General features: G+C 41.8%; 55 protein-coding genes and 4 pseudogenes (1 of these 59 running past the window's edge). 48 read left to right on the top strand and 11 right to left on the bottom strand.

Annotated features, from left to right (window positions below; genetic code table 11):
• The 16 genes from DSOL_RS14205 to DSOL_RS14130 all read left to right on the top strand — a co-directional run.
• On the top strand, positions 1-1,785 hold the final stretch of the coding sequence (locus tag DSOL_RS14205) for an AAA domain-containing protein (RefSeq protein WP_075365484.1). It extends 2,247 nt beyond the left edge of the window; 1,785 of the gene's 4,032 nt are visible here — the last part of the coding sequence; the start codon falls outside the window, past its left edge; its stop codon occupies positions 1,783-1,785.
• Positions 1,786-1,953: 168 nt separating this feature from the next.
• The gene (locus DSOL_RS14200) at positions 1,954-3,237 is read left to right on the top strand and encodes an AAA family ATPase (protein ID WP_075365483.1); all 1,284 of its coding nucleotides are present in this window, start codon (positions 1,954-1,956) and stop codon (positions 3,235-3,237) included.
• Positions 3,227-3,757 (top strand): hypothetical protein, encoded by a 531-nt coding sequence (locus DSOL_RS14195; protein ID WP_075365482.1) that lies wholly within the window; start codon positions 3,227-3,229, stop codon positions 3,755-3,757. The genes DSOL_RS14200 and DSOL_RS14195 overlap by 11 nt, the downstream gene beginning before the upstream one ends.
• A gap of 48 nt (positions 3,758-3,805) precedes the next feature.
• Entirely contained in the window at positions 3,806-6,364 is a 2,559-nt protein-coding gene (pglZ, locus tag DSOL_RS14190) for a BREX-1 system phosphatase PglZ type A (protein ID WP_075365481.1), read from the top strand.
• A gap of 83 nt (positions 6,365-6,447) precedes the next feature.
• Positions 6,448-7,635, top strand: coding sequence for an AAA family ATPase (locus tag DSOL_RS14185; protein WP_075365480.1), 1,188 nt, complete (start codon positions 6,448-6,450; stop codon positions 7,633-7,635).
• Positions 7,629-8,261: a DUF4276 family protein gene (locus tag DSOL_RS14180; protein WP_075365479.1), complete on the top strand. Its 633-nt coding sequence runs from the start codon at positions 7,629-7,631 to the stop codon at positions 8,259-8,261. The genes DSOL_RS14185 and DSOL_RS14180 overlap by 7 nt, the downstream gene beginning before the upstream one ends.
• A gap of 13 nt (positions 8,262-8,274) precedes the next feature.
• On the top strand, positions 8,275-10,308 hold the full coding sequence (gene brxL, locus DSOL_RS14175) for a protease Lon-related BREX system protein BrxL (protein WP_486598767.1): 2,034 nt from the start codon (positions 8,275-8,277) through the stop codon (positions 10,306-10,308).
• Between the two features lie 33 nt (positions 10,309-10,341).
• Positions 10,342-11,031 carry a hypothetical protein gene (locus DSOL_RS14170; RefSeq protein WP_075365478.1) on the top strand — a complete coding sequence of 230 codons (690 nt, stop codon included), beginning with the start codon at positions 10,342-10,344 and terminating at the stop codon, positions 11,029-11,031.
• A 130-nt stretch (positions 11,032-11,161) separates the two neighbouring features.
• Positions 11,162-12,142: a hypothetical protein gene (locus DSOL_RS28435; protein ID WP_075365477.1), complete on the top strand. Its 981-nt coding sequence runs from the start codon at positions 11,162-11,164 to the stop codon at positions 12,140-12,142.
• Positions 12,143-12,155: 13 nt separating this feature from the next.
• A complete protein-coding gene (locus DSOL_RS14160; RefSeq protein WP_075365476.1) occupies positions 12,156-12,710 on the top strand; it encodes a DUF2398 family protein in 555 nt (184 codons plus the stop codon).
• A gap of 11 nt (positions 12,711-12,721) precedes the next feature.
• Complete coding sequence (locus DSOL_RS14155) at positions 12,722-13,588, top strand: hypothetical protein (RefSeq protein ID WP_207649633.1); 867 nt, start codon at positions 12,722-12,724, stop codon at positions 13,586-13,588.
• Positions 13,525-13,812: an SbcC/MukB-like Walker B domain-containing protein gene (locus tag DSOL_RS27310; RefSeq protein ID WP_075365475.1), complete on the top strand. Its 288-nt coding sequence runs from the start codon at positions 13,525-13,527 to the stop codon at positions 13,810-13,812. The genes DSOL_RS14155 and DSOL_RS27310 overlap by 64 nt, the downstream gene beginning before the upstream one ends.
• Positions 13,813-13,838: 26 nt before the next feature.
• On the top strand, positions 13,839-15,254 hold the full coding sequence (locus DSOL_RS14145) for a TIGR02679 domain-containing protein (RefSeq protein ID WP_075365474.1): 1,416 nt from the start codon (positions 13,839-13,841) through the stop codon (positions 15,252-15,254).
• 381 nt (positions 15,255-15,635) lie between these two features.
• Positions 15,636-16,001, top strand: a complete 366-nt coding sequence (locus tag DSOL_RS14140; RefSeq protein WP_235838831.1) for a (deoxy)nucleoside triphosphate pyrophosphohydrolase — start codon at positions 15,636-15,638, stop codon at positions 15,999-16,001.
• A 9-nt stretch (positions 16,002-16,010) separates the two neighbouring features.
• Positions 16,011-16,313 (top strand): hypothetical protein, encoded by a 303-nt coding sequence (locus DSOL_RS14135; RefSeq protein ID WP_075365473.1) that lies wholly within the window; start codon positions 16,011-16,013, stop codon positions 16,311-16,313.
• 121 nt (positions 16,314-16,434) lie between these two features.
• Positions 16,435-16,923 carry a DUF3427 domain-containing protein gene (locus tag DSOL_RS14130; protein WP_235838827.1) on the top strand — a complete coding sequence of 163 codons (489 nt, stop codon included), beginning with the start codon at positions 16,435-16,437 and terminating at the stop codon, positions 16,921-16,923.
• Between the two features lie 134 nt (positions 16,924-17,057).
• Here DSOL_RS14130 and DSOL_RS14125 read toward each other — a convergent pair whose 3' ends face one another.
• Positions 17,058-17,384, bottom strand: coding sequence for a winged helix-turn-helix transcriptional regulator (locus DSOL_RS14125; protein ID WP_075365472.1), 327 nt, complete (start codon positions 17,382-17,384; stop codon positions 17,058-17,060).
• A gap of 118 nt (positions 17,385-17,502) precedes the next feature.
• Between DSOL_RS14125 and DSOL_RS14120 the strand changes: the two genes are divergently transcribed.
• Positions 17,503-18,075: a flavin reductase family protein gene (locus tag DSOL_RS14120; RefSeq protein ID WP_075365471.1), complete on the top strand. Its 573-nt coding sequence runs from the start codon at positions 17,503-17,505 to the stop codon at positions 18,073-18,075.
• Between the two features lie 13 nt (positions 18,076-18,088).
• Positions 18,089-19,096, top strand: coding sequence for an NADH:flavin oxidoreductase (locus DSOL_RS14115; RefSeq protein WP_075365470.1), 1,008 nt, complete (start codon positions 18,089-18,091; stop codon positions 19,094-19,096).
• 137 nt (positions 19,097-19,233) lie between these two features.
• Here the strand turns inward: DSOL_RS14115 and DSOL_RS14110 are convergent, their stop codons facing one another.
• A complete protein-coding gene (locus DSOL_RS14110) occupies positions 19,234-19,812 on the bottom strand; it encodes a Uma2 family endonuclease (RefSeq protein ID WP_075365469.1) in 579 nt (192 codons plus the stop codon).
• Between the two features lie 339 nt (positions 19,813-20,151).
• Positions 20,152-21,183: a DUF362 domain-containing protein gene (locus tag DSOL_RS14105; protein WP_235838830.1), complete on the bottom strand. Its 1,032-nt coding sequence runs from the start codon at positions 21,181-21,183 to the stop codon at positions 20,152-20,154.
• A 655-nt stretch (positions 21,184-21,838) separates the two neighbouring features.
• On the opposite strand from DSOL_RS14105, the gene DSOL_RS14100 reads away from it, so the two are divergent.
• The 4 genes from DSOL_RS14100 (at position 21,839) to DSOL_RS14085 (ending at position 24,961) form a co-directional block, all read left to right on the top strand.
• Positions 21,839-22,993 (top strand): DUF4317 family protein, encoded by a 1,155-nt coding sequence (locus tag DSOL_RS14100; RefSeq protein WP_075365468.1) that lies wholly within the window; start codon positions 21,839-21,841, stop codon positions 22,991-22,993.
• A 338-nt stretch (positions 22,994-23,331) separates the two neighbouring features.
• Positions 23,332-23,424 carry a 7-cyano-7-deazaguanine synthase gene (locus tag DSOL_RS30060; RefSeq protein ID WP_207649632.1) on the top strand — a complete coding sequence of 31 codons (93 nt, stop codon included), beginning with the start codon at positions 23,332-23,334 and terminating at the stop codon, positions 23,422-23,424.
• A 50-nt stretch (positions 23,425-23,474) separates the two neighbouring features.
• Positions 23,475-23,570: a hypothetical protein gene (locus DSOL_RS14090; protein WP_427854409.1), complete on the top strand. Its 96-nt coding sequence runs from the start codon at positions 23,475-23,477 to the stop codon at positions 23,568-23,570.
• Between the two features lie 95 nt (positions 23,571-23,665).
• A complete protein-coding gene (locus tag DSOL_RS14085) occupies positions 23,666-24,961 on the top strand; it encodes an IS1096 element passenger TnpR family protein (protein WP_075365467.1) in 1,296 nt (431 codons plus the stop codon).
• Positions 24,962-25,323: 362 nt separating this feature from the next.
• Here the strand turns inward: DSOL_RS14085 and DSOL_RS14080 are convergent, their stop codons facing one another.
• Together DSOL_RS14080 and DSOL_RS14075 are read right to left on the bottom strand one after the other, a co-directional pair.
• A complete protein-coding gene (locus tag DSOL_RS14080; protein WP_075365466.1) occupies positions 25,324-25,680 on the bottom strand; it encodes a DUF2680 domain-containing protein in 357 nt (118 codons plus the stop codon).
• 189 nt (positions 25,681-25,869) lie between these two features.
• Positions 25,870-26,043, bottom strand: coding sequence for an SDR family oxidoreductase (locus DSOL_RS14075; RefSeq protein WP_235838829.1), 174 nt, complete (start codon positions 26,041-26,043; stop codon positions 25,870-25,872).
• Between the two features lie 157 nt (positions 26,044-26,200).
• Between DSOL_RS14075 and DSOL_RS14070 the strand changes: the two are divergent.
• From DSOL_RS14070 to DSOL_RS13990, 17 genes and pseudogenes are all read left to right on the top strand, one after another.
• Positions 26,201-26,467: pseudogene (locus tag DSOL_RS14070) on the top strand (DUF2695 domain-containing protein); the annotation flags it as partial.
• A gap of 369 nt (positions 26,468-26,836) precedes the next feature.
• Complete coding sequence (locus DSOL_RS14065; protein WP_345788391.1) at positions 26,837-27,520, top strand: Fic family protein; 684 nt, start codon at positions 26,837-26,839, stop codon at positions 27,518-27,520.
• A gap of 595 nt (positions 27,521-28,115) precedes the next feature.
• On the top strand, positions 28,116-28,910 hold the full coding sequence (locus DSOL_RS14060) for an ABC transporter permease (protein ID WP_075365464.1): 795 nt from the start codon (positions 28,116-28,118) through the stop codon (positions 28,908-28,910).
• Complete coding sequence (locus tag DSOL_RS14055; protein WP_075365463.1) at positions 28,886-29,677, top strand: ABC transporter ATP-binding protein; 792 nt, start codon at positions 28,886-28,888, stop codon at positions 29,675-29,677. Before DSOL_RS14060 ends, DSOL_RS14055 begins: the two co-directional genes overlap by 25 nt.
• 72 nt (positions 29,678-29,749) lie before the next feature.
• Positions 29,750-30,784, top strand: a complete 1,035-nt coding sequence (locus tag DSOL_RS14050; RefSeq protein WP_075365462.1) for an ABC transporter substrate-binding protein — start codon at positions 29,750-29,752, stop codon at positions 30,782-30,784.
• A gap of 155 nt (positions 30,785-30,939) precedes the next feature.
• A complete protein-coding gene (locus tag DSOL_RS14045) occupies positions 30,940-32,451 on the top strand; it encodes a sensor histidine kinase (RefSeq protein WP_075365491.1) in 1,512 nt (503 codons plus the stop codon).
• Positions 32,452-32,498: 47 nt separating this feature from the next.
• Positions 32,499-33,173, top strand: coding sequence for a response regulator transcription factor (locus DSOL_RS14040; RefSeq protein ID WP_075365461.1), 675 nt, complete (start codon positions 32,499-32,501; stop codon positions 33,171-33,173).
• 29 nt (positions 33,174-33,202) lie between these two features.
• The gene (locus DSOL_RS14035; RefSeq protein WP_139314477.1) at positions 33,203-34,024 is read left to right on the top strand and encodes a sugar phosphate isomerase family; all 822 of its coding nucleotides are present in this window, start codon (positions 33,203-33,205) and stop codon (positions 34,022-34,024) included.
• A 49-nt stretch (positions 34,025-34,073) separates the two neighbouring features.
• The gene (gene nagA / locus DSOL_RS14030) at positions 34,074-35,243 is read left to right on the top strand and encodes an N-acetylglucosamine-6-phosphate deacetylase (RefSeq protein WP_075365460.1); all 1,170 of its coding nucleotides are present in this window, start codon (positions 34,074-34,076) and stop codon (positions 35,241-35,243) included.
• 22 nt (positions 35,244-35,265) lie between these two features.
• A complete protein-coding gene (locus tag DSOL_RS14025; RefSeq protein WP_075365459.1) occupies positions 35,266-36,420 on the top strand; it encodes a class II fructose-bisphosphate aldolase in 1,155 nt (384 codons plus the stop codon).
• A 36-nt stretch (positions 36,421-36,456) separates the two neighbouring features.
• Positions 36,457-37,617: a diphosphate--fructose-6-phosphate 1-phosphotransferase gene (locus DSOL_RS14020; RefSeq protein WP_075365458.1), complete on the top strand. Its 1,161-nt coding sequence runs from the start codon at positions 36,457-36,459 to the stop codon at positions 37,615-37,617.
• A gap of 18 nt (positions 37,618-37,635) precedes the next feature.
• Positions 37,636-38,571, top strand: coding sequence for a triose-phosphate isomerase (locus tag DSOL_RS14015; RefSeq protein WP_235838826.1), 936 nt, complete (start codon positions 37,636-37,638; stop codon positions 38,569-38,571).
• Between the two features lie 38 nt (positions 38,572-38,609).
• The gene (locus DSOL_RS14010; protein WP_075365457.1) at positions 38,610-40,079 is read left to right on the top strand and encodes a lactate racemase domain-containing protein; all 1,470 of its coding nucleotides are present in this window, start codon (positions 38,610-38,612) and stop codon (positions 40,077-40,079) included.
• Positions 40,080-40,151: 72 nt separating this feature from the next.
• Positions 40,152-40,871, top strand: a complete 720-nt coding sequence (locus DSOL_RS14005) for a sulfite exporter TauE/SafE family protein (RefSeq protein WP_075365456.1) — start codon at positions 40,152-40,154, stop codon at positions 40,869-40,871.
• A 60-nt stretch (positions 40,872-40,931) separates the two neighbouring features.
• The gene (locus tag DSOL_RS14000; RefSeq protein WP_075365455.1) at positions 40,932-42,197 is read left to right on the top strand and encodes a glucose-6-phosphate isomerase; all 1,266 of its coding nucleotides are present in this window, start codon (positions 40,932-40,934) and stop codon (positions 42,195-42,197) included.
• A 136-nt stretch (positions 42,198-42,333) separates the two neighbouring features.
• Positions 42,334-43,356, top strand: a complete 1,023-nt coding sequence (locus DSOL_RS13995) for a type I phosphomannose isomerase catalytic subunit (protein ID WP_170871509.1) — start codon at positions 42,334-42,336, stop codon at positions 43,354-43,356.
• A gap of 53 nt (positions 43,357-43,409) precedes the next feature.
• Complete coding sequence (locus tag DSOL_RS13990; protein ID WP_083642581.1) at positions 43,410-44,369, top strand: aldo/keto reductase; 960 nt, start codon at positions 43,410-43,412, stop codon at positions 44,367-44,369.
• A 627-nt stretch (positions 44,370-44,996) separates the two neighbouring features.
• Here DSOL_RS13990 and DSOL_RS26770 read toward each other — a convergent pair.
• Both DSOL_RS26770 and DSOL_RS28905 read right to left on the bottom strand, forming a co-directional pair.
• Positions 44,997-45,329, bottom strand: a pseudogene (locus tag DSOL_RS26770) (DUF4130 domain-containing protein); the annotation flags it as partial.
• Positions 45,329-45,685, bottom strand: a pseudogene (locus tag DSOL_RS28905) (putative DNA modification/repair radical SAM protein); the annotation flags it as partial. The pseudogenes DSOL_RS26770 and DSOL_RS28905, both read right to left, overlap by 1 nt.
• A gap of 1 nt (position 45,686) precedes the next feature.
• Here DSOL_RS28905 and DSOL_RS13975 point away from each other — a divergent pair.
• Positions 45,687-46,044, top strand: a pseudogene (locus tag DSOL_RS13975) (DbpA RNA binding domain-containing protein); the annotation flags it as partial.
• Between the two features lie 355 nt (positions 46,045-46,399).
• Here the strand turns inward: DSOL_RS13975 and hepT are convergent.
• The 3 genes from hepT to DSOL_RS13960 form a co-directional block, all read right to left on the bottom strand.
• Entirely contained in the window at positions 46,400-46,813 is a 414-nt protein-coding gene (hepT, locus tag DSOL_RS13970) for a type VII toxin-antitoxin system HepT family RNase toxin (protein WP_075365453.1), read from the bottom strand.
• On the bottom strand, positions 46,806-47,291 hold the full coding sequence (gene mntA / locus DSOL_RS13965; RefSeq protein ID WP_075365452.1) for a type VII toxin-antitoxin system MntA family adenylyltransferase antitoxin: 486 nt from the start codon (positions 47,289-47,291) through the stop codon (positions 46,806-46,808). Before mntA ends, hepT begins: the two co-directional genes overlap by 8 nt.
• Before the next feature lie 137 nt (positions 47,292-47,428).
• Positions 47,429-47,668: a hypothetical protein gene (locus DSOL_RS13960; protein WP_075365451.1), complete on the bottom strand. Its 240-nt coding sequence runs from the start codon at positions 47,666-47,668 to the stop codon at positions 47,429-47,431.
• Between the two features lie 63 nt (positions 47,669-47,731).
• Between DSOL_RS13960 and DSOL_RS26765 the strand changes: the two genes are divergently transcribed.
• Complete coding sequence (locus DSOL_RS26765) at positions 47,732-48,052, top strand: DnaJ family domain-containing protein (RefSeq protein WP_083642579.1); 321 nt, start codon at positions 47,732-47,734, stop codon at positions 48,050-48,052.
• Positions 48,053-48,074: 22 nt separating this feature from the next.
• Here the strand turns inward: DSOL_RS26765 and DSOL_RS13950 are convergent, their stop codons facing one another.
• Positions 48,075-48,986 (bottom strand): ribonuclease Z, encoded by a 912-nt coding sequence (locus DSOL_RS13950; RefSeq protein WP_075365487.1) that lies wholly within the window; start codon positions 48,984-48,986, stop codon positions 48,075-48,077.
• A 114-nt stretch (positions 48,987-49,100) separates the two neighbouring features.
• On the opposite strand from DSOL_RS13950, the gene DSOL_RS13945 reads away from it, so the two are divergent.
• The 7 genes from DSOL_RS13945 to DSOL_RS13915 all read left to right on the top strand — a co-directional run.
• Positions 49,101-49,724 (top strand): HD domain-containing protein, encoded by a 624-nt coding sequence (locus DSOL_RS13945; RefSeq protein ID WP_075365450.1) that lies wholly within the window; start codon positions 49,101-49,103, stop codon positions 49,722-49,724.
• A 191-nt stretch (positions 49,725-49,915) separates the two neighbouring features.
• Positions 49,916-52,006 carry a sigma 54-interacting transcriptional regulator gene (locus DSOL_RS13940; protein WP_075365449.1) on the top strand — a complete coding sequence of 697 codons (2,091 nt, stop codon included), beginning with the start codon at positions 49,916-49,918 and terminating at the stop codon, positions 52,004-52,006.
• Positions 52,007-52,259: 253 nt separating this feature from the next.
• A complete protein-coding gene (locus tag DSOL_RS13935; protein ID WP_075365448.1) occupies positions 52,260-53,618 on the top strand; it encodes a thiolase family protein in 1,359 nt (452 codons plus the stop codon).
• Positions 53,619-53,701: 83 nt separating this feature from the next.
• Positions 53,702-54,850 carry an acyl-CoA dehydrogenase family protein gene (locus tag DSOL_RS13930; RefSeq protein WP_075365447.1) on the top strand — a complete coding sequence of 383 codons (1,149 nt, stop codon included), beginning with the start codon at positions 53,702-53,704 and terminating at the stop codon, positions 54,848-54,850.
• Between the two features lie 83 nt (positions 54,851-54,933).
• Complete coding sequence (locus tag DSOL_RS13925; RefSeq protein WP_075365446.1) at positions 54,934-55,908, top strand: CoA transferase subunit A; 975 nt, start codon at positions 54,934-54,936, stop codon at positions 55,906-55,908.
• Entirely contained in the window at positions 55,908-56,717 is an 810-nt protein-coding gene (locus DSOL_RS13920) for a CoA-transferase subunit beta (RefSeq protein ID WP_075365445.1), read from the top strand. Before DSOL_RS13925 ends, DSOL_RS13920 begins: the two co-directional genes overlap by 1 nt.
• 100 nt (positions 56,718-56,817) lie before the next feature.
• Positions 56,818-57,671, top strand: an 854-nt coding sequence (locus DSOL_RS13915; RefSeq protein WP_075365444.1) for a CaiB/BaiF CoA transferase family protein, incomplete at its 3' end; no start/stop codon positions are given.

Genomic DNA, 57,671 nt, shown 5'->3' with positions numbered 1-57,671 from the left:
GATGAAAAGGAATTTGCGGGATGGCATAGCCTGGCCAATGCACCTTATTTGCTAAAACTTCGTCATAGACTATTTAAAGGTGCGCTTGATTTAACTGAGCAGTATATACTGCTCAATCGAGACGCAATACTTAAAAACTTTGAATTAATTTGTACAAATGAAGGCGACTGGTTCAACCGTTTCTATAATTCGCTGGAAATGTATGACTCTGAACAGGTTACCTGTTTAAAGTCACTGTGGAACACTATTTTTCTGTGTTTTCCCATTATCACGTGTACCCTTCATTCGTTTAAAGGGAACTATAGAAATTTCAAGCAATTGATTCCGAGTCTAATCGGTTTGTTATTAGTTGACGAGGCTGGGCAGATCCTACCGCACTATTTATGTGGACCATTATTCCGCTCACAGCGAGCCATTATTGTGGGGGATGTCGCCCAAATAGAGCCCGTTCGGGTCAAAGGTTCTGAGATTATTGATGATGAACGTTTTGAAAATATAGACAAAGACATCATTCGAATTGATTTAAATTCCGCTCAATCTTATGCTAATCGCGGTTCTGATTATTGGGAAGAAATGCAGGGTCGTCGGGAGGGTATTATTCTTGAAGAACACCGGCGCTGCGAGAGAAGCATCATTGAATACAGTAATCGTTATGTGTATTCAAATAAACTTAAGGTATTTAAGAATGACAACCATGAAAAACTTTTTGGCAAAAATCTTATTGCGATTGATGTTCGAGGACCTAAAAATGGATCTCGTCATGTAAATCAAACAGAAGTAGATTTCTGTGCAAAATTGATGCCTGAACTCCAGAAAGTTTATGGTGATAGTATTGGAGTTATAACTCCATTCCGCGCGCAAGCGGAAGCATTATCGTTAACGTTAGAAAAACAGTTTGGCATTGCAGCAGGAACCGTTCATAAATTTCAAGGCCAAGAAAAGGACTGCATTATTTTCTCCCTGGTCGTAGATACACTGGATAAACAAAAAGGCTTAATTAAATTTATTGGTAGAACAGCAAATATGTTGAATGTTGTCTTATCTCGCGCAAAAAGGCAAGTCATTATAGTTGGAAATTTAATGGTTTTGGAGAATGCCCCCAATCAGCTTGGTAATTTGTATAAAGTAATAAAAGAGAAAGGCCGAATAATAAGCCTGTTTGATATGGAGCGTTATGGACAACTAGAATCTTCAGTAATAGAAATGATTTGCAGATGCATGGCCTATACACCTTATAATTTACAAGATACGATTGGGCAGTATGTTCAAACCAGGTTTCCCTTAGGGATCATCAGTTCCATCACTGAACATCAAGAGTTGCTCCGTTTTGTGGTTACAAATATAAAGGATTCACTGGTGATACATTCGCCTTGGATTATGTCAGAAATAGGCCCTCATACTGTAGTTGCTGAGATTGAAAAACAATTTGAGTTAGGAAAATCTGTGAAGATCTATTATGGTTATCGCAAGCCCAATTCTCCAACTCCAGTTGAGGGGCTTGATCATCCAACCTTCTTGCAAACGCTGCTTAATATTGATTATTCTGGAGAGGCTTATCGGGATAGAGCTCGAAAAGCAATCCCTAAATTATATGATATTCTTGGTAGTAATCTCGTCTATAATGCGCCTACACACGTTAAAATGCTTATTGTAGATGATAGGTATGCTATAGTAGGTTCTTTTAACTGGTTATCTGGGAGCTTTGTTACTGACCGAAATGAAGTAAGCTGTATTATTGCGAACAAAGAAGCTGTACGCTATCTAAAGGAAGAGATGTTTCCTTAAGATTGAGTTTGATCTGGATGACGGGGTTATTGTCAATTACGCTAAATTCGAGAAGATGTTGGCGAAGATATAGAATGGATAAGGTTAATGGATTGTGAATGTTAATCCAGCATGCTATGATAATACCAATAAATGGATAAGTTTATCTAGCTGAAAGGTGGCGTTAAGATGATCAAAGAGATAAGATTTATGAACTGGAAGAGTTTTAGTGATGCCAAAGTATATATCGACCCCTTGAATGTGTTGATTGGAACAAATGCAAGCGGAAAGTCAAATATAATCGATGGAATTGCTTTTTTAAATAGTGCAGTTCAAGGGAGAAATTTGCAAGCAGCGCTGGATGGTGAAAGCGGTTCGTTTCTTGATGGTAGTATTGGCGCGATCCGTGGAGGGGCTGAATATGCAGCGTTATTTCCAGGGGATCAGTTTACTTTAGAAGCGGTCATCCAAGGAGAAAAAACCATTGAGTACAGGTACAGCATTACAGTTAGGACGAAACCTCATGTAGAGGTTATTGCTGAGTTATTGATAAAAATTATGCATAAGGGAAAGAAACCAAAAGAAATTAATCTGTTTAGTGCCTATAGAAATAATGAGGACAGTGAATATTCAAGTCCAATCATCCCAACATTTGTTAATAATGGTCAGGGAAAGCCAGTTCGTAAAGACTTGAAAAACTTTATCTCAGTAATTAGTCAACTAAAAAATCATGAGACAATCCCAGAAGTTTCAGCAGCAATTCAACTAGTCACCGAAAACCTTGAGGAAATATTCATTCTTGATCCTATACCGTCTCTGATGAGGGATTACAAACCTTTTGCGCAACACCTTTCGAGAAATGCAGCAAATTTAGCAGGCATGATCGCGGCGCTGCCTGAAAGCAAAAAATTGAACTTTGAAAGTCAATTAACGAGGTGTGTGTCTGGTCTGGCAGAAGGGGAAATAGTAAGAGTATGGACAGAACCGGTAGGAAAATTCAAAAAGGATGCAATGCTTTATTGTGAGGAAAAGTGGGGAAGAACAGGAACAACCACTGCTATAGATGCCAGAGGGATGTCAGATGGTACCTTAAGGTTTTTAGGGATTCTTACTGCCTTATTAACAAGACCCTCAGGGTCACTCATAGTCATCGAAGAAGTCGATAATGGGTTGCATCCTTCCAGAGCAAAACTTCTCTTAAAAACCATGATCGAAATTGGTACAGAGCGAAAGATTGATATTTTAATTACCACGCACAATTCAGCATTAATGGATGAACTGGGGGCTGAAATGATACCCTTTATTCAAGTAGTGCATCGTGATGCTGAGGATGGTACAAGTAAGATCACTTTATTGGAAGATATAAAATCCCTGCCGAAACTATTGGCTCATGGGTCAGTGGGTGAACTCAGCACAAAAGGTGAAATTGAAAGAAGCCTTTCCTTGAATGGAGGATTATCCAATGAAAAGTAAGGTTGTCATTGTAGATACTTCCATTATGTGCTGTTGGCTGAATATTTGTGGTAAGGAAACTTGTGGACCAGATAATGATAAATGGGACAAGCAAAGAGTGGAAACATATATAAAAAGTGAAACGGACAAAGGTGCAACTTTGGTTTTACCGTTTCCTGTAATCATTGAGACAGGAAACCATATTGCCCAAGCAGCCGCAAGAAGATACGAATGTAGTGTCGAGTTTGTAGAGGTGATATCCAAAGCAGTGGATGAGAAAAGCCCCTGGGCAGCTTTTTCCAGACAGAAGGATCTCTGGGATGGAGAGAAAATCAAGGAATTGATAGCAGTCTGGCCAGAGTATGTTAAGGGTCAAAAGGAAAAAAACTTATCAATGGGAGATCTTATGATTAAGTCCGTGGCGGATTTCTACGCAGAAATTGGAAGCGAAGTTGCAATTCTTACGGGTGATCAGGGGCTAATGATCCATAAGGATGTAGATATAAAAGCTGCGAAGGTGCCGAGGAGAAGGAGTAAATGATATTTAATAGTGGTTCCTTTCGTTAATATGTAGAAAACGGGTGAAATCATGAAACTAGACCAGATAAACATTGCTCTTACAGAAAAATATCAGGCACCGTGCCGAGACGGGGCTAAACGGCATATCATCTTTTGGTATGATGCAGAGGGGGATTTTCAAGAAGTTGTCGATGAATTGGAACTGCCTGAGGTGAAACTATGGAAGTTAACGGGAACGAACAAGTTTCTCTCCAAGTACACTCTCGAAGTGTTGGACCCTAACTCTCATTATCTGATCTATGCCGATTTTGCTAAACCGGATGATTCCGATAATTGGTTGTTAGACATTCAACTCTATTCCCATACGTTCATTGCGGATAAAATAGCTTTGATCATGGACGACCTCAATGTTGAGAATAGTGCTTTAAGGTCTGTCTTTAAGAACTATGAAAAGTTTTTTCAGAGTAGAGAACGGTATGCTCGTTTCGCTGCCTACTCCCTAGAGTCTTATACAGAAGAAACCATCAATATTGGTGTGTTGTCGGCCCTAGCCAAACGACCAACCCCAAACTTCGAAGATGCCCTTCGCGTCATCCTGATGAATTCTTTACAGGAGGATGAAAATACAGTCTGGCAGGCCATCGTTAAATATGGTATTGCAGATGGGTTTTGGAATCTGACTGAAAAATACTATGGCTATCTTGCTCCGGAAAAATCGTTAAAAGGTTTACTGACCTTCTTAATGATCAACGCTCTTGGCAACGGCCTGAATCGAACTCTTCCGTCAGAATGGCAAGAATTGGTGGCGGCTAAACAGGCAAACTGTGTCGTGTTTTTAGATCATTTTATGCATCACAGTGCGGATTCCAAAGTTTACGACAAGTTGGCAGAAGAAATCGAAGCAGATCTTCATTTCGGGGAGTATCTTGAACACTGGGATATTCAAGACTATGAGCAGGTAGATCTGTTTCGAGCGGTTGATCGGTCCATTATTCTCAAACTAACGAACAGTCTACTGATTGGGTCTGAGGAATTTACTAAATATCAGGAGATCATCTCTCTGCGTAAAACCAAGCATCACTACCAGGAGTTTGAAGATTATTATGAAGCCCTGTCCTGGGCTATTGAGATGTATGCTTTTAGAAAGAAGTACAAAACGGGGATCCCTGAACGAGATGCGTTGATGTTCTTTGAAGCTTATGCCAAAGAGTACTTCATCATGGATCAAGGGTATCGCAAGTTTTGCTTGTCCTTTGATAAAGTACGCCATAGTGATGTTTTGAAGCCCCTCAGTGCGGAGGTCGAAAATCTCTATACAAATTGGTATCAGGCAGAATTGGCGGTGAAATGGTCTGCCACAGTGGCCGAGGAATTGTCGACGACTTGGCTAATACAGGGCATACACCCACAGAAAGGGTTTTTTCGAGATACGATCCAAAAGGCTCTCTATGATAACAAAAAATCATTCGTAATTATCTCCGACGCCCTACGCTTTGAAGCAGCCGAAGAACTGATGCAACGACTTAATAAAGAGATCAAGGGTTCTACAGAGCTGCGTTGGATGCAGGGATGTATACCATCCTTCACCCGTTTAGGTATGGCCTCTCTACTGCCACACACGACGCTGACCATGCAGGGAGACGATGTCTTGATTGATGGAATCAGTACTAAGGATACCAGTGGGCGAAGAAAGATTCTTCAAGCCAATGTCAAAGATTCGGAGGTCGTATTATTAAATGATCTTCTGCCAATGACGCGAACCGAACTTAGAAATACCTTCAAAGGGAAAAGTGTGGTTTATATCTACCACAATGTCATCGATAGTGTGGGGGATAAGGGAGACGAAAGTAAAACATTTCAGGCAGTTGAGCAGGCCTTTGACGAGATCGAAGGTGCTATTCGAACCATCAACAAAAATCTCACCGAGGCTAATATTTACATTACGTCTGACCACGGTTTCATCTATCGACGCAAGCCGTTGGAAGAAAGCGATAAGACCACTAAAGGAGATACTCTACCGCTCTTGACCAACAAACGCTTCCTTATCTTTGATCAAGAGGTTGATCTACCGGGGGCGATTAACCTCCGCTTAGATTACATCTTTGGCAGAGATTGTGGACTTTCGGTTTGCGTTCCACGAGGGGATAACCGTTTTAAAACTCCAGGTGGAGGACAAAACTTTGTCCATGGTGGGGCTAGCCTCCAAGAGATTGTGATCCCACTGATTAAATATCGCAATGACCGCAAAAAAGATGAACGTATGGTAATCAGCAAGGTGGACGTCAAACTCACCAATACTTCTCGGAAAATCACCAACAGTCTCTTCAGTCTGGATTTCTTCCAAACGGAGAAATTAGTGGATAAAAAAGTGGACAGAACCCTTAAGCTTTATTTTACGGATGAAGCTGGGCAAAAGATTTCCAATGAACAAAGAATCCTTGCTGACAGAGTTTCCGAAAAGGCCAGTGAAAGAACATTCAAAGTAAGCTTTAATTTAAAAAACAGCAATTATAATAAAGCAGACAAATACTACCTGGTCTTGGAAGACCCGGATGAACCGATCAAAAAGATCTATGAGAAAATTCCTTTCACCATTAGCCTGGGTATAGTCAATGAGTTTGATTTTTAACCTCAAAATTTGGATCAATTAAATTGCTTATTCACTGGAGAAGGAAAAGGGTTAAGAGACAAAGAGGAGGTGGCGAATATTTAATGAAATTGTTAGAGAAACGCTTAATTAAAGAGATGAAACTAGAAAATCTGTTGTCTTTTGGGAGCCCATCGACTAAGCTAGCTTTGAATAATTTAAATATCATTATCGGAACGAATGGTTCAGGGAAATCTAACTTAGTTGATGCGGTCAGTCTACTTCAGGCGGCCCCTACCGCGCTGGCTGTTCCCATCCGTAAAGGTGGGGGGATCAGAGATTGGCTTTGGCGAGGTTCGAATGAAATACCCACAGCCTTACTGGAGGTAATCACCCCTCCAGCAACGAAAGGAAACTTAGATTTACGATATCAATTTGCCTTTACCGCATCTAATCAACGTTTTGAATTATTAGATGAAAGCTTGGAGAATATCCAACCTTATGCCGAACAGCCAGATCCGTATTTCTACTATCGCTATCAGAATAAGCATCCCGTTTTGAATAATGTAAATAAGCAAAAGCGGACGTTGAGACGTGAGGATGTCGATCCGGAGCAGTCGATTCTATCACAACGTAAAGATCCCGATCAATATCCAGAGTTAACCTGGCTGGGAAAGAAGTTTGAAGCTATCCGTATCTACCGGGAATGGAGCTTTGGGCGCAAAGCAATCTTGAGACAGCCTCAAAGCGCGGATGCACCCAACGATTATCTACTTGAGGATTGTTCAAATCTAGGTCTGGTTCTCAATAAGTTGCGGGGCAATTATCAAGCTAAAAAGCGTATTTTAGAATTATTGTATGACTTCTATGAAGGAATTGAAGATTTTGATATTAAAGTAGAAGGCGGTACGGTTCAACTCTTTTTACAAGAAGGAGAGTTCATGATACCGGCTACCAGACTTTCTGATGGAACCCTTCGATTTCTCTGTCTTCTAGCGATTTTGTGTAATCCAGATCCATCTCCGCTGATATGTATTGAGGAGCCGGAATTAGGAATTCACTCTGATATTATCCCAACGATTGCGAAACTCTTAAAAGAGGCCTCAAAAATCACTCAAATCATTGTTACTACCCATTCAGAAGTGCTGGTGGATGAGCTAACGGATACACCAGAATCCATATTGGTCTGTGAAAAACATGAGGGATTAACTCAATTACGGCGTTTGAATAAAGATTTGCTGGAAGATTGGCTCAAGAGATATTCGCTTGGAGAACTCTGGCGTAAAGGCGAAATTGGAGGAAACCGATGGTAAGCCGTCAACAATACGCTACTGTAAAACTATATATCGAGGGTGGCGGAGAGCAGAATCGTCTGAAAAGAGAATGTCGCCGTGCCTTTGCTTCGTTTTTTGAAAGAGTTGGTTTTCGCGGAAGGATGCCAAGAGTGGTCGCCTGCGGTTCGCGCAATGAGGCATTTAGAGACTTTTGCAGTTCGTTGAAAAGTGCTGATCGCACGAAAGAAATAGCGTTTTTGCTTGTAGACAGTGAAGATGCGGTCGTGGAAGAACTTCAAAACAAACCGTGGGAACACCTTAGAAATCGGGATCATTGGACGCAACCAGATGCAGCAACCAATGAACAAGTTCATCTCATGATTCAGTGCATGGAAAACTTGTTTTTAGCTGATACGGAAGCACTCAGACGATTTTTTGGACAAGGGTTTAACTCCAATGCTTTGCCCAGTAATACGAACATCGAAAGAATTGCTAAGTCGGATGTTTTAAGGAGCCTTGAGAACGCAACTCGCCATAGTCAGAAAGGATCTTATGGTAAGGGTGATCATTCTTTTAAAATACTAGAAGAAGTTGATGCTATGAAGGTTGTCAATGCTTCTTCGTCAGCTAAACGCTTGATTCTAGAGCTAGATAAGGTGCTTTAATGGGGGAATAACCATGATCGATGAATTGAATCAAAAGTTAAATCAAGCCTTTGCCGGGCGGGTTGTCAGGAAAGATCTCACCAAGAAGATTAAAGAAGGAGCCAATGTTCCTGTTTATGTATTAGAATATTTATTAGGTATGTACTGTGCCACGGATGATGAGGCCAGCATCAATGAAGGAGTAGAGCGGGTCAAAAGTATTCTTTCCGAAAACTTTGTTCGTCCGGATGAAGCGGAAAAAGTGAAATCAAAGATTAGGGAATTAGGGCAATACACAGTGATTGATAAGGTTACCGTAAGGCTCAACGAAAAGGTTGATACTTACGAAACGGAATTCTCAAATCTGGGTTTAAAAGGAGTGTCCATTTCTCCAAACTATGTCAAGGACTTTGAGAAACTTCTGACCGGTGGGATTTGGTGTATTCTTAAGATGAGTTACTACTATGATGAAGAGGCCAAAGGGGTTAACCCTTTCACCATTACTGGGGTCACCCCGATTCAGATGCCGAACATGGATCTGGAGGAAGTCTTTGAAGGACGGAAAAATTTCTCCAAAGAAGAATGGATCGACGCCTTATTGCGTTCAACAGGCATGGAATCCACAAAGCTCGAACAAACCGTTAAATGGCATCTCTTAGCACGCCTAATTCCCCTCGTCGAAAACAATTACAACGTATGTGAACTGGGACCAAGGGGTACCGGCAAGTCTCATGTCTATAAAGAAATTTCGCCAAATTCTATTCTAGTATCTGGCGGACAAACCACGGTCGCTAATCTCTTCTACAACATGGCTTCCCGCACGATCGGTTTAGTAGGATTATGGGACGTGGTAGCTTTTGATGAGGTTGCGGGGATTACCTTTAAAGATAAAGACGGTATTCAGATCATGAAAGACTATATGGCCTCAGGTTCGTTTGCTCGGGGTAAAGAAGAAAAGAGCGCCAATGCTTCCATGGTCTTTGTAGGTAACATTAACCAAAGTGTGGATGTGCTGATCAAGACCTCTCATTTGTTTGACCCATTTCCCGATGCTATGGCTGGTGACACGGCCTTTTTTGATCGTATGCACTACTATATTCCTGGCTGGGAAGTTCCGAAAATGCGCCCGGAGTTTTTAACGAATGAGTATGGCTTTATTGTTGACTACCTAGCTGAATTCTTTCGAGAAATGCGCAAGCGATCGTTTTCCGATGCCTTGGACAAGTATTTTAAACTTGGGAATAATCTCAATCAGAGGGATGTTATCGCGGTTCGTAAGACAGTATCGGGATTGGTGAAACTGCTTTACCCGAATGGGGAGTTTACAAAAGACGATATCGAAGAGATCTTGCGCTATGCCCTTGTCGGAAGACGTCGGGTAAAGGAACAACTCAAGAAGATCGGTGGCATGGAGTTTTATGATGTGCATTTCTCCTATATTGTCAATGAGACATTAAATGAAGAATTTGTTTCTGTGCCTGAACAAGGGGGAGGAAAGATCATTCCCGAAGGGATTGGAAAACCGGGGCATGTTTATACCGTGGGTCGCGGTGATTCAGGCATGATAGGTGTTTATAAAATAGAAACCGAGGTCGTGAGCGGGTCTGGTAAATTTGAGAGATCCGGTTTGGGAAATTCCAGAGATGCAAAAGAAAACACGCTAACAGCCTTTAATTACTTCAAAGCCAATAACAAGAGCATCAGCGCTAGCATAAGCACTAAAACCAAGGACTACCTGATGCATGTTCAAGACATCCAGGGCATAGGGATGACTCGTGAACTGACGTTGACTGCCTTTATTGCCATGTGTTCCGGGGCGATGGGCAAACCACCCCAAAGTCAGTTGGTCGTCTTGGGTTCTATGAGTATCGGTGGCACGATTAATAAAGTGGAAGAATTAGCTAATACTTTGCAAGTGTGCTTTGATGCAGGTGCTAAGAAAGTTTTACTTCCCATGGCCTCGGCAGCGGATATTCCTACCGTTCCACCGGAACTCTTTGCGAAGTTTCAGATGGCGTTTTATCAAAGTCCGGAAGATGCGGTGTTTAAAGCTTTAGGGGTAGAGTGATAGAAATAGATTTGAAAGTAGTTGGTGCAATAAGTGTTCTACGATTCAAAAAATAGGGCGATAAAACTAGCTTGCAATAAGGCCGAAAAGAGTTTAGAGCAAAGTATACTCTCCTTCGAAGACTCTAAGGAAATTAATATTTCAGCTTGGTGGGATAAAGAACCATACAACGATTACTGTGTCGATACACATTCAGGGAAGATAGTCTTAGAGTGTTTAGACGAAGATTATATGACTACTGAAATCAAAGAGAATATTGGAGAGTTTAGGTGTTACTATTTTTATAAATATGATCCTCAGGGAGATTATTTAGATATTTTCGATAACGCTGATGCAATAAGCGGAGATTTGTCTGTGGCAATTGGAACACTTATGAGATCTAAGAAGTGGGAAAATATATATAACTATTCGACGGGGGTTCTGTATATTGAAAGGTTTTATATTAAGCCGGCTTTCCGGGGAAAAAAACTCGGCTATCTTATTTTTCCTGTGCTAGTTGATGTCTTTTCTAAACGAAAAGATTCTATTGTTACGATTATTCCAGCACCGCTCAATGATATGGTTAAAGATCTAGGCAGAGAAGAAGAAACGTTAAAAGGTACTCTTGAATACCAATTGGCGCTAACTAAGATGCAAGGGTTCATTAAGAAATTCGGCTTTAAACAACTTGGAAACAGCGAAGTCTGGGCGACTGCGGTAATGGATAAAGGTTTGGTAACTTAAAGAAAATAATTAACTCAACTAAGTTGTTGTTTTAAGCCAGAAATGTTATTTAGAAGTCATTTTTTGTAGTTCTGCCCAGTATTTCCCCAGAACAATGTGTTCCGAAGGATAGCTTAAAGGGTGTGTAGTTATGTACAAAATAATCAATGACAAGGGCAGTTTGTTTACAGAATACCAATATGCTGACGAGGCTGAATATGAAAAGATGATAGTGGCTAATGCCGAAATCATCTTTGGTTCACAGGGTATCTATTTTGATATAAAGAAAAAGATAGGTAAATCAAAAGAAGGCGCTGCAATCCCAGATGGATATTATTTGGATTTGAAATTCCACGCTGACCCTGTTCTTTATTTTGTTGAGGTAGAACTAAGCGACCACGATGTTTATGGACATATTGGGGAGCAGGTACTTCGCTTTGCGATTTCCTCCGATATGAGCAGACACAAAATCAAGACCATTTTATTAGAGGATATAAATAAGGACAAAGACAAACTCAAAAAGATCAGTGATTTTATTGCCGCTTCAAAATATAACAATATCAATGAGCTATTAGATAAGTTGATCTTTGATAACGAAGTAGCAGTTATTATAGTAATCAATGAAACTAGTGAGCAGCTTACAAGAGTACTTTCCAAAATCAAGATCTCAGCAGATATTATTGAAGCACAAAGTTATGTTTCCAATGGAAAGCTACTGCATAGATTCACACCGTTTCAAGAAGATGTTCTGGATTTTGCACCTGTTTCGACTGACCTTGATGATTTAGATACGATTGTAGTAGCGGCAAAAGAGGATGGATTTAAAGAGGTGTTTCTCGGAGAAAAATGTTGGTATCAAATTAGGATTTCTGCGGCTATGCTGTCTAAAATAAAATATATTGCAGCCTATCAAGTCGCCCCGGTGTCGGCGATTACTCATGTTGCTGAGGTTGAGAGAATTGAAAAGTATAGGGATACTGGCAAGTATATTCTATACTTCAAGGGCGGAGCTAAGCAAATTGACAAAGTCTCTCTGTCGGGCAATACAAAAGGAAAAGCACCGCAAGCTCCTCGCTATACCTCTTATACTAAATTATTAGAAGCAACGACTCTTGATGATTTGTGGAAGTAATGGGGTTATAATCATGAATCGTAGTAGAAGGTATAGTCTATATCGGCGTTTTTTACTTGAACCTATTGTGCTTGATCGTCAGTGGCAGGAAGACTCCTTTTATTTTCACGGCCAAAAAAATTACTTAATTCAACAATTGAAATCAATGTTTGGCTGGGCAGGCAGTAAGTACCGCGAAGGGATCTTATTTTTTGAACCGGAGATGACGGCCGATTCTGAATTATTTCCCACACTAGCTTCCATTTCAGATCTGACAATGCTTGTCTGTGGGAAAATACGCCATAGTCTTACAAACTCTGAATTAGGAATCAAAGCAGAATTGGATGGTTCTGTGCGGATTACGAAAAGTGAAGTGGAACGCCTTTTACTTAAACTAAAGGACGATTATGGGGACTTTTGGATCAATGAATATCGAAAAATGAAGTCTTCCACCCCTTTGGCCGACCTTGTCTGTGAGCATCTAGTGGAGTGGGGCTTCGGACAATGGGAAGATCATGTGTTTTTTGTCTTAAATGCCGCCGGAGGAAGGTGGAAAGTTCAATATGGATCCGTGGAGCTGGATGATTAGGGGGGATTGTTTTGGAACGATGGCAGATGAAGCGGGCGGGAATCCTTAATTTTTGGTACTACGATGAGGAAGAATTCCTTTTTGAAGAGGGGAGACTGATTTTACGAGGGACCAATGGTTCAGGCAAATCTGTCACGATGCAAAGTTTTATTCCTCTCGTGTTGGACGGAGATAAAAGGCCAGAGCGGCTCGATCCATTTGGGTCTCGGGACCGTCGGCTGGAATACTATTTGCTTGGGGAAGCAGATCAAGGGCATACGGACAGAACCGGTTACCTTTGGCTTGAATTTTATCACCCGCTAAAAAATTCATATAAAACCATCGGTATCGGACTTAGGGCGCGACGGGGTGTGCCTCAACTCGGATTTTGGGGATTTTTGCTGGAAGACGGAAGGCGAATCAATCAAGACTTTTACCTGTATGATTATACTTTATGGTTGGAGCAGGGGAAAAAGGTTCCCCTTAATCGCAAAATATTAGAGGATAAAATTGCCTCAGGGGGGCAAGTGGTTCAAGAGCAAACGGCTTATCGCGACATGGTCAATAAGTCCTTCTTTGGATTTAGAGAGAATGAATCGTATAGGGATTTGCTGAAGCTGCTTTTGGAGTTGAGGAGCCCCAAGCTGTCTAAGGATTTTAAGCCGTCCTCCATCTATGAAATATTGACCAAGGCCTTGCCCCCTTTAATGGAAGAAGAGTTAAGTTCACTATCTGATCTGTTGGAAGATATGGATCAAATTACAGACCACTTGGAAGAACTGCAAATGCACTTAACAGAGCTCGGGAAAATTGAGAAACGCTACGACCGCTACAATTGTTTTTTGCTGTTTCCAGATATAGCGATGCCAGTGCAGATGCGCCTAAGATTATTTCCTTAGATGAAGCTTTTGCCGGTGTGGACGATGCCAATATGCGGGATATGTTTCATTTATTAACGGACATGGGCTTTGACTATATCATGACGTCTCAGGTGCTTTGGGGGTGTTACGATACTGTCCCAAGCTTGGCCATCTATGAGATTTATAGGCCAAAGGACATCGATGTGGTTACATTGTTTCATTACCGCTGGAATGGTGAAAGACGAGTGTTGGTTGAGAAATAGGGATGATCTGATGAGAGAGGTTGATTATGGAGCTTGCTTACCGCAAAACAGCGAGACAATATTATGGCGATCCACTTTTAAGCAATTTATTAAAGGCTATTTTTAAAAAGTATCAAGGTCAAAGCGGAGTAAGGGGCAACGCTGAGATAAAAGCGAGTTCACTTGCTGAAGCCCAACGATTGCAGAATTATTTTGGCAATCGTGTACAGCGATTGATCCATTCGGGATCAGAGCTTCATGTACCGTTGAAAATCTTTGCCGAGGAATTGCAACAGGGTTACAAGCTGACGATTCCCGATTTGTACGAAGTTCTAAATAATGAACCGCTATTGACAAAGGTGGAACAGAAACAGTTAAAGGAGACGGCATGGACTCATCTTTTTGAGCAGGTGAGTCAGGATTTTGAGCGAGAACACGGATTCCCATTAGATAATATAGTATTTTGTCAAGAAACCTTTAATTGGTTTGAAAGACTTAAAACAGGAACAGCTTCTGGATACCGAGTTCTAAAGAGCGCCTTACGTAAAGGCGAAGATGCCTGCTCAGATCTCTATAAATGCATAAAGGCATTGTGGCATTTGTTTGTCGGTAGAGAGGTTATGTTTAAGGAATTAAGTGTATGTGTGAATAGAGTCAGAATTCCTATGTTTGCAGATTATGTGACCAATGACCCCCATGCGTTTGATTGGAAAATGACTGCTGGAAGATTGTTATGGTACGCCCTGAATGATATTGATAATCAAATGATCAAAATAGGTCGAAAAACAGCAAGTGATAAGCTGGTTGTTCCCGAGTATATGCAAAAGAGGCAGATTTATCGGAACTTTGGACTTATGGACGATGATATAAGCTCATTTTCCCATGTTTTTGCTCCGCATTTTACTTCAGGTATTTCACCAAGGACTTTAAATTTGAGCGAAATATTGTCTTACGGGAAATTTCCGGTTTATTCAGTAATCTATGCCTTTGAGAATCCATCAGTTTTATCTTATTTGGTGGATGAGATTGTGCAGTTTCTTGATCTTAATGGGTTGTCCCTTGAACAGATCCCGGAAAATTTCCCGGCGCTTGTATGTACATCGGGACAATCCCGTAGCGCCGCAATAGCTTTCATTACCAGATGCCTTGACTCAAACCCTGATTGCCCCGTTTATTACTCTGGTGATCTGGATTTGCCGGGGTTGCAAATGATGTGGGGGATACAGGAGCGCTTCTCAGTTAATTTTGAGGCGGGGAGGATGGACGTTGCGACTTATTGTAAGCTTAGCGATTCGGCGCATCTCCCCTTTTCGGTTCAAGATATAAAGATTCTCAAGAAGAGTCTAGACGATTTACCAAAGGTCATGGTGGAGCTGGGCGTAAAAGTATACCAGGAGGAATTTGCTAAGGATTTAAAGAAAGATGTGATGGAAGTGATATGTAGAGAGATAAAGAATTACTGAAGATGGAAAAATAGAATAATTCTATTCGATCTGGGACTCTACAAACCACTGGGGCCATGGAAACATATGAGCAACATTAAATAAAGTTTATGATCAAGTTAATATATAAATTGACAGGAAAACCTATAGAACAAACAATTACACCGATAATCGAACTGTTAGTATTCGACGGAACGTATCCCATTGGTCACAGTTCCGCTCAGGTTCCAGGTACCTCTCTTTTATCTGAGAAATCGACAATATGAAGGTTTTGCTTGAGCGCTAGAATACTTAAACTACCGTGATATAGTCATTGTAATCTCCTTAGACAGCGCCAGGATCGGTCAGGATGCTGAAAAGCAAAATAAAGGACTGAAAACCATGTAGGAAGTAACAGCAGCAATCATCTTAAAGGCTAACCGAGTCCTAATTGCCCAACGGGCACCAGGTGAAAATTTAGCAGGAAAATGGGAGTTTCCGGGTGGTAAAATTGAACCTGGAGAGACTCCAGAGGAATGCTTAAAACGAGAAATAAGACAAGAACTTGATGTCGATATAGAAGTTTTAGATTTCTTCGGTGAAAGCATTTTTACGTATCGCAGCGGAACCATTAAACTGATGGCCTTCTGGTGTAAGTGGATTTCGGGTGACTTCACGTTAAACGTGCACAGCCACATCGCGTGGGTTAATCGCCATGAGCTAGACTTATACGACTTTGCCCCAGCAGATATTCCACTTGTGGAAAAGCTAAAATCAGTTTTGATTTAGAGGTGTAGCATGTCTGGAATTATCTATGGCCTGTATGAGCAAATCATTAATGGGATCATCAAGGAAAACCTGAATAAAGTTGATCAAGAGCTTGTAATAAAGGATACTCAGCCGCTGGATTCGGCTGAGTATCCTAATATTTTGGCGGATTACCTGACTAGAATCCTGCGCGAGATTTTTGATTATATCGATGATGGGGATACCATCGTCAGAGACCGAGTTAATTTATGTAATGGAATTTTGCAGTACATTATAGAGTGTATTCAAAAAGGTAACTTCGGTTTTCAAAAGGATGTAGTAGTGCTAACATAATAGTTGACCACCCCAAGAGCTTAATCCTGTATGATTAGAGTTGCAAGACAACAATCGTACAGGGGGAAAGGACATGCTAAGGATGGTCGATCCAAAAGATTAGTCGCATTATGTAGAACTCATGGACGTCTTGGAATACCAGTATGTGACGATAGATTTCGTGGATAAGCCTATGGATGAATTAGGAAATGAAAGTCCGCTGGATTTATATTGCTCGTACACCTTGGACCAGATTTTGGTGGCTCTGGGGAAACATACGGAGAGAAAGAAGAGCTCTTTCCGGGAAGGAGTTCTCTACCTAGCAGAGAAGAAATTGGATGTGTTTTTCGTGACCTTGAACAAGTCCGAAAAGGATTATTCTCCATCGACGATGTATCAGGATTATTCCATTAATGAAGAGTTATTTCATTGGCAATCCCAGAGTCGAACGACTGAGGAATCGATGACTGGGCAGAGGTATATCAACCAAGCAGTTCATGGTGGGAATGTGTTGTTTTTTGTGCGAAAGTACAAGAAGGAGTCAACCTTTGCTGCCCCCTTTACCTGTCTTGGTTGGCGGACGTTCAAAGTCACTATGGCTCGTCGCCGATTAGCTTTGTCTGGAAGATGAAGGAGCCGCTGCCGGGGTTTGTAATGAAGAAGACGGTGAAGGTTTAACTCACTCTATCCACAACCAGGTCAGGAGTTCCCATACAGCTGCAAAGGTCTAATTAGGTCATACTTTATGTCGTGTACGGTAAAAAATTAATTATCTTCAAAATATGCATGTCCCCAATTGCACATTGCCTCTAAGATAGGCATGAGGGTTTCTCCTTTTTCTGACAAAGAATATTCTACTTTAGGTGGAATTTGATGATATTCTTTCCGAATAATAATTCCCTCAGATTCAAGTTCCTTTAGCTGACTGCTTAACATTTTATGAGTAATCCCTTTTATTGATTTCTTTAATTCTCCGTATCTCATTATTTTACGTTTAGACAACCAAAACATGATAATCATTTTCCATTTTCCACCGATTATAGACAATGTATATTCAAATGGTGCGGAAAATACTTCATCTCCTTGCCCCATACCTTCACTCTCCTTTAGGTTAGTACCTTACAATTAAGTGCATACTATTATTTATAACGTATTTATATAATAATACATATGTAGTAGCTTTTCAATCAACAATAAAGGGAGTGGAGTAATGAAAAAATCAATAGGTGCTAAAGTGTTTGCGCTGCCTAGTCCGGTATGGGTAGTAGGAACTTATGGAGAAAATAATACCCCTAATATCATGACTGCGGCATGGGCAGGAATTTGTTGTTCCGTTCCACCATGCGTGGCTGTTTCATTGGTAAAAGCACGAGCATCTTATGGAAATATCATGAAACGAAAGGCATTTACCATTAGCATACCATCTAGCAAGCAAGCTACCGAAGCCGACTATGCCGGCCTTGTAAGTGGTACTAAAGTTGATAAATTTACTACGGCTAATTTAACCGCAGTTAAGAGTGAATTTGTTGATGCCCCTTATGTTGAAGAATTCCCCCTGATTTTAGAATGTCGACTAAAACAAACCGTTGAAATTGGTCTGCACACCCAGTTTATTGGTGAAATCGTCGACATCAAGGCTGATGAGGCTGTTCTCAACGAAAAAGGCATTCCAACTTTAGAAAAAGTATTACCATTTGTTTATAGCACAACCGATCTAGCGTATTACCATATCGGGGAACAACTAGGACAGGCCCACTCAATTGGGATGAAGTTCAAAATTTAAGGAGGTAGCGGTTATGACTCATTTACTAGAACCCTTGCAAGCCAGCTCATTGACCCTGCACAATCGGCTGATTATGCCGCCCATGGCTACTGCCAAGTCTGAAGAGGATGGCGGTATTAGCCAGGCTGTACTTGACTATTATCAAGAAAAATCCAACGGTGGCTATTTTTCGCTCATCATAATTGAACATAGCTTCATCAACCCAAAAGGCAAGGCTAGCAAGAATCAACTTTCTGTTGCTGATGATCATGTATTGGAGGGCTTGCGGAGTTTAGCCGAAGTTATTCATGACAATGGTTCCAAGACTGTTATGCAAATTAATCACGCTGGAAGTGCCACCACGCAGGAAATCATAGGGGATACTCCGGTCGGTCCCTCCCCTGTTCCCCATCCTCGGAATGGAAATCCCCCTAAGGAGCTTACTAAACAGGAAATTGCTGGTATCGTTCAGTCCTTTCAGGACGCTGCCCGTCGTGTAAAGGAAGCAGGCTTTGACGGAGTGGAGATCCATTCCGCGCACGGCTACCTTCTTAACCAGTTCTTCTCGCCCTTGACCAATAAGCGAACCGATGAGTATGGCGGAACTATCCATAATCGTATTCGTCTCCATCTTCAGGTGATTGAAGCAGTCCGAGCTGCTGTAGGCAACGATTTTCCCATACTCTTGCGGTTAGGTGCCTCCGATTATAAGGAAGGCGGAATCACGATTGAAGATAGCCAAATAGCGGCCAAAGAATTTGAAAAAGCAGGCATCAGCATTCTCGATATTTCCGGTAGCTTTTTAGGCTACACCTCTCCGATAACATCTGAGCAAGGGTATTTCTCCCCCCTTACCGAAGCTGTCAAAAAAGTTGTATCCATTCCAGTAATTCTAACTGGTGGTGTCACAGAATCCCTGGCGGCCGAACAATTACTAGTAGCAGAAAAAGCCGACCTCATCGGTGTAGGTCGCGCAGTCTTTAAAAATTCGCAATGGGCGAAACAAGCAATTAAAACATTGGTCACGGTGTCCCCCAACTGATTGAGTTGAGGGACTCTGTTAGCAACATTACGGACTACATTTCAAGGGCGCCAATCAGATTTATAACTGATTGGCGCCCTTTTATAAGTTTCTGAAAAATTCGGTGATTGGTAGAAGTGAAGATACAAGGGTTGTATTTAGGCAAAGACTTCCGGAAGTTCTATTGTAAGATCTCCGAATATACCAACCATAATGGAATCTTGCTCTGTGTAAACTTCCGGTCTGCTGTATTTACCTTCAGGTGTAAGATGAAATACACATATGGTATTTTCCTCTGGGTAAACGATCCAGTACTCTTGAACGCCTACTCTTTCGTACAGAATGAATTTCTCCTTCAGGTCCTTTTGAAAAGTGGAAGGTGAAGTAATCTCCACAACCAGGTCAGGACTTCCTTTGCAGCCGAGATGGTCTAATTTGGTCTTATCACATACTACAACTAAATCCGGTTGCACCACGGTTGAAGTTTGTTCAGCGCTCTCTTGTAGCTGGGGTAAGCGGACATCAAAAGGTGCTGCATAAACCCGGCAAGTTTTACCTTTTAAATAGTTGTTAAAAAGAGTAAGTAGCTGTCCGGAAATTTCCTGATGCCTGCGGGAAGGGGCTGGGGTCATATTGTAAGCCCGTCCATTAAGCAATTCCCAGCGCTCATTTATTGGCCATGTAAGGTAATCTTGGTATGTGAACAATTGTTCAGAACGCTGTGCACTCTCACTCAAGGATTTAACCCCCTTCTTATTCCAGTTATTCCCTATCGATATGGTAACACATCGTTCTTGTTGGGACAAGGGCTAATTATGCCTTCGATCGGCAGAGAAATGTATCGTCTAGTTTATAATGCATGGGCAAAACGATCTTTGGGTTGAGTTGCTGTACCACTTGATGCCCCCCTTTGCGCCTTGTACGGAATCATGGAATGTTGCGGTGCCCTGAATCGACAGACTGGAAAAGTTGTGCAGGCCTTCTCCGTCGGTGATTTAAGGCTTTCTTGGAAGTACATGGACAGAATCGTGATCAAAGTGGTGAGGGCTCACGGTGACAATGTCCGTCTCGATGCATTATTTTAATTCGATTGCCTTTTGCGGGCAAAGCTCCTGACAGCAAAAACAAGTAATGCACAGTTCAGGGCTTACAACCGGGTATTCCTCCATCGTTAAAGCACCATTGGGGCAATGCTCTATACAGGTTTCACAGAGAGTGCATAATTCATTATTTACCCTAGGCCTTACTGCAGTAATAGAATCCATGATCGTACTAGCGCGCCGATCCGTTTGCGGAAGTTTGAAGCCTGGTATGACTTCGAGTTTACCATTAATAGTTATCCTTGAAAGCTCACTGATACCGTATCCTCTGGCAGCTGCTAACTCAATGGTGCGGGGAAGTTCAGGAAAGCCCATCATGTAGGCGACAACACTGTCTAAGGCCACAGGGTCATCACTGGCCATGATCTTACTAAGGTTAATTAAATCTTTAGATGCAGGGCCGTTACCCTCCATAGCCAGAACACCGTCCACTATTACCAGATCTGGAACCCTGATGGAAAATACTTCTACCAGTGCTTCGGCAAAGTTGAAGGGGTTGCCCGCATTTTTATGGGTTTGTGCCTTCAGAGCACCGGCTAAAAGCCCAAAATTATTTTTGATGGCGCAAGATAATCCGGTGAGCCCGTGGGTTTTAAACTTTGGCACACTGATATATACGTCGGCATCAATAATCGCCCGAGATACTAGGGCATTTTCAATATATGGAGAATTAATTTTCATCTGTACAGTTTCCACGCCTAGGTTACGATAATATTTACCGGCCACTTCCATTAAGCCCGTGTCCTTAAAGGCCTTTTCATTCATGCCGTAGGAAAAAACTCCAGGGTTATCGCCTACAATGAGCGAAGCCGGACGGCGCTTGACCACTTCATTTATGACGGCTTTTAACACCGACGGGTGGGTCGTTACACCCTCTTCAGGGGTTGCGCTACGCAGAACGTTAGGTTTAATAACTACTTTTTTCCCTTCTAAGTCTAAAGGGAACAGGTGGAATATCTTTTCAATAGCCTCGTGACAGTCTTTATAACTTGCATCCATTATCGACACTGTGCTCAAAAACAGTACCCCCTTCATTATTGAAATTCCCCTCTATTATAAACACTTTTTTATCTTTAGTATAATTGCTGAGGCTACTCAAAGAAACAAATTTTTGTCGATGACTATTGCTATACTAAGCTCAGATAGGGAAGCAGGAGGAGAGCTATTTTGTTCATGAAAAAGTGTAGCAAATGTGGTAAAGTCTCATATAGCGCTAGTAAGTACAGAACTTGGCTATGTCCTTATTGTGATACTGACTTAACGAAGGTGAAAATCATGGATGTTAATGATCCTAAATCAGCTCAGATTAGGGATCATAGTTCGCTAGATTAGCTTTTACAACGTGAAAGATAGCGGGGTAATACTTAACTCCTGTGGAATATACCTACATAAAAAATGCTATTCTATGAATCAAGTTAATGGCTTCATTTGGCATTATACCCATGCTGAATTATCAGCATGTTCGTTACTATTTGTGGGTACCTGGAGAACGGTCTGGTCATTTTTGCTCTTTCTAGGACTATTTAAGCTATCTTAAGAGGAAATGACGGGAAGATGACGAATATTGTATGTGTAACGTAGAATTTGTAGACTGCTCGAATTACCTGTCAGCGGGTTTCTGGCTTAAACAAGCTGAAATTTTTTTATAAAGGGAGATAAATACATGAATAAGGAAGATATTTCCAGTATTCGCAGAGAACTTAAAATAAACAACTCAAAATTGAAACTGCGAGAAATTTGCAGTTATTATATCAAACAAGAAAGCAAGGACATCCTTTGTTCAGAAAAATTGCATTTTGATATGATGGATGAAGAAAGAAAAGAATTGTATTTAAAAGGCTTCAAAAAGATATTGTCAGGAAAGATTGATTCTAAAATTTTTGAGTTAGAGTTCAAAGACAATAAACTGGGCGAAAATACAACTCAAAAACATATGTTGGATACTTTGCGCACAGAGGATTTTAGAGAAACGACATTAACTATTGTGAATAAAATCCTGGAAGAGACCTGTGAGATTTATGAGATGGATTTTATGATCAGCTTTATACGGGGAGAGGTTTATAAATCAGCTAGAAAGGAAAATAACGAGCTTGATGATGAAAAAGCCTATACCTTGGGATTTTTTATAGGTAGTATTTGTCCTATTATTATTCCTAAAAAGTCGCTTAAATTTGATTTTGAAGAAAGAGAGTTCAAAACAAGTGTTCCTATGAATGTGATTATTAATACAGAGGCTCCTTTTGAAGGTTTTATGTTTCCAGCGTTTAGTGAAGATGCAGCAGAGACTGATAAGGTTGTTTATTATACCCAAAAAGAAAACAAGCCCAATCCCTTGTTTGTAGAAAATATTCTCGATTGTGAATTTAAATCAACTGCGAAGGCTGATAAAGAGCGTTTCTTAGAAGTCGTCCGAGATGTTGTAGGAGCAGAAATTGAGCCTGAAGTTGTTTCAAACATTTATGAGGAACTTGGTCGCCGGCTTGACGCAGAGGCTGAAAGTGGAGAAGTGTCTTTGATAGGTTTGAAAGATATGGAGAGAATTTTAGAAAATAGTGGAATAAATACCGGAGATAAGTTAAGATCCTCGTTTCTGGGTGTTGTGGGTGCAGAAAACTACGAGTTTAAAGCATCGAGTATTACCCCTAATTATGGAACGAAGTCGATTAAAATTGATAATAACACAGCGGCGATCACGATCGGCCCACAAGATCTAAAAAATGTTAAGCAAGTAACCAAGGATGGTATACGATATTTGATGATTCGGATTGATGATTCGGCCACGCTTGAAGGCTTTGATTTGGTAACTGAGGAATTATAACGGTTCAACTACTCGGCGGAACATACTTTTAAGCCATCATTTATTGTCGTTCCGCCAATTAAATCCTTGGCATCCATATACAATCGCACTAAGCTTCCTAGATCTAACCGTTAAGACACCCACTTCTATAAGTGGGTGTTCCTTTTTTTGATTGGTGGGGGTAGAGTCCCCCACCGAAGACTCGATGTCCAGCTTTAGCTGGACGAGTTCACTATCTATAGGTGGTTATGTATAACAATGTTGTGATATAATTATAAACTTAGGGATCGATCATCGTCTTACATGGAGGAATTTGGTTAGGTAGGAAGGGCAGGAAAAATACACTGAATCAGTCAGCATTGGTCGTATTCAGTGGCGGACAGAATAGCACTACCTGTTTGTGCTGGGCAATGAAAAAATTTGAAAGAGTAGAAGCAATCACCTTCAATTAGGCAGATTGGAGTATATTAAGCAAAACACATTAACGTGTTATAACGGCATTATGGGGACGGGCTGTGGCGAATGTCCCGCTTGCAAGCTGCGAAGTGCCGGGCTTAAAAAGTATCAAGAAAAGAAAATTAGGGATACAACTTTATAGGAATTTTAAGGTAAGGTTATTGTTACTGTTATAATATAGTTCAGAGGGACAACAATCCTCGCTAGAGTATATTTTGATTATAAGGAGAAGAAAACATGTTTCGGATCACGGCAACCTATCCCACTCCTATATTGCAGGACTTTCAGAGGTTCATGGATAGCCTGAAGCAGGAGGAACCCGTATTGTCTCCTAAAAACCAGTATATGTCTAAGGAGCGATTATGGGAGTTGAATCAACTCGTGAGCTTTAAAATGGAAGATGCTAACCCTAAGCTTGATCAGGGCTCATATCCCCTATTGCATATGTTTTATCATTTAGCTTTAGCAGGTAAATTGGCTGTTATGTTACCAGGTAAGGGAGGGAGATTTCTTCTACAGGTTTCAGAACGCTACGAAGAATACTTGAACTTGACAATGACCGAGCAGTACTTCTATCTTCTAGAGACACTTTGGATCGATGCTGATTGGGGAGCTCTGCAAAAAGCAACTTATGGACGTATCCCAAATGAGCGCCTCATTTCCTCTATTTGGCAAGAGTTAGCTCATTGTAAAGCGGGGAAAACGTTAAAGGTTAAGGATTCAGCGTCTCCGTGGCACAACTTATGGGATTGGGGATATTTTCTTTGGTACTTCACGTATTTTGGCTTTTGGCAGTTTACCCAAGATGAAGAGGCTCTGAACTTTTCTCGGCGTAAAATCGAGGCTACAACCCTAACCCCAACGGAGTTTGGAGTGAGTTTAGCACCAATTTTGTTTAATTACCGGGACTACCTGGACTGGAATCAAGTGAACATTCGAAAGGATGGCTTGACATCTCAAGATATCCTTGATGGACTGGAACATGTAATCCGGAGTATGGGCAAGAAACCGCAGGGTTTTGCTGAATTGGCTAGAGCACGGCAAGAAAGTATGGGAGAACCGTTTTATGAGAAATTTGTCTCTTTGGTTGCGCCGGGTGAACTAATACGTACCCTACCCCGAGAAGATCAGGATTTTATGGAAGGCACCTACTTAATTAAAGTGTCCTTAAGTCGGGGGATATGGCGAAAAATCGAAATGGCGGCTAAACATACTCTTCATCAATTGCATTTAGCAATACAAGAGGCGTTTGATTTTGACGATGATCATCTCTATAGCTTTTTTATGGATAATAAGAAATGGTCATATGACCGTTATGATTCACCGCTTGATGAAGAAGGGGCCAACGCTGATGAAGTCAAGATTGGGGAATTGGGATTATACCCGGGGAAAACATTCCTCTACCTCTTTGATTATGGCGATGAATGGGAGTTTAAGGTGGAAGTTGAGGAAATAAACTCAGATAAACCGTTGCCTCTCAGTCCTAAGATTGTAAGCAAGCGGGGGGAGGCACCTGATCAATACGGGTATTAGAGTTATGTTCGATATCATCCAGTGTGATACCTACTCTCTGGGGAACGACAAGATCCACCGAGTAAGAATTAGAGGAACTTCGCGAGAGGTTCCTTTTTCTCTTGGTGCGCCACGCATGGCGATAGTGATACATTGATCGATCTTACATTTACTTTAGGTTTCTTTAAAGACATTAGACAGTTTGAGATGTTTATGAAAGAACGCAATGAGGATGAGTGTCTGGAATACTTAACATTGGAAGAGAAATAATCAATAAGATTAAGTAACGCATGCCAAACAAAACGTCCCCATGGCTAGACTTAGAGTCCCCCAACTCGATGAGTTGGGGGACTGTGGCTAGTTCCAGTTGATAATCTGTAAGATTACGTGTTACTTGGAGAAGGGCTCGTTTTGGGAGTATCCGGAGCCTGGCGTTTACACCCTTTGTTAAAGCCCTGACCCTGTTTCTTCCCAAAACCAGTGTATTGCCCTTTAGCAAAGTCTGCTTCCATCTGCTTTTGACGCTCTTCGATGAAGGTTTTAATCTTGGTAGCCTTCTCTTGATCCAGGAGTCCTGCGTCCAATTGCTTGTCCACCATTTGCTTTTTTAGCGTAAACATTTGTTGGTTCAACGCTTTGAGCTCATCAAGTTTTGCAGGATCCGGAGCAGCTAAGCTCGTTGCAGCACTTAACGCCAGAAAAGCTACGGTTAGAAAACTTACAGCAAACTTTTTCAACATTTGCACTCCTCCTTGTACTTTCGTTAACTGGAACGTTCCTTAGAGTGCCCAATTTGCGAGGAGAACATTTTAAGAATTTGTCAAGAATTTGTGAATATTTCAGGCAATGAAAACTTCTTGCTAATCATGAAGTCTATCCTATAAGAATCATTCTTCTCCAAACCACACGTAAATTAAGAATATCGTGGGTTAGTATGCAGTCCAGCCTGCATCTGCAGGGATGACTGTGCCATTAATAAAACTCGAATCATCGGAGGCTAAAAATAACGCAACTTTAGCGATTTCTTCGGATTCACCCGCTCGGGGGTTTAAGTTGATACCTGCCATTGCTTTTGCCATGCCAAATTCATTGGGAACGGTTATAGTAGCACCTATATTCGTGTTGACTGCCCCTGGTGCAATTCCCTATACACTAGGGTAACAGATCGCCCTCGTTCGGGCGTGAGAATATTGCTTTATTAGTAAGGAAAGCATAAAATTAATAATACTTCAAGTTATTTCAGAACAGGGGGCAATGTTCATGTCACTCGGTAATGGTAAAAGAACAGCTAATATAGAAAAACGAAGAGAACTCAAAGAAGAATTAGACAATGAAAAGCAATTCTTAAAAGATAAAAAATTAATTAAAGAAGAAGTTAATCGAAGACTTGTCGCAGGGATTACAAACGATAACTTAGAGTATGACGCTCTTTATAATTATGAGAAGGCAAATTCAAATAAGGACTTTGACTTATTGAACCTACTTTTTCATAGAATGTTTTTTTATAGGTTGAATGAGAAACTCTCAGGATTAATATAAAGTATTAAATTGCTTTGACTACTTTTCATCTATTACTGCTATTAGACCATTGCAACTGTTGCATATTAAAATCTTTTCTCCATCGGGATGATCTGGATCTTGCCAATCATTGGATGTAGAATGGGCTGAAGCCAAAAAGAAATGCAGACTGAACGAAGAAACAATGAAAATGGCTAAAGAGATGGGATTGAATCCAAGAAGTCTGATCAAAAACATACCCAGTAAAAGTGAAAGTGGAAGGCACCTGTAAGCCTTTGGATTCAGGAGATGTATCAAGAACGTCAAAAAAAGGCTCGAAAAGAAAAAGGGTCGGAATAATTAAACTGGTAATATTTAACTGATCGTGCTAGGATATTATTGATTAATTTCACGTATAATTCGAATGCTATAGAGGGCAATACGCTTACCTTGCAGGAAACTGCCTTAATCATCAAAGAGGGAATAACCATAGATAAAAAGCCACTGAAAGACCATTTAGAGGCAGTAGGCAATAAGGACGCGTATCACTATGTTGAGGAATTGGTACAGAAAAAAGTTCCGCTATCCGGAAAGGTCATCAAAGATATTCACAGCCTGGTTCTGATGGACAACCGTGAGGATAGAGGAGTATACAGACGTGTGCCTGTAACTATTATGGGAGCTGTTCATACGCCGCCACAGCCATATCTATTGCCTGCGCGAATGGAACAGCTTATTTTAAAATACCAGGAAATGTCCTTGCCTCATGTGGTTGAACGTGTGTCACAATTTCATCTGGGATTTGAAGCCATACACCCATTTATTGACGGCAACGGCAGAACCGGACGCTTGCTTTTAAACCTTGAGTTGATGAAGGAGGGTTATCCTCCCATTAACATAAAATTTCATGATCGTAAGCGATACTATGATTGCTTCACAAGTTATCACACAAACGGGGAAGATCCATCAGAGATGGTTTCTCTTATTGGGGAATACCTTGAGGAAGAGCTATTAAACTATGTAGAGATTGTCAGAAACGCTAATGAAATCTCAAAAGGTAATACAAAAAGCGATCCTAGATGAGAAGGCAGCTATAAAGGATGAGTACTGAGACTGCGGGACGCAATAGCAAACTAATTATAACTTCAAACGAGCACTCTTCGGAGTGCTCGTTTGAAGCTATAATTGAGTCAATTACATAATGTTTAGTTTGCAAAGGGTAGAACTCCATTAAAATCCAAGGGTTAAGTATCAAAAATCATAGTTGCCACCATTCCTAAGAATATTATACCAGTAATTTCCTTTGTATAACAGTTACTCAGTGAAAAATTACCATAATCTATTGTGGACTAATAGTGCAGTGTCTTGAATTTCATCCCATTACCAGCAGGTGATTGAAGCTCAAGGGGTGTTTTTGGCTAGCTTATATGTGGAGATTGCTTGCTTGGCCTGCCTGTATAGTATGATAAAAGTTCATACTGTAATTATGTGAATTGATGTATTAATCTATTTATAATGGAATTAATATGATTGGAATGCAGGAATCTGAAATAAGTCACTAATTCTTTTCTGCGCGAAAAGGCTAATCTTTTTGATTATTTTCACAGGTGTTTTAATCTCAGTTTCGGGGCGAATTTGTAATATTATTCAGCATGATGAGAAAAGGGGATAGGGTAATATGGAAGTAAAGCAGAAAGGCTTCGCCAAGAAACGAAGTGGCATTCCTGACTTTGTATGGCTTGTAATTTCAATTTTGCTCGCGTTTGCATTTTGGAAACTGCTGGCGGTTATGCCAAAAACGGCGATGGTGTTTGCTTCGCCGGGACAGGTTGTAGAGGCATTTTTCAAAGAAGTAAAAATAGGGGTTATGTGGGATAACATTGGAATTAGCTTATTTAGAGTACTAGCCGGATTTGTTTTAGGCTTTATCGTGGCGATTCCTGTGGCATTTTTGATGGGCTGGTACAAAATATTTAAAAATTTGGTTGAGCCCTGGATTCAGTTCGTAAGAAACATTCCACCAATTGCCTATATACCACTAATTATTGCAGGCGTGGGTGTGGATGAAAGGGCAAAAGTAGTCGTAATTTTTATTGCCACTTTCCTTGTCATGGTTGTCACTATCTACCAGGGTGTACGCAATGTGGATGAAACCTTGATAAAAGCTGCAAGAATACTTGGAGCTACAAATAGAGACATATTTTTAAAGGTCGTTGTTCCCGCTTCAACACCGTTCATTCTGGTTGGTATGCGTTTAGGTTTATCGGCAGCCCTAACGACACTTGTTGCGGCAGAAATGACAGGCGCCTCAAGAGGCCTTGGCATGATGATAATGGCCGCAGGTCAATATTTTGATATGGCTGTCGTGTTGTTGGGAATTGTATTCATCGGTATAATCGGCTTGATATTCGAAAAAATGATGAAATTCCTTGAGAGGAGACTAACCGGATGGCAGGAAACTCATGTACTGTAAAGGTAAAAATTGATAATGTTAAAAAAATATATGACGGACGAAATGGTGAAGTAGTTGCGCTTAACGGCGTAAGTTTTGATATTATGGAAAATGAGTTTGTTTGCGTGGTTGGGCCTTCGGGATGCGGAAAATCTACTCTATTAAATATTATAGCCGGTCTAGGAAACCCGACATCCGGTAAAGTATATGTCGATAATAAGGAGGTTGTCGGCACTGGAATCGAGCGTGGTGTCGTTTTTCAACAATATGCGCTTTTTCCTTGGCTGACAGTTCGTAAAAATGTTGAGTTCGGTTTAAAACTGAAAAAACTTAAAAAGCAAGAGATTACTGAGATTACTAATCGTTATCTTGATATGGTGGATCTTAGAGAATTTGCGGAAAGCTATCCTAAAGAGTTATCCGGTGGAATGAAACAACGTGTTGCTATTGCCAGGGCGTATGCTGTTAATCCTGAAGTTTTATTATTGGACGAGCCTTTCGGTGCCTTAGATGCTCAGACACGTACGCAGCTGCAATCGGAACTGCTGGAAACCTGGGAAAAAGAGAAAAAGACCTGTTTCTTTATTACGCACGACGTAGATGAAGCAATTATTTTGTCGCAAAGGGTCGTCATAATGAGCGCCCGTCCCGGACGTGTTAAGGAAATAGTGGATGTCAATATCCCATATCCACGTACACAAGAAACAAAAATGACGAAGGAGTTTCTTGACTTAAAAAACTATATTTGGAGTCAGGTTTATCAGGAGTATTTGGAAGTCAGGAAATAATTAATAATATTATGAATTTCGATGCGTAAATGCATTAAAATTAAAAAAAGAGAAAAGGGGAAGTGAGAATTTATGAAGAAGTTCTTAGGCATCGCATTATCTATTGTTCTAGCAACTGGCCTGCTTGCAGGGTGTAGCACGGGTAACGCAGGCAGCAGCACCTCATCGTCACAGCCAGAAAAACTTACTAAAATGAGAGTAGCTTATATGCCTAATATGGGCAGCGCCAGTACTTTAGTCACTGCAATAAAAATGGGCTACTTCAAACAGGAAGGCATTGATGTCGAGCTCGTGCAATTTGCAAAAGGCCCTGATGAGATTGCTGCCATGGGTAGCGGAAATATCGATGTTTCCCAAATCGGTCATGGTGCTCACACTCTCGCCGCAAAAGGGCAGGCGAATATTATCACGATCGACGATACAAGCCTCGCCGATGCAGTAATGGGTAACAAAGATAAGGGAATTAACACAATTTCAGATCTTAAAGGCAAAACAATCGGAACGTCTCTTGGAACCTCAAGTCAGGTTATTCTTGACCTTGCGCTGGCCTCAGTTGGTATGACCGAAAAGGACGTAAAGGTGGTTCAGATGGATCCGTCCGCTGCGGTTACCGCTATGGTAACTGGTAATGTTGACGCTGTCGCCATCTGGTCTCCTTCAACCATAACAGTTAAGCAAAAAATGGGTGATAAAGTCGTCACACTTGCCGATAACAACACCTATAAAGACCAGATGCAGTTTCCGTCAAGTTTTGTTGTAACTCCGACCTATGCATCTAAGAATAAAGATCTTCTCATTCATTTCACCTCAGCACTCTTTAAGGCTATGGATTACAGATCAAAACCGGAAAATATTAAAACAGTAGCCGACTGGGTTGCAGCTCAGATTAAGCAGGATCCAGCTTTAATAGAGCTGGGTGAAGGCGAAGGCAACTGGCTTACCTCTAAATACGTTTATGACAGCGTAAAAGATGGCACATTAAAGAAGATCTACGAGAATCAGCAAGCTCTGTTTGTCACGAATAAGCAATTGCCGGCAGCAGTCAATGTTGATAATTATGTGCTCTACGATAATATGAAAGCAGCATATGAAGCTAATAATAAATAAGGCTGCAATTTTAAACAAAGGTTAGGTTAATGCAGTTAAAGAGGGTATAAAGTACTGCTTTATACCCTCTTTACATAATGGTACAGGTTTTTGATTATATCTTATTCTCTTTAGGTGTTATCATATATATAAAATACTCTTATGGAGACGGGATTATGTTGTGTATTATATTGCTTGTTCTTGCCGTTCTTGCCATCATGCTTGTTATTGTAAAACACGATGAGAATTCGCTTCTTCTTTTCGGGCTTCACGGAAGTTTGATCGCGATGTTCTCCGGTATTATTATTTATACCGCAAAAATTGGTGGGCTGTCTGACGCTCAGGAAGTATTTCTCTTTATGTCGCCTGTTATCAAGATTTGGCTGCAATACTTGAATATCACTCTGGACAAACTGGGCTATCTAATTGCTCTTGGCCGATATTTATTCCCGACATTTTTATTGTTTATTGCGATGAATTATTCCATGATACATTTTGTCAGGCGGTATAGAAGGATTCTGAATTATCTTTGCGTAATTCCCACTGCATTATTTCTTATACTCTATTATCCTCCTGTTTTCTATGTGGTAGCGCGCAATAGATTTTACTTTCAGAATGTATTGATGGAATCCGCGCTCATATGGATTGTTCTATACATTTCGCTTTCGATTTTTCTGCTCGTTTATGAGTATATCGGTATTACTATGGTTTATTGCAGCAGACAATTCAGATACATAATAATTTCACATATCAGCATAGCGCTCTTATTTGGTCTCTATTGCTTTCAGGATCCTATTCAAGTCTATCAGTTGTACAATGTTTATTATGATTGGCCCCAGTACCTGTCTTATGCAAATCCTTCGTTGACACTCTTTGAATGGATCCTACTTACGGTCGCAACGATAGTATTCGTGACGCTGGGTTTTTGGAAACTCATAAGTTACACACAGATGAATTATCAGGACGGGCACGAGGATATCTCTTTACAAAAGAAATATGATACGGCCAGCCGGGGAATTTCAGTTTTCGTCCACAGTGTTAAAAACCAACTTCTTTCAGCAAGGGTAGTGTGCAAAAAAATTAATCTGTTATTTGAAGAGGATAATCCCGATCTTAAGTCGCTTAAACGTTATACAGATATGATGGGGCAAATGAATGAGGATATGCTAAGTCGGATGGAAGAGCTATACCGAAGCATAAAAGCAAGCTATATTAAACTAACGTCAATTACAGTTGATAAAATCGTAGATATGGCAATGAAACAGTTTAATCAAAAATATCCGGAAACTTCTGTCTCAGTGAATATAGAAGTTAACGCGACAGTGCTTGCGGATGTCGATCAATTGAGCGAAGCGGTGTGCAACTTACTACTGAACGCTCAGGATGCGATCATGGCAGCCGGCAGAGAGAGCACAGGTCAGGTTGAGTTGATTGTTCATAATGAACGGCTTTATACCGTAATGGAGATAAAGGATAACGGCACTGGTATACCCAAAAAACTTCGCAAGAAGATTTTCGAGCCCTTTTATACGAGTAAAAACACGAACTATAACTGGGGAATGGGTCTGTATTATGTAGAGCAAATTGTCAAAAGTCATTTAGGAGTGCTGCGTTTGGAGAGCATCCAAAATGAAGGAACCAGCTTTTTTATTATGCTGCCTAGATACAATAAGACCACTCATATGTAATTGTGAATTACTGGCGCAAAGATTTTTATCGGAAGGCTGGTAGAACTATGTCAGAGAAAATCAAAATTATGATAGCGGAAGATTTTCAATTATTACGTGAGGATTTGGGAGAATTCTTAGGTTCTCAACCGGATATGGTTGTTGTGGGTATGGCCGGCAGTGGGACCGAAATATACGAGCTTTCGATGAAGACCGACTGCGATATTATTCTAATGGATATAGAGATGGAGACTTTGAATGCAGGTATTATCGCGACTGAAAAAATACGACAAGTAAAGACAGAACAAAAAGTAATATTTCTAACTGCCCATGAGACAGAAACTATGATTTTTACCGCAATAGGTACGGGTGCGGTTGATTACGTGGTAAAAGGTCGTAATGAAGCGGATATTCTTGAACACATACGCCGTGCCTATATAGGAACACCCATCATGGAAGGAATTATTCACGAAAAGATTCTAAAGGAATATTCAAGGCTGCGGCGCTCAGAGCGCAGTTTGCTTTTTTTTATAAATAATGTGTCGCAACTCACATCGACTGAGAGGGAATTGGTGAAGCTATTGCTTCAGGGTAATAATGCAAATGAAATTGCTTTAATTCGATGTGTTGAGCTTGTCACCATAAAGACCCAGATAAAAAGTATGCTTCGGAAATTTGGATGTACCAGAACGAAAGAAATTGTCAAAATGATTCGGGATTTAAACATAGAGCATTTGTTTTGAGCTAACAAGGATAGAGAGAGGCGTTACTATTGCAAAAAAAATATTATGAGCTTACAAAAAATGAGCTGCTAATGAACCCCAAAATACCAGTGCGTATCCTGATTGATAATGAGGCGGTTTTTAGTTTAATGGCAGAGGAAATCCTCAGAGAAATTGAAACTAATAATCTCCAGGGTAAGAGGACAGTCCTAATTTGCCCTGTCGGGCCTGTTGGGCAGTATCCCTATCTGGTCGAGATGGTAAACAGCAGAAATATAAGTCTAAAAAATACCTGGTTTATCAATATGGATGAATATCTTAATGATAACCTGGATTGGATAGATATGAATGACCGTTTAAGTTTTCGTGGTTTTATGGATAAAGAAGTCTATTCGAAAATTAATAGCGAGCTGATTATGCCGGAAAATCAGAGGGTGTTTCCTGACCCTAAGGATCCCGCAGCTCTGCCTAAACTCATAGAGAAGATTGGAGGAGTTGATGTGGTTTTCGGTGGAATCGGTATTACAGGGCATGTAGCCTTTAATGAACCGTCGGATGATATGTCCTGTGAAGAGTTTCTGCAATTAAAAACAAGAACCCTTGAAATATCCAGGGAAACTAGAGCGGTTAACTCTATCGACAGCCTTAATGGCGCGGTTGATGAGATGCCGCATTACTGCATAACTGTTGGCATGTACGAGATATCCCGTGCCAGGAAGATACGCCTATATTGTTTTCGGAACTGGCACCGCTCGGTCGTGAGGAAAGCTTGTCATGGCGAGCCAACGGCCTCATTTCCAGTTGCTTTGCTGCAAGGCCATAACGATATTTCGCTGAGCATCACTGAGAACGTAGCCACTAATGGCTTCTAAATTATAAAAAATAATCAAAAGATAGATTTATATCGAGGTGGTGTAAGGTTTGGAGGATCTCCTAATTGAAAATGGGGAAGTTTTAGTCGACGGTCGATTTGAAAAAGTCAATATTCTGGTCAAAAACGGAAAAATAACAAGTTTAGCGCGGATCGATTCAGATTGTAAGACGTGTAATGTATTGAATGCTTCGGACAAAAAGATCGTCCCCGGTTTTATAGATATTCATACTCATGGAGGATATGGAGTAGACGTTAATAATGCTACGACTGCGGATCTCCTTAAACTTAGCCGTTTTTTTGCTGCACAGGGTACAACCGGATGGCTTGCATCGATCGTAACTGATACCTATGAACAAACAACCTGGTGTATAGGACAGATTCGCCAAGCAATGGAAGAAGCTAACGATGGAGCTCAGATTTTGGGGATTCATCTGGAGGGACCCTTTCTTAGCAGCGACTATAAAGGATCAATGCAGGGGGCTTTGCTACGCAAAGCAGATAGTTCTCTATTTGATAACTATCAGAAGGCAGCTAAAGGCTTGATTAAATATATTACGGTCTCACCCGAAGTGGACGGTGCGCCTGAGTTTATCAAGGAAGTATCGGGGCGTGGCGTGATCGTCTCAATTGGTCACTCCGGAGCAGATTACGACACTGCGAGACATTGTATTCGCAACGGCGCGGCGAGCGCAACACATACTTTTAACGCGATGAGCTTATTGCATCATCATTCACCGGGTATATGCGGCGCAGTGTTGGAGATGGATGTTTTTTGTGAAGCAATTTGTGATGGGATACATCTTCATCCGGGAATTATCAGGTTGCTACTGAAAACGAAGGGAATTGACAAAGTAATAGCAGTTACTGACAGTATTATGGCGGCCGGGATGCCGGATGGGCTCTATAATCTTGGAGCGAGCAGTGTAAAAGTTACAGGTGGGGACGCAAAACTAATAAGCGACGGCACGCGTGCGGGAAGTACGCTCACAACTTCGGTTGCTCTTAGAAATCTGGTCGACTATACCGGTAGAAATTTAGAAGAGGTTATCATGCTGCTTACAGCTAATCCAGCATCACTACTGCGGATTGACAGCCATAAAGGCTCAGTTATGGTAGGTAAAGACGCTGATTTCGTGTTGCTTGATGAATTTCTCCGAATCGATACTACGGTAGTCGGCGGCAGAGTGGTGTTTGAAAATAAGACGTTAATCAACTAAATTTCGAAAGGAAGATTTCATAATGCCGATTGTACCTTTAAGGCCACTATTAGAGGCCACAAAAAAATACTCCTTTGCCCAGGGCGCTTTTAACGTTAATTCTGTGGCACAGGCAAAAGCGGCAATAGAAGTTCATGAGATGTTTTGTTCGGCTGCTATTTTGCAGGGTGCTGACCTCGCGAACGGGTTTATGGGCGGGCGAACAGATTTTTTAAATGCCACGCTTGAGGATAAAAAAATTGGTGCGAAAAATATTGCCGACGCCGTTATAAAATACGGCGCGAATTCTAGAATACCAATTGTCCTTCATCTTGATCACGGTAAAGACTTTGATTCCTGTAAGGTCGCTATTGATAATGGGTACACTTCCGTCATGATTGACGGCTCATCACTTTCATTTGACAAAAATGTTGAACTCACGCGTGAAGTGGTTAAGTATGCACATAATCTGGGTGTAACGGTTGAAGGGGAACTTGGGGTACTGGCAGGGGTGGAGGATCATGTGTTTTCGGAGGACTCGACTTATACTAATCCCAGTAAGGTTGTGGAGTTCCTGAAAAAAACGGGTGCTGATTGTCTGGCAATTTCCTATGGCACAATGCATGGCGCGTCAAAAGGGAAGAATGTTAAACTTCGTAAGGAGATTGCGATTGCTGCCAGAGAATGTCTGCTACATGAGCACATATTTGGCGTGCTGGTATCTCATGGCTCCTCAACAGTGCCCAAATATATCGTTGACAAGATCAACAATCTGGGCGGTGAGTTAACAGACACGCATGGTGTACCTATTGAGGAGCTCAAAGCTGTGATACCGTGCGGCATAGGAAAAATTAATGTTGATACGGACATCCGTCTTGCGGTCACCAGAAATTTAAAAGAACTCTTTAGTTTTAATCCGGAACTACGTACAAGCGCATCCGTTGGGCAGATTTATCAACTGCTCGAGGCCAACAAGTCTAAATTTGATCCGCGTATTTTCCTTGTACCGATTATGGATACGATGATGAAAGGAATAATTCCGAATGATGATGTCGCCAAAGTCGTTGATTGTATAGAACGCGGTGTCAAAGAGGCAGTGGGAACATTGATCGTCGAGTTTGGCTCGGTGGGCAAGGCGGATCTGGTGGAATGTGTAACTCTTGAAGAAATGGCCCAGAGATATAAGAACGGACTATAAGCAATAATATAAAACGTGATTAGGGGAGAGCATGTCTTGAAAGGTAATTTGTTGATTGTACATGGAGGCGGACCGACCGCTGTAATTAATTCGTCTCTGTATGGTGTAATAAAAGAAGGACAAAATCATCCCGAAATAGGCGCGGTATACGGAGCTCAAGGCGGTACGGGGGGAATATTGTCGGGCAATTTCTACGATTTTTCAAAAATGCAGCCTAAGACGTTGGAATTGTTAAAACAAACTCCGGCCTCTGTCATTGGAACCTCCAGAACACCTCTTGAGTCTAGTGATTACAAGGCTATGATTGAGGTATTTAAGCAAAACGCTATAAAATACGTTTTATTTAACGGCGGAAACGGATCGATGGATACCTGCGGTAAACTTTATCAAGCCGCTTTAAAAGAAGGCATTACAGTCATCGGTATTCCAAAAACCGTCGATAACGATTTGTCAATTACGGATCATTGTCCCGGTTTTGGCAGTGCGGCTCGGTATATCGCACAGACAGTAGCAGAGATTTCGGAAGATGTTCACTCTTTGCCAATACATGTCAGTATCGTCGAGTCGATGGGAAGAAATACTGGCTGGATAACCGCGGCGGCGGCTTTGGCAAAATCTGAAAAAGCCTATGGTCCTGACATGATATGCCTTCCGGAAGTTGCGTTCAATGAAGAAAAATTCCTATCGGAAGTAGAGTCAATATACAAAAAAAACGGATGCGTTGTAATCGTTGCCAGTGAAGGGCTAAAAAATGAGGACGGCTCAACCATAATAAAGCCTATTTTTCAGATTGGGCGTTCCATTTATTTCGGTAATGTCGGGGAACATCTTGCTGAACTTGTCGTCAAAAAACTCGGTATAAAGGCGCGAAGCGAAAAGCCGGGAATTGCCGGACGGTCATCAATTTTGAATCAATCTCCAGTTGATAGGTATGAGGCAATACTAGCCGGAGCTGCGGCCTGTAAAGCGTCGGTTGAGGGCAAAACAGGCATAATGATTGGGTTTGAGCGTCTGAGTACCAACCCTTACAAAATAAAAACAAGGGAGATTCCTATTGAGCAAGTAATGCTCCATGAGAAAGAAATGCCGAAGGAATTCATTGCCGAAAATGGTTACGGCGTAACGTGTGATTTTTTGGATTGGTGCCGTCCCCTAATCGGGGGTCCTCTCTTGCAATTTGCAAGACTGGATGGGTAATAACGAGAGGGAGTGTAGATGGTGATGACACACTTGTTTGTCAACCTTAAACGTTTTGAAGTCTCTCGCGCAAAAGGCGGTCTTTGTCCGTATGAAAGCCCTAAGCTCTGGATTGAAGGGATACTAGCTGAGACTGTAAAGCTTGGAGTCGGCACGTTGGACGAACTGCAAGTTGTATATTTGGTACCGGAAGCACTGATTATTCCGGCACAGGAAAAGCTTGCAGAGTATGATGAAGACTTGAGAAAATGTATTCAAATTGGCTGCCAAAGCGTTTTTCGGCAGAATATTGTCATAGGCGGAAATTTCGGAGCCTTTACGTCTAGTTTCCCTGCTGCTAGCGCCTACCAGTTGGGGTGCAGATGGTCCATGATAGCGCACTCTGAGGAAAGACGCGATAAGAAAGGAGTTATTGCAGCATTTGAGCCGGACTTAGATAAAAACGAGAACCTGAAAAAACGTGCGGCAGTAGCGGTAGACAGTTTGGTCAACCAGGAGGTACTGGCAGCTCTTGAGCAAGGAATGAATATACTGCTTTGCGTCGGTGAAACCGCAGAAGAACGTGGAAACGGTAGCCCGGACGAGCAGAAAAAGCGCACCTCGGAAATCCTTGCAGGTCAACTAAAACGCGGGTTGGATCAGGTGCGGATGCATCTCTCTAGACAGCAAATTGTGATAGGGTATGAGCCGATATGGGCGATCGGTCCCGGAAAAACACCGCCCGACGGCGAATATATCTCATTTGTTTCACGTTTAATTAAGGATGAAGTTCAAAAAATACTGGATATAGATATCCCTGTTATCTATGGCGGCGGATTAAATGAAAAAAACGCGGCCACGATATCAAACGTACCCTCCATAGACGGCGGCTTGGTTGCTCTTACTCGTTTTACTGGTGAGATTGGTTTCTTTGCTGCAGATTTTAAAACCATTATTGATATATATCTCTCTTAAATTTATGCCGAATGCAAACGGCGGAATGGATGATAACTATGAAATTGGAATTTGAATACGGACAGGGAATGATGTCAGCAAATCTGCCCGACAACACCGATATTTTTATACCCAATGAAACAGTAAAGGATCCACCCTATTTAGAGGACGTTTACGCAGCAACCAAGGAATCTCTGCTTAATCCGATAGGAATGGCGCCAATCTCTACGCTTGTTAAAGAGGGATCAAAGGTTGTCATCATTTTTCCCGACAGGGTAAAAGGCGGGACACAACCCACTGCTCACCGCAAAGTCTCCATTAAATTGATATTAGAGCACTTATACGAATCCGGCGTCCAAAAAGAGGACATCCATCTTATATGTTCTAATGGCCTGCATCGTAAAAATACCGAAACCGAAATTAAGAGCCTTCTGGGCGAAGAGATATTTAACAGTTTTTGGTACACACATCAGATTACCAATCACGACAGCGAGGACCGCGAAAATATGGTCGATCTCGGTACAACGAAGCGCGGCGATCCGGTTCTGATGAATAAGAGGGTCTTTGAATCTGATTTGGCGATATTAATCGGACATGTTCAGGGAAACCCCTACGGCGGATATTCAGGCGGCTATAAACACTGCGCCACAGGCATCACTCACTGGCGCTCTATTTCCTCTCATCATGTGCCAGACGTAATGCACCGAAAAGATTTTACACCGGTCAGCACCCATTCCCTGATGCGTTCAAAATTTGACGAAATAGGTATGCACATGGAGAAATGCATGGGCAAAAAGTTTTTCTGCTGTGACGCCGTGCTTGACACGTATTCACGTCAGATTGCGGTTTACAGCGGCTATGCAAAGGAAATGGAGCCCATCTCCTGGAAAATCGCCGATGAGCGAACATATGTCCCTTGGGCAGAGAAAAAGTATGACGTGGTTGTCTTTGGTATGCCGCAATCTTTCCACTACGGTAACGGAATGGGCACGAATCCTATCTTTATAATGCAGGCTATTTCCGCGCAGATTATAAGGCATAAAAGGATTCTCAGCGATCAATGCGTAATCATCTGTTCATCGATCTGCAACGGCTATTTTCATGATGAGGAATTCCCGGGTTATCACGAAGTTTACGACCTGCTGCAGCATAACTATAACAATGTTTTACCTGATCTTGCGAAATATGGCGAGTATTTTGCTACCAATGAGGAATATATCAGGAAATACCGCTATTCATACGGCTTCCATCCGTTTCACGCCTTCTCAATGATTAGCTGTGGTCATATAGCAGAGATGAATACCTCGGCAATTTATATCGTCGGTGCGCAGGAACCAGGCTATGCCAGAGGAATTGGCATGAAAACAAGAGCCACCTTTGAGGAAGCCATTGAGGATGCAAAAAAGAAATATGTCGGGCCGAACCCCAATATTCTGGCTCTGCCTAAGACATTTACGATGGGTGCAGTACACCTCATGATGAAAGATGAAATGTACAATCATGTCAATGAAGGTCACAACCATGGTTGATATTATTCACAGCAACTATAGATTAATGGATGCTTTGTGATAGAGATATATAGCAGATATTGAGGAGAGTAAATGACTTATTTGTGGGTTGGGATTATTGCGTTTCTCGGCAGCATGTTGCAAACATCGACAGGTTTTGGCTTTGCAATTGTCTGCATGGCGCTTTGGCCATTTTTCATTCCGTTTAAAGTTGCGGCGGCAGTTGAAGTTTTTTCAGCGTTTTTGATGGTTATTTACATATCCATCAAATTGCGAAAACATATTAACCTCAAGATGCTGATATTTCCCACGATTTCATCCTTTATAACGGGGACTTTGGGTGTTTTTCTTCTAGTGTCAAGTGGCGACGCTATTTTACGCAGAGCGCTTGGAGGAGTATTGTTTCTGATGTCGCTTTACTTCTTCTTATTCAGTGAAAGAATCAAAATAAAGCCGACCCCTGCAAAAGGCTTGCTTGCAGGAGCAATTAGCGGGATACTTAACGGACTCTTTAACGTTGGTGGTCCACCTATGGTTGTCTATTTCCTGTCGTCCACCGATGACAAGCTTGAGTATAACGCAACTATCCAGTTTTACTTCTCCTTGAGCTCGATCAGTGTGCTGGGTATGCATTTGGCAATGGGTAACTTTAGCTTAGACATTGCCAAATTCAGCCTCGCTGCCACGGGCGGCTTGGTACTAGGCATTTTTGCGGGCATGTATCTATTCAAGAAGTTCTCCATTAATACGATTAAAAAAGCCGTCTATCAGTCAATGGCTGTGTTTGGCTTGATGTTATTGATATTTGGTTAACTGCGGATAGGGTAGGTAAGCGAAACTTATTTAAATATAAAATGGTGGAGGCCGTATGTCATGAAGAAAATAGAAATTTCTTTGGGTGACCAGTCAAAATTATTAAACTTGGACGCGATAGAGAACTTTACCCAAAAACACACGCATTACTTAGATGAAGCTCTTTCAAAAGAAAAAATCTACGAAAATAGCCTTGGCTGGCTTGATATCGATGAATGGGCAGGAGAGGTTGCCCTAAAAAGAATTCAGGATAAGGCGAACGAAGTACGGAACGATGCGGATGTCTTTGTACTGATTGGCGTCGGTGGCTCAAATCAGGCGGCGAGGGCAGCTATCTCGGCTCTGCCGCAGGAGAATGCACCTGAGATACTCTACGCGGGTAATAACCTCTCTGCAGATTATATGAATAAATTGCTTAAAGCTTTGGAGGGCAAATCTGTTTATATAGATGCGATTGCAAAAAATTTCGAAACTATAGAGCCAGGTGTTAGCTTCAGAGTGCTGCGTCAATATCTCGAGAAACGCTATGGTAGCGGGGCTGCCGGTAGGATCGCGGTGACAGGGACAAAAGGTAGCTCTCTGTATCAATTGGCCCTTGATAACGGGTATACTTTCTTTACCTTCCCGGAGAATATAGGCGGCAGGTATTCCGCGCTGTGTGATGTCGGGCTCTATCCCATGGCTGTTGCCGGTATTGACATTGCTAAGCTGGTACAGGGAGCAAAGGAAATGAGAGAGCGCCTTTCGGTCGAGCCGGCTGAAGAAAACATAGCCTTTCGCTATGCGGCGTATCGTAATTTATTGCAACAAAAGGATTATCGTTTGGAGATGATGTCGTTTTTTGAGCCGAGGTTTTACTACTTCAGCAGATGGTGGATACAGATGCTAGCTGAGAGCGAAGGCAAAGACGGCAAGGGAGTATATCCTGTCGTCGGAAACTTCTCTGAAGATTTGCATTCAATCGGGCAGTTTGTGCAGGAGGGTAGAAGAATGATCTTTGAAACCTTTCTTGATGTTACCGAGAGAGACAGCAGTCTTATCATAGCCGGTGATGACAAAAAAGATTACTTCGATTATTTGGAGGGTAATGATCTTTGGAATATCAATAAAATTGCCTTGCAATCGACTTTCGATGCTCACGATAAGGGCGGGATTCCTTGCATGAAATTGACGATACCGAAATTAGATGAATATTATTTCGGTCAGATGTTTTATATGTTTATGTTTGCGGTCTACTTGTCCGGAAAAATGCTTAAAGTAAATCCCTTTGACCAGGGGGGGGTAGAGGACTATAAGAAAAACATGTTTAAGGCCCTTGGCAAATGATTTGCACCTGAAGAATTCGGCAAAATGTGAGGAATCACTGCTAAATGAACGGAGATGTCTGAACATGATACCCTATAGTTCTGGTATTCTGAAACTTGAGCCTACGAGGGTGTGGCGGGCATACAAGGGAGGTAAATTGCTGGAGGAATGGCACTACGCACAGGCACCTCAGGACGGCAATTTCCCCGAGGAATGGGTAGCATCATCGATTAAGGCCAGGAATCCCGGCAGAGAGAGTAAAACGGAGGAAGGCTTAAGCAGGGTCAGCATGCTTGGCGGCGGCCCGCTCCTTAAAGAGCTGATTGAGCAGGATCCGGTATCGTTTCTAGGCAGAGGTCATTTTGAGAAATACGGCTGCAACATGGCAGTACTTGTTAAGATGATTGATTCTCTCAGCCGCCTCATAATCCAGGTTCATCCGGATAAGGAATTTGCAAAAAACGTAATGTCGTCGGACTATGGAAAAACTGAGGCTTGGTACATTATAGGCGGTCGAGAAATAGACGGACAGGAGCCGTATGTTTTGATTGGCTTCAAGCCTGGGATGACAAAAGAAAAATGGAGAATGCTTTTTGATAAGCAGGATATAGACGGCATGCTTAATGCGCTGAATAAACTTGCGGTTAAGCCGGGGGAAGTTTATCTTATAGAGGGCGGCGTTCCTCATGCAATCGGAACTGGTTGTTTTCTTATTGAGATACAGGAGCCGACCGATTACACAATGAGGGTTGAGAGGAAGACCCAGCAGGGCATAGTATTCCCTGATGAGCATTGTCATCAAGGCATCGGATTTGATAAGATGTTCGACTGTTTCCATTACGATTGTTATACTGAAGCTGAAGTTGTTAAACGATGGCGTTTGACTCCAAAGTTGCTTAGCCGTGATCAGAGTGCAGAACAATGGGCACTGATCAATAGAGAAGCAACAGAGCTCTTTGAGATGCAGAGAGTTATCGTTAGGCAAGGATTGGACCGAAAGATGAACGGCAGATATTGCATCGCCATTATATCTGAAGGCGGCGGATGTATAGGAAGCGGTAACGATAAATTTGACGTTTGCAGAGGCGACCTGGTCTTTATCCCTGCATCTGTTGATACAATAAGCTTCGAGGCAGGTGGCGAGCCTCTAGAGGCAATATTGTGTTTTCCTCCGAAATGATTTTTAGGTAATTTCATCGAGAGATAGATTAAGATAAAAGAAGGAATTGATACGTGAGGTACTTAAATCTAAACGGCAATGGCCTTGACTTGAAAGTTTCAAAACTAGCAATGGGAACAGACAAACTCGCATTAAGTCTGACAGACGCTGAGTTTTTTTATCTTTTGGATATATTCACGGATGCTGGTGGAAACTTCATCGATACGGCAAGGGTTTATAGCGGAGGCAAAAGTGAAGAAGTAATAGGTCGATGGCTGGAGAAAACAGGGAAACGCAGTAATATAGTACTGTCTTCTAAAGGCTGTCATCCACCAAAAGACGATATGTCCCAAAGTAGACTGTCGAGAAAAGATATGGAGTATGATCTGAATCTTAGCCTTAAAGCTCTAAAAACCGACTGTATCGATATTTACTGGTTACACAGAGATGACCCGTCACGCACTGTTGATGAAATCGTTGAGAACATTAACACCTTCATAAAAGAGGGCAAAATCAGGATGGCTGGCTGCTCGAACTGGTACTCTGACCGGATAGAACAGGCGAATAAATACGCGGCTCAAAAAGGTTTATGCGGCTTCTCATCAAGTCAAATTCAGTGGAGCCTAGCTCATACCAGCGAAGATATATATCAGGATTACGATATAGTAATTATGGATGAAATAGAATATGAGTACTATGAAAATAGAAGCCTGCCGATCTTTGTGTATGCTTCGCAAGCGCAGGGGTTTTTCCCAAAAGTTGCAAAGGGCGGCCTTGACGCACTGAGTGAAAAAACCCGTAAACGATTTGGCAGTGAGGATAATCTGAAAAGACTTGAAGTCTTAAAAGCATTTGCTGTAAACCACGGTATCTCTTTAACGGCGGCATCTCTGATTTATATCACTTGCAATCGGCTCTCCGCGGTGCCAATAATCGGATCGAGAACACCCCTTCAATTGCGTGAAAGCCTCGAAGCCGCAGACTTGATAATTACTTCAGATGAAGCGGATAAGCTGTATTATATAGATAAATAGACCACACGGTATTTTTGATCCGTGGGACGATGGAGAATAAGGGACATAGAAAGAATATGGATTTGAGTAGGGATCACACCGGACAATATATGATAGCATTTTAGAAAATGATCTCATAAAGACATACTGTAATCAAGATTCATTTATTAAAAAATTAAGAGAGAGAGATTTACTTATTTTCAACTGGCTTTTCTGGCAAGACCAAGTCAGGCAATGTGATAGCCTAAACGGTATGTTTACTACTTAGAATATGAGAGACAGGTTGGTTTATAGTATGGAATTTTTATATTGTTCGTAGAGCATGATGTCATGGTGATAAAAACGCTTCGTTATGCAAAGAGCTTGTCCAAACGAGGTTGAGGTTTTCAATATAGAAACCTATGAAGGGGAAGCAGATAAACTGCGAAATAAATGAGCAAAACTTAAGACAGATGTTCCTCTTGTTATCAAACAATCAGCGTATCGTGATATTGTGGGCCCCCTTACCGAGTATATTAAGTCAAATGAACATGCCTCAAGACCAGGAGATGTAATAACCGTTCTTCTCCCACAGTTTGTTGTTGCAAAGCCCTGGGAGATGGCACTTCACAATAACACCAGTCTGTTTATTGCTAGATCACTATTAAATTATCGAAATATCGTTTGTTTCAATGGTGCCTTTTCAAATCGAGGAAAAGTCCGAAATGTATAAGGATATTGACTTAGAAATTGAGTAATGCTAAAAGCATATGATGACAGAACAGATTTTAAGGCATTATGACCCCAATACCGTTTTGGCATCAGAGTCATACGACACCTTGGGTTATTTCTCCCTTCAATGGCAATTGTCTTATAGAATTGCTTCCATAATCGACGGTACTCAACTTCAGTACTATTAACTTCTGGCAACGTTAACTCATCGACAAACATCAGCTCCGCTTTTTGTGACCGATAAATTAAGGCCATACGGTGGGTTTTATCTTCTCCAAATGGTTGAGTGCCCAATTGCATTTGGGATCAACCTGTAGATTGAAATTCGGATTTTGTTCATCAAGCAGTTCTTTTGCTTCAAAGCCATAAAACCGTAAAAGCCAGTCAGCCTGATAAAGCCGATGCTCACTCAGGAGTGGTGGTTTAACATCTATAGAAGGTAGCAGTGAATGCTCCGCTACTGGCATATAGGCAGAGAAAAAGACCCTTTTAAGACGGTATTTTCTGTAAAGCCCTTCGGTTAGGGTTAATATTTTATGGTCTGTGTCGGGAGTCGCCCCCACAATAAGCTGAGTGCTCTGTCCGGCCGGGACAAATTTAGAAGCATGACGGAATTTTACGAGGTCACAAGAGATTCTTTTGAAGGAAAGACCGGAAGAAGAGATGGTGCATCAAGCCAAACAAGACTTTATGGCGAAAACCAATACGTTGCCAGAATTCAAAGAAGCAAAGGGCGCGCAGCTGAGCACTGAAATTATGAAAATTCATGTGAATGCAGGGAAGAAAACCAAGATGAGATCGGGCGATATTGTCGGCACACTTTGCAGTATTCAAGGCATAACCGCGGCTGATCGGGATCATCAATATCTTGGATGTATCAACTTTTGTCGAAATCTTAAATAATAAAGGTGAGTTAGTGCTGCAAGAGCTGCAAAACACTTCGATTAAGGGTCGGCTTCGGAAGGTAAGCAAAGCGGACAGGTAAACGAGCAAGGTGCCTCGCGTATTGACGCGGAGCACCCTGCTCGTTATATGGGGTGGATATCTATCTATAGAATCGCTTGGACATTCCACGTTTAGCGGATGAGGTTGTAAAACACGGTGGACAACTATATTCCCTCACTTCAAGGCATATTTCGCTGGAAGATCTTTACGTTAACCTGATTCAGGGAAGGGGGGACGAATCATGTTAACCATACGTGGAAATTTTCTAATCGGGACATATAAGGCTAGTCCAAGAACAATGAAACTGTAAAGAAACAGGGCAATAGGGGGGGAGTTTGAAAGACCGGTGTTCTGGAATTAAGATTTACAGATAATCTTTTACAGATTATTCTCAGTTACATAGAGGGCAATCTGCTGAGATATCGGTTGATGTCTTCAAGATTGCCATGAATAATATTATAGACCACCTCAGGAGAAATTTCCCAATAGACATGGACTAGCCGGTTGCGAAATTTAGTTATCTCGATCATAGCAGGTTCTAAGTTTTGAGTTATTCTATGCTTTTCTAATTCACGAAAAACGTCCGCATAAGTTTTGGGAGCGTCGAATTGTTGATCCACTTGAAGAATGGAAATAAGACGATTCCCTAAATTGATGCAGGATTCGATACATAATTGCAGATAACGCTCAGAGGCACTCTGTAATATTGAATTATTCAAATAATCTTCACGGGATGTTTTAGCGACTTCTTTCAACCGTCCGAGATTCTTTGAGATTTGACGCATTTGAAAAGCAAGTTTTTCATCCATAAACGGGCCTCCCTGAAAGAGTTTCAAGTAGTGTGTTGTTGGATTCATCAAGTAGTGGTTTAAAATCCAGATAATACTTAACCGTTTTTTCCCAATAGTCAATGTATTCCACTCGGTTGTTAAGTAAAAGAATCTTCGATTGTTTTATAGCCCCGTACTGCATGGATAGAGGAGCGGTATTCAGATTAATTACATCAATATCATCAGATTGAAGTAGGTCAGTGATAATTCCCATGACTTGTCTGTGAAGACTTTCGAGATCATCAGTACTAAGATCTTTATGATACAAAACAGCCAAATCTACATCGCTTAATGGGGTTTCCTTGTTTGTGGCTAATGAGCCGAAGAGAATCACAGCGCTGATTTGTTGCTTTAGGCACGCTAATGAATGTGGTAAATCATTGAGTCTTTGGCGAATGAAATTGAAGTCCAAAGGTTTATTATCAAAAATCATAGTTACCACCGTCCCTAAAAGCATTATACCAAAAATTCCTTCGAGGGATAGTTGTCTTGGCGAAAAATTAGCAAAAGCATCATATGACAGCCTAACAAATTACAGTCCACGCAGTGGGCTGACTGCTTTGCGATCAGAAGCGGGACATGGTCAATTGGACATTAAATGTGTACTAGCATAATACCCACCAAAACATACGCAATGACCAATAGCATAATAAGGAGCGCAATATATCCGGTAAAGTTGCGACTCGGTCTGCCGAGATCGTTGACGATGAAAAAGATACTGTGACCAAGGCCTACAGCAAAAGATAGCCAGCCGAGCGCAATGTGCTTCGCGTATTGACGCGGAGCATTTTGCTCGTTATAAATGAAACAATCGTCAATGGACATATAGTGCATGAGGGTACCTTTCATCATATAATACGAAAACAAATATCATTTGTAAGATGTGGGGGGAGCAACATGAAGGATATATTTAGTATTTTCACTGAACGGAGAATTCAGGAAGCGATCGCTAGGGGTGATTTCAAAAACCTTCCGGGTGCAGGGAAACCTTTGAAAATTGAGGGTTTGTATTTTTTACCCCGAAAGCTTAGAGGAGCATACATTGTCCTGAAAAACTCAGGCTATATCGATCAAACCACCAAAGAATCCAATAGTTTTCCGCTTTCCGTGAATGCTAATTCATACTTACCTGATGGAAACCCTTCTATTTCTAGGCAAGAACTTTCTGAAAAGGTCTATAATCATAACGTCATGATGGATTGCAGACATAGGAGATAACGATATCTAATGGGGAGGCAATCTAATCAACATACTTCATTGTTGTAGTGAGCAAATCCCTCCCAGCTATAGTATTCGTAAAAATTATTTTCACGGCCTCCAGATATTCTTCTGGCTTTGTTAAGGATGGACTATAGTGAGTAAGCCAGAGTTCTTTGGCTCTTCCTTGTTTCGCAAGTAATCCAGCTTCGGAAAACATCATATGCTTTTTCTGCACAGCTTTACATAAGTTGTCCTCATTACCATACATCCCTTCACAAATAAAGAGGTCTGAGTCTTTAATAAACTTGACTAAATCTTCTGTTGGCCTCGTATCTGTACAATAGCTAACTTTAATCCCCCTTCTTATTTCACCAAGAACCATTTCGGGGCTTACAGTCTTTCCTTCAAGTGCTATTGTCAAACCTTTCTGAAGACTGTTCCAGTAGTTGATAGGAACGCCTAATTTCTTAGCACGTTCAACATCAAATTTACTCCGTCGTTTAAGCTCAATACAATATGATAAGCAAGGAAGAGAATGATCAACGGGGATACTCTTGATATCAAGATTACTTATGCATGCTTCGGCACGTTCAAGATCTGATAGTTCAATCAATCTCAACTCGTAGGGTAATTCAGGGGAAATGACAGTTACACCTTCAACAACTTTTTTTATTCCTGGAGGCCCCATCAAAGTTAACGGTTCTTCCCTTCCTGAATTACCTATTGTAAGAAGCAGTCCGGGTAATCCTGCTATATGATCCGCATGATAATGGGTAAATAGAATTGCATCAATAGTTTTGAAACCCCATTTTATCATTTTCAGAGGGATTTGAGTTCCTTCACCACAATCTATTAGAACCATTCTTCCGTGATACCTTATCAGAAGGGATGATAGCCAGCGATCCGGCAGTGGCATCATACCTCCTGTTCCCAATAAACAAACATCAAGGATAAATATCACCTCAACAAACTAATATTATAGTCTTTCAGGCTGGACCAGTGCATTAAATTCAGAAGGTTGGGGTAAGCATAGATTAAATATTGTTTAAACTGGAGTAAGTTAAATATGCAAACATTTATTGAATTCGATTCTCATTTATTGAATGACAAAAAACCTTCAAACTACTTTAACGAATTAAGCAAGACAGGAATTTTCGAAGTTAAATACCCTTACACATTACTGGGAGACTTAATGAAAGTACCCCAGGCCCCGAAGCATCACCCAGAAGGTAGTGTTTGGAAACATACCATGTTAGTTCTAGATAATGCAGGGGAAAGGAAACATCTCAGCCAAAATCCAAAGGTGCTCATGTGGTCTGCTTTGCTCCATGATTTGGGTAAAGCACCCGCAACGAGGATAACAAAGGGGAAAATAACTTCATATGACCATGATAAATTGGGAGAGAGGCTTTCCGTTGAATTTCTCAAGGAATTCAACAATGATGACGAATTTATAAACCGAGTTTCAAAGATGGTAAGGTGGCATATGCAAATACTCTTTGTTACGAAGGGACTACCTTTTGCAGATATCCGAAGAATGGTTTCTGAAGTTTCCGTTGAAGAGGTAGCACTTCTTGGGTTATGTGATAGGTTAGGAAGAGGAAATATAACCCTTGATAAGAAGCTGATAGAGGAAAAAGGTATTATTACTTTCTTGGAAAAATGCCATAAATATTTAAATAACGGGTGATGGTATATTTTGTGTACTCAGAGGAAGGCCTATTCACCACCTAAGCTAGGAACCAATGGAAACTTTAAGTCTTAGCTTAATGGCCGATTTTAGGCAGGAAATATGATAATTGTGAAGAATAGAATGAAAATATGAATAATCTTTAATGATGGCAATTGAAGCGGCAATAACAAATTAAGGAGTGAATCAATATGCTCCTTCAAGAAGGTACGAATGCCCGAATTTCATATTTGAACCTCGGCGATACTATAGCTAAAGCTGTGAGCATTTTCATGGATCTAAAGATTGCCATAATCCCAGTGTTAGATGGGGAAGGCGGACTATTGAGTGTGTTTAGTAGGAGCAGCCTTTATCGGGCAATCCTAGACGGTGCAACCTATAAAGACATAGTTGATCCCTACTTAATAAAAGAAGTGATCAGTATTTCGGACGATCTCACAGACGATCAGTTAGCTGATTTTGTGAAAGTGAGTCCGGTCGGGTCGGTTCCTGTTGTAAACAGAGAGGGTAAAGTTCTCGGACTCTTATGCAAAGCCAATATGGTTATGACCTTATTTAGACACTCCGAACTATTGAACGTACAGTTGAAAGCTATTTTAGACTCCATGCATAACGGTGTGATTGCCGTTGATAGCCAAGGTATAGTAACTCATTTTAATATTGGGGCAACCCGAATACTAGGCTCAAAAGCGGATACCTCCCTTGGCCAGCCCTTTAAAGAGTTTTTGCCTAATTTAGACTTAAATCCGGCTCTAATTCACGGTGAGGTTCAAATAGGGCTAAAGTACAGGCGCCATAACATTACAATGGTCGTAAATATTACTCCTTTAAATATTGGAGGGAGCATCGCTGGAGGAATTATCATCTTCCAAGACCTTACCGACTTGGAGCAAGCCGCCAGAGAATTGGAAACAGTTAAAGCTTTAAACAAGACTTTCGATACAGTTCTTAATATCATCCATGATGGTATCATTGTGGTGGATGAAAGAGGGAAAACTACTCTTATTAACCATGCGATGGCGGATTTTTTATCGTTGAGTTCTGAAGAGGTTATAGGAAAACATATTACTGATATCATGGAGACGAGTAGGTTACACATTGTAGCCAGTACTGGTATTTCGGAAACTAGTGATGTCCTGACAATTCAGGGCAAGCCGTTAATTGTTTCCCGGATGCCGATAATAAGAGAAGGGAAGGTCGTTGGCGCAGTAGGAAAAGCAGTATTTCCCCAACTTGCAGAAGTCCAGGAACTAGTCGAAAAACTACGTTTCTTAGAAAATAAAGTGACGTTTTTTCAGGAAGAACTACAGAAAAATAAGACTGCTCAGGATATTATGAAAGGCATAGTTGCCGAAAGTGCTGAAATGAAAAAACTAAAGGAAGAGATATCGATTGTTGCCTCAAGTAGTTCTACTGTGTTAATCACCGGGGAGAGCGGCACTGGGAAAGAGGGAGTGGCCCACGCTGTTCATCTCTGTAGTGACAGATGCAAAGGACCATTTATTAAAGTGAACTGTGCCGCTATTCCAGAAAATTTAATGGAAGCGGAAATGTTTGGTTATGTTGCGGGCGCGTTTACTGGTGCAGCAAAGGCCGGTAAACCGGGACGTTTAGAGATGGCCGATGGTGGAACGCTCTTTTTAGATGAAATCGGGGACATGCCCCTAGCTCTACAATCCAAGTTATTACGAGTGTTACAAGACCGTGAATTCGAACGTTTAGGTGGTACAAAAAGCATTAAGGTAAATGTCCGTATTTTAGCAGCTACCAATAAAAACCTCAATAAAGCCATTTCTGAAGGAGAGTTCCGAGCGGATCTTTATTATAGGTTAAATGTCATCAATCTGCATTTACCGCCGCTACGAGAGCGTGCTGAGGATATAGAAGCATTAACCCATTTTTTCATAACCAAATTTAACCATATTCTTAAAGGAAACGTCATGGGCATTGTCGATGATGCTATGAAGACTTTGTTAAACTACTCATGGCCGGGAAATATACGCGAATTAGAAAATGTCGTGGAGAGGGCTGTAAACTATACGCGGAGCGGTTTGATCCAGTTAACTCACTTACCGAATCAAATACTGACGAACAGCTCTTCTGAAAGTGAGGTAATCACTGGAACAATTCGGCATCAGGACAAAATTGGCCGCATAGAACGAAACATGATTGTTGTAGCCCTTGAAAAGGCTGGGGGCAACAAGACAAAAGCCGCAAAGCTCCTAAACCTTAGCAGGTCGAGGCTTTACGATAAACTTAGTAAATATGATCTAAACTATTGAATTTGTTTTCTTGGTAATAGTCATCAGACTTTACGAAGCGTCCCGAAAGCGGACACATTTCGAACAAATGTGTCTGCTTTCGGGACGCTTATTTTTAGCCTAGTGCGCAAAGCAACGGGATTGTTCTTTGGCATGCAAATTGCAAGATAATTCATAGGATTCGGAATAACGGAATATAGGGGATCGGATGATTTATAGGTGCGAAATTCGATGCATTCGGTTTGTGATTCCAAAAAAATGGAGGGAATAACACATGTCTAAAGTAACCCAAAAGCTTGAACTTACAAGAAAAAGCTATTACAAGGATGCGAAAATCAGTGCTTACGGGGAAAGAAAGCCTGATTATTCAACCATGGGCAGGAAAATCTCTAACACCTATGCCAAACAACGTGAAGTTGTTTGCGTAGAAGCCTGTAGAACTCCCTATGGTAAATCCCTTGGTGCGTTAGTAGAGTATGATGCTGCCCAATTAGGAGCTTTAGCTATTAAAGAAGTAATCCGCAGAACCGAAGGCAAGGTCGCTCCTGGAGATGTAGATTATGTCATCATGGGACACGTTGTGCAAGCTGGGAGCGGACAAGTTCCAAGCCGTCAGGCTACTCTTCTGGCAGGACTTCCTGAACACGTGCCTTCCATTACGGTCAATAAGGTTTGTTCCTCCGGAGTTAAAACGATTGATCTGGGGGCTCAGATGATTGCCCTAGGAAGAGCCGAGATCGTTATAGCCGGTGGTCAGGAGAGCATGAGCAACATCCCCTTTGCACTTCCTGATATGAGACGAGGAAAGAAAATGGGCTTTCTAAATGCTGACTGTGAAGACCTTATGGTAAAAGATGGACTATGGGACGCTATCTATGATCGTCATATGGCCATTCATGGTTCTGAAGTGGCTGACGAATTTGGTTACACCCGTGAAGAACAGGATGAATGGGCACTACATTCTCAGTTGGCTGCCTCAGATGCCATGGCTGCTGGAAAACTTGACAACGAACTCTTCCCGGTTGCTATAAAAAGAGGCAAAGAAATCCTGGAAAAGGATGAAGGACCCCGTGCTAATTCCACGATCGAAGGCCTAGCCAAACTTGGTCCAGTGTTCAATCATGTCAGTTCTGTCACCGGAAAACCTGGTAGTGTAACCGCTGGCAATGCACCGGGTACCAACGATGGCGGAGATGTCTGCCTACTGATGAGTCGCGTTAAGGCTGATGAACTGGGTGTAAAACCTCTATTCACCATAGTTGACTATGCGGAAGTATCCCAACCCACAAAAGATATTGCGACAGTTCCTGGTCTTTCCATTAAGAAGGTACTGGAGCAAAACAATATGACATTGGATGATGTTAAACTCATTGAGATCAACGAAGCGTTCGCGGCAGTAGCACTGGTTAGTGCCCGGAGCATTCTAGGTATGACGAAGGAGCAGATGTTTGAGAAAGTCAATGTCAACGGCGGCGCGATTGCTTATGGTCACCCTATCGGAGCAACCGGAGCTAGAATCGTTATGACGTTGGCTTATGAACTGAAACGTCGTGGCGGTGGTTATGGGGTGTGTGGAATCTGTGCCGGTCATGCCCAGGGCGATGCTATGCTTATCCATGTCGATGCTGACTAACGTTTATAAAAATTTTCATGAACCTGCCGGTTTTCAGGGAGATTTTGGTAAGAAAATAACAGAAGAATTGGAGTGGAATTAATATGGATTTTCAACTAAGTGAAGAAACCCTTATGGTTAGAGACATGGTGAGGAAATTTGCCAAAAGCCAAGTTGCACCTTTAGCGGCAATTATTGATAAAAGCCATGAGTTCCCCATGGATACTTGGAAGAAAATGAGAGAACTAGGTCTAACGGGTTTTCCTATACCTGAAGAATGGGGCGGTGGTGGCGGTACCTATCTGGACTTTGCTATTATCGTTGAGGAGTTAGCCAAGGCCTGCGCATCGACAGCAGTTGTAACCAGCGTACACACAGGTCTGGGTTGTATGAGTATTTACCTATATGGTAGTCAGAGATTAAAAGAAAAATATCTAAAGAAACTGTCTACCGGTGAGATAATTGGTGCCTATGCCTTGACTGAGCCTAACGCTGGATCTGATGCTGCTGCCTTAAAATGCAAAGCTGAAGATAAAGGAGACCATTTCCTAGTCAACGGTAGCAAAATATTTATTACTAATGGTGGACACGCGACCACCTATTGCACCTTTGTTAAGACGGATTCAACTCAGCCCAAAGGTAAAGGGATTATCTGCTTGATCATAGAAAAAGACACCCCTGGGTTTAGTATCAGTGAACCTGTTGACAAAATGGGTATGCACGCAGACCCAACTTGTGAACTTTTTTTTGAAAATGTGAAAGTTCCTAAAGAAAATGTCTTGGGAGAAATCAACAATGGCTTCGCTGTTGCTATGGGACTTCTGACCGGTGGTCGTATCACGATTGGCGCTCAGGGTCTGGGAATTGCTGAGGGATCCCTGGAATTTACCACCAATTACATTAAGGAAAGACAGCAATTTGGTAAACCGTTGGCCTCCAATCAGGGCGTTCAGTTCATGATTGCAGACATGGCTACCAAGATCGACGCTGCCCAGATGCTGATTTACAGAGCTGCATGGCTCAAAGATAACCAAAAGCCCCATAACAAAGAAGCCTCTATGGCCAAGCTCTTCGCCACGGACGTTGCAATGGAAGTCACCACTAATTGTGTACAGTTGATGGGTGGATATGGTTACTGTTCAGAATTCCCGGTTGAGCGCATGATGAGGGATGCTAAGATTACCCAAATCTATGAAGGGTCTAATCAGATTCAGCGCATGATCATCGGGCGTGAAGTAATAGGCCGTTTTTAGTATGGAACTCCCACTCTTATAGAAGAGGAGTCTCGGATGTAGATTAAACGTGGACACCAATTGAATAGGGGAGGTTTTGTACAATGGCCAGGCCTAAAAAAGTAAGTCTCACTGAAGCGATAGAACAGATTAATAATGGCGATATGTTGACATTCGGAGGTTTTACTGTTTGGCGGCGTCCTATGGCAGCCATTTATGAGCTGATTCGGCAGAAAAAACGCAATCTTCATCTGGTCGAGGTCAATGGTGGAACCCATGATGATATGCTCGTAGGAGCAGGTTGCGTAGGAATATGGGAATCTAGCTGGTGTGGACACGAACTCTATGGAAAGTTCGGCAGTAACTTGGCCCGCAAAATTGAAAAAGGAGAAATTTTGTATGAAGACTGGGCGCATATCCATGTCTTAAACAGGTTGACTGCCGGAGCCAATGGTCTTCCGTTTTTACCCACGTATGCGGCTATGGGAAGCGATATGTTGAATCCGGAGAATGATAACCTGGGCAAAGCCGGGCTCCGTGATGGATCCAACCCCCATATAGGTAAGTATAAATATGTTATGTATAAAGAACCCTTTACGAATTCTGAGATCGTCTTGATCCCAGCTGCTAATCCAGACTGGTGTATCACTCATGTCCAAATGGTGGGGGCCGAAGGGACCGTGAGAGTCGATGGATTGAAATTTAGTGATCAAGAAGTTATTAAGGCTTCTAAGCATAATATTATTATCGCTGAACAGGTTGTTCCTGAAGAATACTTGCGTCGAGAACCGACCCGCAATATGTTACCGGGTTACCTAGTTGATTATATTGTCGAATTACCCTGGGGTGCTCACCCTACAGGTTTGTATGGGGTACATGAACCTGATGGCGACTTTATTGCCAACTTCTTTAAAGCCACCCGCACACAGGAAGGGTTTGATAAATGGGCTGATGAATGGATCTTCGGCGTTAAAGACTTCCAAGACTATCTGAGTAAATTAGGTATTAACCGTTTAGAATCCCTCAAAGCCAATCCTGCCCTAGGCTATTCTTCGACAATGAAAAGGGGGTCAAGATAATGGATAGCAAAAAAGGATACTCTAAACCCGGTGAATTTAAGCCCATTGACCTCTTGGCCTGTGCTGCTGCTCGTGAAGTAAAGGATGGCGAAATAGTCTTTGCGGGAACTGGCTTACCCATGTTGGCTATCATGGTAGCGCAGCATACTCAAGCCCCCACAGCCGTCTGTATCTATGAATCGGGATCTATTGACGGTAGACCCATCGACCTGCCGACCTCGGTGGCCGATGCTCGGTGCAGCTACCAGGCTGCAGTTGCCGATGGCCTAACCGACGTGTTTGGACAACTACAGTCTGGCAAGGTTGACTTAGCTTATCTGGGTGGTGCTGAAGTCGATCTTTATGGGAACGTTAACTGCACCTTTATGGGCGGCCCTACCGGTAAAAGGCTTACCGGCAGTGGTGGTAATTCAGATATTCATTCTCTAGCCAAGAGAAGTGTATTGATTATGCCCCAGTTAGGTCAAAAACGTCGTTTTGTGGAAAGAGTCAGCTATATCACCTCGCCTGGTTGGAAGATTCCTCATTGGCCAGATAAAGAATGGGTTCCCAAACGGGAGGTCTATGGTTCTGCGTTCAATGGTGGACCAGCCGCTGTTATTTCTGACATGGGTGTCTATCGCTTTGATGAAAACGGCGAGATGTATCTAGATACGGTTCATCCCGGTTTTACAGCTGAGGAGTGCCGTGAAAATTGCACTTTCGATCTAAATATCACTAGGGTTAAGGGAGAGACTCTGACTCCTACCTATGAAGAGTTAGATCTGCTCTATAAAATTATTGATCCAGAAGGAATTATTATGAAGTGAAGCAGAGTAGAGTATGGAAATCCACTTATAGAAGTGGATTCTGGGAAGTGGATAAAATGCCTGGCTGCCGTTATAATTTTCATAGAAGGGAGGTTGGACTATGAGTTTACCATTAGAAGGCATTAAGGTATTAGATTTATCCAGATATTTGCCCGGTCCTTTGGCCACACAAATATTGGCAGATTTCGGGGCAGAGGTCACGAAAATTGAGGATCGTAAGGGTGAATTAGGCCGATTTTTAGAACCTATGATCAAGGATACTAGTGCACGTTTCTATACAGTGAATCGTAATAAGAAGAGTATGGGCCTGGATTTGAAACAGCCGGAAGGTAAAGAGATTTTCAAAAAGCTGGTTGCTGAAGCTGATATCGTCGTTGATCAGTTTCGCCCCGATGTCATGAACAAACTTGAACTAGGTTATGAAGTCTTAAAAGAGATTAATCCACGTCTAATTTATTGCATCATCACGGGTTATGGTTTAAACGGACCGTTGCGTGATGCAGCTGGGCACGACATTAATTATCTCAATATCGCAGGTGTCACTGAATTACTGGGAACCAAAGACGGTCCTCCTGCTATGAGTGGTGTACAGATTGCGGATACTGCCGGTGGGAGCCTGTATTCAGTGATCGCCATTTTGCTTGCTTTAGCAGCACGAGAAAAAACGGGTAAAGGGCAGCTTTGTGACGTGGCTATGATGGATGGAGCCCTCAGTCTTCTCTCCTATACCATTGGCGAATGGTCTGGGGGAGATGGAAGCCTGCCCAAACGTGGCGGTGAACTGTTGACCGGTGGCTATGCTACTTATAATAATTACGAGTGCAAAGACGGTAGATATGTAAGTCTGGGCGCCGTAGAGGATAAATTCTGGGCCGTTTTCTGTAGAAAACTGGGTGTGGAGGAGTATATTCCTCTGCAGATGGATATACCAAGTCAGCCAAATATTCAAGCGTC

This window comes from Desulfosporosinus metallidurans (assembly GCF_001936615.1).
GTDB lineage: Bacteria > Bacillota > Desulfitobacteriia > Desulfitobacteriales > Desulfitobacteriaceae > Desulfosporosinus > Desulfosporosinus metallidurans.
The sequence above is the reverse complement of the archived record's forward strand: the minus strand, read 5'-3'. Positions and strand labels throughout refer to the sequence as shown.

Bases quoted from the DNA above. Each gene is read 5' to 3' on its own strand.
- DSOL_RS14025 (WP_075365459.1), top strand. From the start codon at position 35,266: ATGCCGATTGTACCTTTAAGGCCACTATTAGAGGCCACAAAAAAATAC.
- DSOL_RS13935 (WP_075365448.1), top strand. From the start codon at position 52,260: ATGTCTAAAGTAACCCAAAAGCTTGAACTTACAAGAAAAAGCTATTAC.
- DSOL_RS14000 (WP_075365455.1), top strand. From the start codon at position 40,932: ATGAAGAAAATAGAAATTTCTTTGGGTGACCAGTCAAAATTATTAAAC.
- pglZ (WP_075365481.1), top strand. From the start codon at position 3,806: ATGAAACTAGACCAGATAAACATTGCTCTTACAGAAAAATATCAGGCA.
- DSOL_RS13945 (WP_075365450.1), top strand. From the start codon at position 49,101: ATGCAAACATTTATTGAATTCGATTCTCATTTATTGAATGACAAAAAA.
- DSOL_RS14115 (WP_075365470.1), top strand. From the start codon at position 18,089: ATGACTCATTTACTAGAACCCTTGCAAGCCAGCTCATTGACCCTGCAC.
- DSOL_RS14055 (WP_075365463.1), top strand. From the start codon at position 28,886: ATGGCAGGAAACTCATGTACTGTAAAGGTAAAAATTGATAATGTTAAA.
- DSOL_RS14160 (WP_075365476.1), top strand. From the start codon at position 12,156: ATGAATCGTAGTAGAAGGTATAGTCTATATCGGCGTTTTTTACTTGAA.
- DSOL_RS13930 (WP_075365447.1), top strand. From the start codon at position 53,702: ATGGATTTTCAACTAAGTGAAGAAACCCTTATGGTTAGAGACATGGTG.
- DSOL_RS14015 (WP_235838826.1), top strand. From the start codon at position 37,636: ATGGTGATGACACACTTGTTTGTCAACCTTAAACGTTTTGAAGTCTCT.
- DSOL_RS26765 (WP_083642579.1), top strand. From the start codon at position 47,732: ATGAAGGATATATTTAGTATTTTCACTGAACGGAGAATTCAGGAAGCG.
- DSOL_RS14200 (WP_075365483.1), top strand. From the start codon at position 1,954: ATGATCAAAGAGATAAGATTTATGAACTGGAAGAGTTTTAGTGATGCC.
- DSOL_RS13960 (WP_075365451.1), bottom strand. From the start codon at position 47,668: ATGCACTATATGTCCATTGACGATTGTTTCATTTATAACGAGCAAAAT.
- DSOL_RS14125 (WP_075365472.1), bottom strand. From the start codon at position 17,384: ATGGGGCAAGGAGATGAAGTATTTTCCGCACCATTTGAATATACATTG.
- DSOL_RS13920 (WP_075365445.1), top strand. From the start codon at position 55,908: ATGGATAGCAAAAAAGGATACTCTAAACCCGGTGAATTTAAGCCCATT.
- DSOL_RS14090 (WP_427854409.1), top strand. From the start codon at position 23,475: ATGGGGACGGGCTGTGGCGAATGTCCCGCTTGCAAGCTGCGAAGTGCC.
- DSOL_RS14005 (WP_075365456.1), top strand. From the start codon at position 40,152: ATGACTTATTTGTGGGTTGGGATTATTGCGTTTCTCGGCAGCATGTTG.
- DSOL_RS14100 (WP_075365468.1), top strand. From the start codon at position 21,839: ATGAATAAGGAAGATATTTCCAGTATTCGCAGAGAACTTAAAATAAAC.
- DSOL_RS14080 (WP_075365466.1), bottom strand. From the start codon at position 25,680: ATGTTGAAAAAGTTTGCTGTAAGTTTTCTAACCGTAGCTTTTCTGGCG.
- DSOL_RS14130 (WP_235838827.1), top strand. From the start codon at position 16,435: ATGGACGTCTTGGAATACCAGTATGTGACGATAGATTTCGTGGATAAG.
- DSOL_RS14135 (WP_075365473.1), top strand. From the start codon at position 16,011: ATGTCTGGAATTATCTATGGCCTGTATGAGCAAATCATTAATGGGATC.
- DSOL_RS13925 (WP_075365446.1), top strand. From the start codon at position 54,934: ATGGCCAGGCCTAAAAAAGTAAGTCTCACTGAAGCGATAGAACAGATT.
- DSOL_RS14195 (WP_075365482.1), top strand. From the start codon at position 3,227: ATGAAAAGTAAGGTTGTCATTGTAGATACTTCCATTATGTGCTGTTGG.
- DSOL_RS14185 (WP_075365480.1), top strand. From the start codon at position 6,448: ATGAAATTGTTAGAGAAACGCTTAATTAAAGAGATGAAACTAGAAAAT.
- DSOL_RS13940 (WP_075365449.1), top strand. From the start codon at position 49,916: ATGCTCCTTCAAGAAGGTACGAATGCCCGAATTTCATATTTGAACCTC.
- DSOL_RS14145 (WP_075365474.1), top strand. From the start codon at position 13,839: ATGGAGCTTGCTTACCGCAAAACAGCGAGACAATATTATGGCGATCCA.
- DSOL_RS28435 (WP_075365477.1), top strand. From the start codon at position 11,162: ATGTACAAAATAATCAATGACAAGGGCAGTTTGTTTACAGAATACCAA.
- brxL (WP_486598767.1), top strand. From the start codon at position 8,275: ATGATCGATGAATTGAATCAAAAGTTAAATCAAGCCTTTGCCGGGCGG.
- DSOL_RS14180 (WP_075365479.1), top strand. From the start codon at position 7,629: ATGGTAAGCCGTCAACAATACGCTACTGTAAAACTATATATCGAGGGT.
- DSOL_RS14040 (WP_075365461.1), top strand. From the start codon at position 32,499: ATGTCAGAGAAAATCAAAATTATGATAGCGGAAGATTTTCAATTATTA.
- DSOL_RS14085 (WP_075365467.1), top strand. From the start codon at position 23,666: ATGTTTCGGATCACGGCAACCTATCCCACTCCTATATTGCAGGACTTT.
- hepT (WP_075365453.1), bottom strand. From the start codon at position 46,813: ATGGATGAAAAACTTGCTTTTCAAATGCGTCAAATCTCAAAGAATCTC.
- mntA (WP_075365452.1), bottom strand. From the start codon at position 47,291: ATGCTTTTAGGGACGGTGGTAACTATGATTTTTGATAATAAACCTTTG.
- DSOL_RS14045 (WP_075365491.1), top strand. From the start codon at position 30,940: ATGTTGTGTATTATATTGCTTGTTCTTGCCGTTCTTGCCATCATGCTT.
- DSOL_RS14010 (WP_075365457.1), top strand. From the start codon at position 38,610: ATGAAATTGGAATTTGAATACGGACAGGGAATGATGTCAGCAAATCTG.
- DSOL_RS14120 (WP_075365471.1), top strand. From the start codon at position 17,503: ATGAAAAAATCAATAGGTGCTAAAGTGTTTGCGCTGCCTAGTCCGGTA.
- DSOL_RS14060 (WP_075365464.1), top strand. From the start codon at position 28,116: ATGGAAGTAAAGCAGAAAGGCTTCGCCAAGAAACGAAGTGGCATTCCT.
- DSOL_RS14050 (WP_075365462.1), top strand. From the start codon at position 29,750: ATGAAGAAGTTCTTAGGCATCGCATTATCTATTGTTCTAGCAACTGGC.